The sequence below is a fragment of the Corynebacterium matruchotii genome (assembly GCF_011612265.2).
GTDB lineage: Bacteria > Actinomycetota > Actinomycetes > Mycobacteriales > Mycobacteriaceae > Corynebacterium > Corynebacterium matruchotii.
The window spans coordinates 576,716-634,386 of the sequence record NZ_CP050134.2; the positions used below are offsets into that span (position 1 = coordinate 576,716).

General features: G+C 57.2%; 46 protein-coding genes, 5 tRNA genes and 1 pseudogene (1 of these 52 cut by a window edge). 31 read left to right on the forward strand and 21 right to left on the reverse strand.

Annotated elements, in window-relative coordinates:
- Both HBA49_RS02560 and HBA49_RS02565 read left to right on the forward strand, forming a co-directional pair.
- Window positions 1-631: the 3' portion of a L,D-transpeptidase gene (locus HBA49_RS02560; protein WP_005521398.1), read on the forward strand. The gene continues 566 nt to the left of window position 1, outside the view; the window shows 631 of its 1,197 coding nt (coding positions 567-1,197); the start codon falls outside the window, past its left edge; it ends in the stop codon at window positions 629-631.
- Between the two features lie 189 nt (window positions 632-820).
- Window positions 821-1,549: a hypothetical protein gene (locus HBA49_RS02565; protein ID WP_050773708.1), complete on the forward strand. Its 729-nt coding sequence runs from the start codon at window positions 821-823 to the stop codon at window positions 1,547-1,549.
- Window positions 1,550-1,555: 6 nt separating this feature from the next.
- Here HBA49_RS02565 and HBA49_RS02570 read toward each other — a convergent pair whose 3' ends face one another.
- From HBA49_RS02570 to orn, 10 genes are all read right to left on the reverse strand, one after another.
- On the reverse strand, window positions 1,556-2,290 hold the full coding sequence (locus HBA49_RS02570; protein ID WP_005525981.1) for an SDR family NAD(P)-dependent oxidoreductase: 735 nt from the start codon (window positions 2,288-2,290) through the stop codon (window positions 1,556-1,558).
- Window positions 2,291-2,360: 70 nt separating this feature from the next.
- Entirely contained in the window at window positions 2,361-4,415 is a 2,055-nt protein-coding gene (locus HBA49_RS02575; RefSeq protein ID WP_005525963.1) for a heavy metal translocating P-type ATPase, read from the reverse strand.
- On the reverse strand, window positions 4,367-4,717 hold the full coding sequence (gene cmtR, locus HBA49_RS02580; protein WP_005525777.1) for a Cd(II)/Pb(II)-sensing metalloregulatory transcriptional regulator CmtR: 351 nt from the start codon (window positions 4,715-4,717) through the stop codon (window positions 4,367-4,369). The genes HBA49_RS02575 and cmtR overlap by 49 nt, the downstream gene beginning before the upstream one ends.
- A gap of 121 nt (window positions 4,718-4,838) precedes the next feature.
- Window positions 4,839-5,087 carry a hypothetical protein gene (locus HBA49_RS02585; RefSeq protein ID WP_005526045.1) on the reverse strand — a complete coding sequence of 83 codons (249 nt, stop codon included), beginning with the start codon at window positions 5,085-5,087 and terminating at the stop codon, window positions 4,839-4,841.
- A gap of 97 nt (window positions 5,088-5,184) precedes the next feature.
- Window positions 5,185-5,904 carry a CPBP family intramembrane glutamic endopeptidase gene (locus HBA49_RS02590; protein WP_225866145.1) on the reverse strand — a complete coding sequence of 240 codons (720 nt, stop codon included), beginning with the start codon at window positions 5,902-5,904 and terminating at the stop codon, window positions 5,185-5,187.
- Between the two features lie 145 nt (window positions 5,905-6,049).
- Window positions 6,050-8,002, reverse strand: a complete 1,953-nt coding sequence (locus HBA49_RS02595) for a UvrD-helicase domain-containing protein (RefSeq protein ID WP_005526375.1) — start codon at window positions 8,000-8,002, stop codon at window positions 6,050-6,052.
- Window positions 8,003-10,042, reverse strand: a complete 2,040-nt coding sequence (locus HBA49_RS02600) for an ATP-dependent nuclease (protein ID WP_005526584.1) — start codon at window positions 10,040-10,042, stop codon at window positions 8,003-8,005.
- A gap of 310 nt (window positions 10,043-10,352) precedes the next feature.
- Window positions 10,353-10,425 (reverse strand) — tRNA-His (locus tag HBA49_RS02605).
- Between the two features lie 116 nt (window positions 10,426-10,541).
- Window positions 10,542-10,614 (reverse strand) — tRNA-His (locus tag HBA49_RS02610).
- Window positions 10,615-10,658: 44 nt separating this feature from the next.
- Window positions 10,659-11,288, reverse strand: a complete 630-nt coding sequence (gene orn, locus HBA49_RS02615; RefSeq protein ID WP_005525634.1) for an oligoribonuclease — start codon at window positions 11,286-11,288, stop codon at window positions 10,659-10,661.
- Window positions 11,289-11,351: 63 nt separating this feature from the next.
- On the opposite strand from orn, the gene cmrA reads away from it, so the two are divergent.
- From cmrA to HBA49_RS02635, 4 genes are all read left to right on the forward strand, one after another.
- Window positions 11,352-12,152, forward strand: coding sequence for a mycolate reductase (gene cmrA, locus HBA49_RS02620; protein WP_005525798.1), 801 nt, complete (start codon window positions 11,352-11,354; stop codon window positions 12,150-12,152).
- An 82-nt stretch (window positions 12,153-12,234) separates the two neighbouring features.
- Window positions 12,235-13,098, forward strand: coding sequence for a hypothetical protein (locus HBA49_RS02625; protein ID WP_005525965.1), 864 nt, complete (start codon window positions 12,235-12,237; stop codon window positions 13,096-13,098).
- Window positions 13,095-14,075: a hypothetical protein gene (locus HBA49_RS02630; protein WP_081455688.1), complete on the forward strand. Its 981-nt coding sequence runs from the start codon at window positions 13,095-13,097 to the stop codon at window positions 14,073-14,075. Before HBA49_RS02625 ends, HBA49_RS02630 begins: the two co-directional genes overlap by 4 nt.
- 98 nt (window positions 14,076-14,173) lie before the next feature.
- A complete protein-coding gene (locus tag HBA49_RS02635) occupies window positions 14,174-15,493 on the forward strand; it encodes a threonine/serine exporter family protein (protein ID WP_112767261.1) in 1,320 nt (439 codons plus the stop codon).
- Between the two features lie 18 nt (window positions 15,494-15,511).
- Here the strand turns inward: HBA49_RS02635 and HBA49_RS02640 are convergent, their stop codons facing one another.
- The 5 genes and pseudogenes from HBA49_RS02640 to cas9 form a co-directional block, all read right to left on the reverse strand.
- Complete coding sequence (locus HBA49_RS02640) at window positions 15,512-16,270, reverse strand: ABC transporter permease (protein ID WP_005526248.1); 759 nt, start codon at window positions 16,268-16,270, stop codon at window positions 15,512-15,514.
- Window positions 16,270-17,001, reverse strand: coding sequence for a hypothetical protein (locus HBA49_RS02645; protein WP_005525604.1), 732 nt, complete (start codon window positions 16,999-17,001; stop codon window positions 16,270-16,272). Before HBA49_RS02645 ends, HBA49_RS02640 begins: the two co-directional genes overlap by 1 nt.
- Window positions 16,998-17,954, reverse strand: a complete 957-nt coding sequence (locus HBA49_RS02650; protein ID WP_005525755.1) for an ABC transporter ATP-binding protein — start codon at window positions 17,952-17,954, stop codon at window positions 16,998-17,000. The genes HBA49_RS02645 and HBA49_RS02650 overlap by 4 nt, the downstream gene beginning before the upstream one ends.
- 642 nt (window positions 17,955-18,596) lie before the next feature.
- Window positions 18,597-18,848 (reverse strand): annotated as a pseudogene (cas2, locus tag HBA49_RS02655) (CRISPR-associated endonuclease Cas2); the annotation flags it as partial.
- Between the two features lie 161 nt (window positions 18,849-19,009).
- Window positions 19,010-22,264, reverse strand: coding sequence for a type II CRISPR RNA-guided endonuclease Cas9 (gene cas9, locus HBA49_RS02660; RefSeq protein WP_040431960.1), 3,255 nt, complete (start codon window positions 22,262-22,264; stop codon window positions 19,010-19,012).
- 617 nt (window positions 22,265-22,881) lie between these two features.
- On the opposite strand from cas9, the gene HBA49_RS02665 reads away from it, so the two are divergent.
- Complete coding sequence (locus HBA49_RS02665; protein ID WP_005526230.1) at window positions 22,882-24,369, forward strand: glycoside hydrolase domain-containing protein; 1,488 nt, start codon at window positions 22,882-22,884, stop codon at window positions 24,367-24,369.
- Here HBA49_RS02665 and HBA49_RS02670 read toward each other — a convergent pair.
- Window positions 24,354-24,542, reverse strand: a complete 189-nt coding sequence (locus tag HBA49_RS02670) for a hypothetical protein (RefSeq protein WP_040431958.1) — start codon at window positions 24,540-24,542, stop codon at window positions 24,354-24,356. The genes HBA49_RS02665 and HBA49_RS02670 overlap by 16 nt on opposite strands.
- Before the next feature lie 72 nt (window positions 24,543-24,614).
- Window positions 24,615-24,687, reverse strand: a tRNA-Arg gene (locus HBA49_RS02675).
- A gap of 98 nt (window positions 24,688-24,785) precedes the next feature.
- On the opposite strand from HBA49_RS02675, the gene HBA49_RS02680 reads away from it, so the two are divergent.
- The 7 genes from HBA49_RS02680 (at window position 24,786) to HBA49_RS02710 (ending at window position 33,117) form a co-directional block, all read left to right on the forward strand.
- Window positions 24,786-26,786 (forward strand): bifunctional copper resistance protein CopD/cytochrome c oxidase assembly protein, encoded by a 2,001-nt coding sequence (locus HBA49_RS02680; protein WP_005525937.1) that lies wholly within the window; start codon window positions 24,786-24,788, stop codon window positions 26,784-26,786.
- Between the two features lie 230 nt (window positions 26,787-27,016).
- A complete protein-coding gene (locus HBA49_RS02685; RefSeq protein WP_005526366.1) occupies window positions 27,017-27,649 on the forward strand; it encodes a single-stranded DNA-binding protein in 633 nt (210 codons plus the stop codon).
- Between the two features lie 41 nt (window positions 27,650-27,690).
- Complete coding sequence (ettA, locus tag HBA49_RS02690) at window positions 27,691-29,361, forward strand: energy-dependent translational throttle protein EttA (protein ID WP_005521432.1); 1,671 nt, start codon at window positions 27,691-27,693, stop codon at window positions 29,359-29,361.
- A 170-nt stretch (window positions 29,362-29,531) separates the two neighbouring features.
- On the forward strand, window positions 29,532-29,957 hold the full coding sequence (locus HBA49_RS02695) for an acyl-CoA thioesterase (protein ID WP_005521433.1): 426 nt from the start codon (window positions 29,532-29,534) through the stop codon (window positions 29,955-29,957).
- Window positions 29,957-30,580 carry a DUF8185 domain-containing protein gene (locus tag HBA49_RS02700; RefSeq protein ID WP_005526553.1) on the forward strand — a complete coding sequence of 208 codons (624 nt, stop codon included), beginning with the start codon at window positions 29,957-29,959 and terminating at the stop codon, window positions 30,578-30,580. Before HBA49_RS02695 ends, HBA49_RS02700 begins: the two co-directional genes overlap by 1 nt.
- Before the next feature lie 138 nt (window positions 30,581-30,718).
- Window positions 30,719-31,858, forward strand: a complete 1,140-nt coding sequence (locus tag HBA49_RS02705; protein ID WP_005526185.1) for a cystathionine gamma-synthase — start codon at window positions 30,719-30,721, stop codon at window positions 31,856-31,858.
- A 32-nt stretch (window positions 31,859-31,890) separates the two neighbouring features.
- Window positions 31,891-33,117, forward strand: coding sequence for an MFS transporter (locus HBA49_RS02710; RefSeq protein ID WP_005525651.1), 1,227 nt, complete (start codon window positions 31,891-31,893; stop codon window positions 33,115-33,117).
- Between the two features lie 53 nt (window positions 33,118-33,170).
- Here HBA49_RS02710 and pepN read toward each other — a convergent pair whose 3' ends face one another.
- On the reverse strand, window positions 33,171-35,765 hold the full coding sequence (gene pepN, locus HBA49_RS02715) for an aminopeptidase N (RefSeq protein WP_005525869.1): 2,595 nt from the start codon (window positions 35,763-35,765) through the stop codon (window positions 33,171-33,173).
- A gap of 110 nt (window positions 35,766-35,875) precedes the next feature.
- Between pepN and HBA49_RS02720 the strand changes: the two genes are divergently transcribed.
- Together HBA49_RS02720 and HBA49_RS02725 are read left to right on the forward strand one after the other, a co-directional pair.
- On the forward strand, window positions 35,876-36,490 hold the full coding sequence (locus tag HBA49_RS02720) for a DsbA family protein (RefSeq protein WP_005525672.1): 615 nt from the start codon (window positions 35,876-35,878) through the stop codon (window positions 36,488-36,490).
- A 23-nt stretch (window positions 36,491-36,513) separates the two neighbouring features.
- A complete protein-coding gene (locus tag HBA49_RS02725) occupies window positions 36,514-36,993 on the forward strand; it encodes a ribose-5-phosphate isomerase (protein ID WP_005525606.1) in 480 nt (159 codons plus the stop codon).
- Between the two features lie 57 nt (window positions 36,994-37,050).
- On the opposite strand, the gene HBA49_RS02730 is transcribed toward HBA49_RS02725, so the two are convergent.
- Together HBA49_RS02730 and HBA49_RS02735 are read right to left on the reverse strand one after the other, a co-directional pair.
- On the reverse strand, window positions 37,051-37,869 hold the full coding sequence (locus tag HBA49_RS02730) for an intermediate filament family protein (protein WP_005526504.1): 819 nt from the start codon (window positions 37,867-37,869) through the stop codon (window positions 37,051-37,053).
- Between the two features lie 377 nt (window positions 37,870-38,246).
- Window positions 38,247-38,465 carry a hypothetical protein gene (locus tag HBA49_RS02735; protein WP_112767259.1) on the reverse strand — a complete coding sequence of 73 codons (219 nt, stop codon included), beginning with the start codon at window positions 38,463-38,465 and terminating at the stop codon, window positions 38,247-38,249.
- 379 nt (window positions 38,466-38,844) lie between these two features.
- Here HBA49_RS02735 and HBA49_RS02740 point away from each other — a divergent pair.
- The 11 genes from HBA49_RS02740 (at window position 38,845) to clpX (ending at window position 49,820) form a co-directional block, all read left to right on the forward strand.
- Window positions 38,845-38,916 (forward strand) — tRNA-Gly (locus tag HBA49_RS02740).
- A 98-nt stretch (window positions 38,917-39,014) separates the two neighbouring features.
- Window positions 39,015-40,202: a hypothetical protein gene (locus HBA49_RS02745; protein WP_040431955.1), complete on the forward strand. Its 1,188-nt coding sequence runs from the start codon at window positions 39,015-39,017 to the stop codon at window positions 40,200-40,202.
- Window positions 40,203-40,343: 141 nt separating this feature from the next.
- Window positions 40,344-41,549, forward strand: a complete 1,206-nt coding sequence (locus HBA49_RS02750) for a hypothetical protein (protein ID WP_005525900.1) — start codon at window positions 40,344-40,346, stop codon at window positions 41,547-41,549.
- Between the two features lie 56 nt (window positions 41,550-41,605).
- Window positions 41,606-42,757 (forward strand): hypothetical protein, encoded by a 1,152-nt coding sequence (locus HBA49_RS02755; protein WP_040431953.1) that lies wholly within the window; start codon window positions 41,606-41,608, stop codon window positions 42,755-42,757.
- 59 nt (window positions 42,758-42,816) lie between these two features.
- Complete coding sequence (locus tag HBA49_RS02760) at window positions 42,817-43,983, forward strand: hypothetical protein (RefSeq protein WP_040431951.1); 1,167 nt, start codon at window positions 42,817-42,819, stop codon at window positions 43,981-43,983.
- A 174-nt stretch (window positions 43,984-44,157) separates the two neighbouring features.
- Window positions 44,158-45,363, forward strand: coding sequence for a hypothetical protein (locus HBA49_RS02765; protein ID WP_005525526.1), 1,206 nt, complete (start codon window positions 44,158-44,160; stop codon window positions 45,361-45,363).
- A gap of 69 nt (window positions 45,364-45,432) precedes the next feature.
- Window positions 45,433-45,506, forward strand: a tRNA-Pro gene (locus HBA49_RS02770).
- A gap of 86 nt (window positions 45,507-45,592) precedes the next feature.
- On the forward strand, window positions 45,593-46,945 hold the full coding sequence (gene tig / locus HBA49_RS02775) for a trigger factor (protein ID WP_005525647.1): 1,353 nt from the start codon (window positions 45,593-45,595) through the stop codon (window positions 46,943-46,945).
- A gap of 171 nt (window positions 46,946-47,116) precedes the next feature.
- On the forward strand, window positions 47,117-47,692 hold the full coding sequence (locus HBA49_RS02780; RefSeq protein ID WP_005526065.1) for an ATP-dependent Clp protease proteolytic subunit: 576 nt from the start codon (window positions 47,117-47,119) through the stop codon (window positions 47,690-47,692).
- Between the two features lie 31 nt (window positions 47,693-47,723).
- Complete coding sequence (locus HBA49_RS02785; protein WP_034995626.1) at window positions 47,724-48,350, forward strand: ATP-dependent Clp protease proteolytic subunit; 627 nt, start codon at window positions 47,724-47,726, stop codon at window positions 48,348-48,350.
- A 186-nt stretch (window positions 48,351-48,536) separates the two neighbouring features.
- Window positions 48,537-49,820: an ATP-dependent Clp protease ATP-binding subunit ClpX gene (gene clpX, locus HBA49_RS02790; RefSeq protein ID WP_005521459.1), complete on the forward strand. Its 1,284-nt coding sequence runs from the start codon at window positions 48,537-48,539 to the stop codon at window positions 49,818-49,820.
- Window positions 49,821-49,969: 149 nt separating this feature from the next.
- Here the strand turns inward: clpX and HBA49_RS02795 are convergent, their stop codons facing one another.
- Window positions 49,970-50,713, reverse strand: a complete 744-nt coding sequence (locus HBA49_RS02795) for a TetR/AcrR family transcriptional regulator (RefSeq protein ID WP_005521460.1) — start codon at window positions 50,711-50,713, stop codon at window positions 49,970-49,972.
- 514 nt (window positions 50,714-51,227) lie between these two features.
- Here HBA49_RS02795 and HBA49_RS02800 point away from each other — a divergent pair.
- The 4 genes from HBA49_RS02800 (at window position 51,228) to HBA49_RS02815 (ending at window position 56,886) form a co-directional block, all read left to right on the forward strand.
- Window positions 51,228-52,202, forward strand: coding sequence for a malate dehydrogenase (locus HBA49_RS02800; RefSeq protein WP_005526283.1), 975 nt, complete (start codon window positions 51,228-51,230; stop codon window positions 52,200-52,202).
- An 83-nt stretch (window positions 52,203-52,285) separates the two neighbouring features.
- Window positions 52,286-54,934 carry a valine--tRNA ligase gene (locus HBA49_RS02805; RefSeq protein WP_005525807.1) on the forward strand — a complete coding sequence of 883 codons (2,649 nt, stop codon included), beginning with the start codon at window positions 52,286-52,288 and terminating at the stop codon, window positions 54,932-54,934.
- 3 nt (window positions 54,935-54,937) lie between these two features.
- The gene (folC, locus tag HBA49_RS02810) at window positions 54,938-56,419 is read left to right on the forward strand and encodes a bifunctional tetrahydrofolate synthase/dihydrofolate synthase (protein ID WP_005525630.1); all 1,482 of its coding nucleotides are present in this window, start codon (window positions 54,938-54,940) and stop codon (window positions 56,417-56,419) included.
- Window positions 56,420-56,478: 59 nt separating this feature from the next.
- Window positions 56,479-56,886, forward strand: coding sequence for a DUF4233 domain-containing protein (locus HBA49_RS02815; protein ID WP_005521468.1), 408 nt, complete (start codon window positions 56,479-56,481; stop codon window positions 56,884-56,886).
- Window positions 56,887-57,671: the final 785 nt, after the last annotated feature.

Genomic DNA, 57,671 nt, shown 5'->3' on the forward strand with positions numbered 1-57,671 from the left:
CTATTGGATTTCCAACCAGGAAGTTCGGTGGCGCCCAGAAAAATTCTGGGAACCCGGCACCAAAGTGAAGGTTGATGCCGATCTTTATGGTGTCAAAATTGGTGATAGCTCATATGCGTCTAACGGCAATAAAGCCTCGTTTACCATTGGTAATAAGGTGGAAGCCGTCGTGGATGACAACACCAAGATGATGACCGTGTACGAGGATGGTAAGGAAGTGAAATCCATGCCGGTGTCGTTGGGTTCGCCAGCATGGCCGACCCCGAAGGGCATTTACATGATTGGTGATTCTTACCCATCAATCGTGATGGACTCCACCTCTTACGGTCTGTCTCTGGAAAACGGTGGTTACCGCACCCCGGTGCAGTATGCTACCCAAATGTCGTACTCCGGCATTTTCGTGCACGCCGCCCCTTGGTCGGTGTGGGCACAGGGCAACACCAACACCTCACATGGTTGCGTGAACGTCAGCGAAGAAAACGCAGCATGGTTCCAAAACTTTGTGAAGCGCGGTGACATTGTTAACGTGAAGAACACTGCTGGGGAACAACTAAGCGTGTATGACGGTTTGGGTGACTGGAACTTGGACTGGGCAACCTGGAAGAAGGGTAACGCCAACGAGGCTCCTTAAAGCAAATCGTTCATGACGTGAGCCACAATCTTGCTCATAAAAACACGGCGCCATCATCAGGTGGCGCCGTTTCCTTATTCCCCAGCCCACAGCAAAATAGCATATCTGCAGCTAGGGGGTAATGGGGGCGACTGGCGGCCTGGCTTCGTGCCACGACGCTACTATGGGGAGAAAAGTGAGGTGTGGAACATGAGCAAGGACACAACGCCGAAAATTTCTAGAGAAACCGTACCGCAATATTTTTCTCGCGGGTGGATCTGCGTCAGTCGCGGCTGGGATAGCATTGCTATCGAAAAATTTTTGCCCATCCCCGATAGGGTGATGCCCCATAGTGGTGGGGCGGCCGATGTGCTATATCGGCGCGACCGCGTCAAAGAAATCGAAGATTCATTCGAATTCAAGGTTGATACTTGGCGACGCCGGGGGCTGCACCGCGACGGCGAAACCCTCACCCACATCTTGCAGCAATTCTATGTCGACCCCAACTTTATCGGCCTGTCCAAAGTCGGATTACTTCGCGCCGCCCTCTGGCATTATGTGGAACGCGAATACCCCGACGAAAGCCCCGAAATCCAAAAATACCAGGTTGGCCTGCTCGGCGACTGCCCTGCCGACACCAAAGAACGCCTCATGGTGAACTACCTCCGCCACATGGGCACCAACTACGAGCAGCTGGTCAGCGCCACCGAAGGGCGTCGGGATTTCTACGTGTTCATCCTCTGGCAGGCGCTCAATCGGATTGCCGAGGAATACCCCTACCTGCAAAAAGAGTGCCGCAGGCAATTAGCATTAAAGCGCAATGAAACCGGCGACTTCAACCCGCCGCGCGGCCACGCCCCCTACGTGACCCGTGCTCACAAACACCGGTTGGCGCGGCGGGCCGATCGCAAATGGCGGCGAAAATACCAACACCTGTGACAGATGCTACAGCGGTAACTCCACCCCGGTGTATTCCTTCAGTCCATGCAGCACCTCATCTTGAAACGCCGGATCCAACGTTGCCGAGTGCGGATTTTGCACCTGTTTATGGAACCAATAACCCCCGGTCCGCGGCATAATATCCGACTCCGGGGCGGTGGCCAACCAGGTTTGGGTGCGATAGCTCAAATCCAGGTCGTCGGTGGCCGATGGGCCACCCATGCGGGTCGGTACCCAGCCGGGATGCACGCTATGCACCATGACATCTGGCCAATGCCGAGCAAGCCCCATCATCAGTGCAGTCACAAACAATTTCGAATTCGAGTAGTCGATAACACCGGTCGCAAATGCGTTCGGTAGGGCCTCCGGCGACCCATTCACATGCATGACGCTGCTCACCGTTACGATCCGCTTTGGTCGCGTCATCAAGGCCGATAGCACATAGGGGGCGACCACATTCACCGCAAAGGTTTTCTGCTCGTTGTCCGAACCGGCATTATGAATCACCGCATCGAACGCGCCGTATTCGTTAGCGGAGGCCGCCACCGTCTCCACACCGGTGACATTATCGAGGTCGCCGTACACCACACCCCGTACCTTATCGACAATCTCGGTGACCTCACCGGTGAGCCGCTCCGGGTTGCGGGCGTGAATCACTACATCGTGACCATCGTCGATAAGCTCACGGGCGGTCAACAGCCCCACGCCACTTGCTGCACCAGTAACAAAAACCAGGGACATAGTAATCACACTTTCATCTCTCGTTCGGATGTGGCACCCCAGTGTACACGCCCGCATACCAAGTGTGTAGCTATTGTGCAGTAATAACTTGTGGGGGTGCGGCCGGGGTAGACTCGGGGAGCGCGGTCAGCTGCCGCGGCATCCGGCCGGCCCGCAACCCATTGCCAATAACGATGACCTCCGCAACCTCGTGCACCAATACCACCGCGGCCAACCCCAAAACGCCAAACAACGCCAGTGGGAACAACCCCACAATGATCGCCAACGCTAACCCAATATTGCCGGTCATGATCCGCCGACCCCGCCGCGCATGCGCCAACGCCACCGGAATGAGTCGCACATCCGACCCGGTAAACGCCACATCCGCCGACTCGATTGCCGCATCGCTGCCGGTCACACCCATGGCAATCCCCACGGTCGCTGCCGCCAACGCCGGTGCATCATTGATACCATCCCCAATCATGGCGGTGGGGGACTTATCGACGAGCTCCGCAACGACCCGGGCCTTATCCGCAGGCAATTGCCCCGCCCACACCCGATCCGATGGAATACCCGCCTGCGCGGCGATCGCCTGGGCGGTCACCTCCTGGTCGCCGGTGAGCATGACCGACCGCATGCCCTGATCCGCCAATGCCTGAACCGCGGCCGCGGCCTCCGGGCGCAACTCATCCCGAATCCCCAGGACACCCGCAGGCGTTCCGTCGACCTCCACCACAACCACGCTCATGCCGGCCTGGGACATCTCCGCCACCCGGTCGGCCAACCCACTAGCCCCATCCGTGGGAATCCACCGGGGGCTACCCACCCGAATACGTTTTCCCTTTACCACGCCAATGAGACCCCGACCCGGCTGTTCCTGCACCTCGTGCGCTGTCAGGGCGGCATCAGTGTTGTTGGTGCCGGGTTCGGCGGCCGCGGCCACGATCGCCCGCGACAACGGGTGCGACGACGCCGACTCCACCGCCGCAGCCATGGGCAGGGCATCGTCGACCACAAAGTGGGTGGCAACAACCCGTGGGTTGTTCTCGGTCAGCGTGCCAGTCTTGTCAAAGGCCACCGTCTGAATCGTGCCTAACTGCTCAAACGCCACCCCAGACTTGATGACCACCCCCAATTTGCTCGCGGCCCCCACCGCCGAAATCACCGTCACCGGCACCGCAATCGCCATTGCGCACGGCGATGCCGCCACCAACACCACCAGCGCCCGCTGCGTCCACGTCGCGGGATCACCAACCAGGAACCCAAACAATACAATCAGCAGCGATGCCACTAGCACCGCCGGCACCAGGGGTCGGGCAATCCGATCCGCGAACCGCGCCCGTTCCCCCCTCGCCGACTGGGCCTGTTCCACCAGGCGCACGATCTGCGTCAACGAATTATCCAGGCCATCCGATGTGGCTCGAATCCGCAGCGTTCCCGAACCATTCACCGAGCCAGCCGAAACGCTACTACCAGGGGAAACTCCGACCGGAATGGACTCGCCCGTGATCGCAGACGTGTCCAACCACGACTGCCCCGCAATCACCGTGCCGTCCGTGGCTACCCGCTCCCCGGCACCCACGACTAGCACATCCGACGTCTGTACCTCCGATGCCGGCACCGTGGTTTCCACATCGTCGCGGACCACCCGGGCGGTGTTGGGCATGAGCGACAACAGTGCCCGCAGGCCCTGTTGGGCCCGGTCCATGGCCCGATCCTCCAGGGTTTCCGAAATGGAGAAGAGGAATGCCAGGGCCGCGGCCTCCCCGACGTGGCCCAACAGCACGGCCCCGACGGCGGCAATGGTCATGAGCAAGCCCACCCCCATCCGCGACCGCCCCTTGCCGGTCACGAGCTGCCGGAGGGAGCCGGGGATGAATGTCCACCCACCAGCAATGAGCGCCACCCAGTAGCAGGCGAGGGCGGCGGTGGGGGAGACTGTGTGGTCTAGGACGAAGCCCGTAATGCAGAACACGCCGGCGGTGATGGGGAACATGAGTTCGGTGTCTTTCCACCAGGGTCCGTGCTCTTCCGGCTCGTCAAATAGGGGCTTGGGCGTGCCGCAGGAGCAGCCGCATGCGCTGGTTTCTTCGCCGCTCATGCCTTCCCCTTTGCCGGTGCGGGAGCACAACAGTCGTCGACGCATGGCTGTGATTCGTCTACCATCAGCACCGCGTCCATGAGCGATTCCAACGCCCGCGTGATGTGCGGGTCCGCAATTTCGTAGCGGGTCCGCCGGCCCTCTGGGATGGCGACCACGATTCCACAGGCACGCAGGCAGGCCAAGTGGTTAGAAACGTTTGTTCGAGTGAGCTCTAGGTCCCGGGCCAGCTGAGCCGGGTATCCGGGTTTTTCTAGGAGTGATAGGAGAATACGTGATCGAGTGCCGTCCGCCATGGCTCGCCCCAGGCGATTCATGACGTCCAGCCGAGAAGCAATAGTCAGCATATGGTGACTATACACTGCTTGCTGACCAATGTGGTAGGGGAGTGATGGCTGCTTTTCCGGTACCTTCCGCGCCCGAGCCCTGCCGTCTCTGCGACCTTTGTCTTGGCCTGCGGGCCACAACCTAGTGGGGTGGTAGCGTCTGCATGATTCCGATGGCGGTGAGCAGGATAAGCGGTGTGGCCTCCTGGCAGGACGTGGTGGAAAACCCCTCGGCAGCCTTGTCGGTGATGAAATGCAGCGCTTCGCGGATACCACCGGATTCCTTCACGTTCTGCGCCTGGCGTGCAATGCCTGTTTCGCCATGCTCTTCCAGAAATTTCACCAGCTGATCGAATCGTTCCTCAGCGACTTCTGGCCGGGCATGGTACATGATGCTGACATATCTCCTTGCGTAATCGGGGTTCGTATCCCTGCTTTGGTTGTTTTAGCAGCTCACAGCGCCGCGAATCCGACCGCGAGCATTGGCCCTACCCCAAAAACGCCAGGTTGACAATCCAGTGCGCAATAACCATGGGCGCCAGACGCCTTTGCTTATGCACAATGATGCCGGCGGTAACACCCCATGCAAAGAACGCGAATCCATAAACCACCATGCCCCGAACGTCGATAGCAAACATGGTGTGCTGCAACCCAAACAGCAGCCCCTGAACAATAATGGCAACCACAGCGCCATAGCGGTGCGTGAGACCGGTTTGTAGCCAACCGCGATAAATGATTTCTTCAATCGGCGCATTGGCCAGGAACATAATTGCGCTCAATATGCTTATTGTTGCGATGACGCCGCCGGGCAGTTGCGGGCTTGACTTGCTGAATATCTGCTCAAAATGGTTGAACATGTCGGCACCAAACATGAGGTACATTGCCCCCATCAAGGTGATAATCAATGGGATATATGTGACAACCAGCCAAAGCAGCCCCCACGCAATATCTTTTCCTATCCGATGCCTCTCAAAACCAAGATAAGCCCAGAACGAAGCGTTGTATTGACGAAACGTACGCCAAATAACGACACCGCAGATAATAGTGACAAACGGAAAATAGATAATATCGGTCGGCGGAAAATCCCTGCTAATACCGGTCACCCTGAGGACGCCGTAGGTCGCAAGCGCCAATGCCGCCATGACCACTAGCCGGATGAGCACCAAAAAGAATGGCTTGGCCTGTTGTCTAGCGAATATATCCATCATAACCTCCATTGGTGTTAACCCGCGGTGATTTCCAGTGTAGTGACTGTGCATTGCGTACTCATGCGGGGGTAATAGCAATTTTGTAGCTGCTGATTGGGCTTTACGACGAGGGGGTTGTCTGAATCTTAATAGTGTTCGAGCTTGCCTATAGTAACCATGACTCCATCCCGAACTCATCCCATGGTTCGCAGAGAGATGTATCTATGGTCCATCCTCTTTCTTCTAATTTAGAGATTTCATTCTCTTTTAGGTGAGATTCAGGAGCTGCAACTGCTAGGAGATGGGTGGGGCGAGTAAAAGCCACAAAGCTTCCACAAATAGCTCTTTTGTGTTTGTCCGTAGTTCGCTTCGGAATTTTATGCCCGAGTAGGAATGGGATTATACGTTTGACAAAGTACATCCTGTTAAAAGTATCTAATAGCAGGGTCGCTGCATGTGTTTCACCTTTGATTGCATGGATCGAAGATAGTTCAATTTTAACTCCGTTGTGCTGGAACACATTAGTGGGAGGATAAGGGGATCGATGAATGTTCTCCTTTGGAATGGCGTAGAAATTTTTAATCTTCTCTATTTCTTGATCATGATTACTACCTGGAAGTACTATATCTTTAGTAATATTAAGCAGTAGATCAAAATATGTTATTTTAGAAGTGCTTTTTTCAAGTAATATTCTAGAAAATAGATTTTTGATTTCTCCAGCGTCTATCTTGTTGTCATGTAGTGTTTGAATCAGGTTTTGGTATTTTCTTCGGGCAGAAGTTTTTATAGCAAATTTATCATTACTGATAATGCGGGTAAATCCATCGGCTAAAATCTCAACTCCATCACTTAACATCCCTGATTCTTTGATGCTTAATTGTGCATGGACAACATAATCATAAAAATGTTTAAAATCTCTTGTTTGTTTATCTGCAGAGAAAGGAGGGTAATAATCTCGAAGCGAATAGGGGCGTTTCTCCTCATTTTCTCCCCTGATTCTGTCTCCAATTGCAGCTACCTTATTATTACTAATAACATCCGGTGGAATATTAGATGATACAATATCGGCAAATGTTGGGAGTACTTTTTCAATATTTTGGTCATCAAATAGAATAAAATGCAGAGGATTTTGCGGATTAGAATCGTTGATTCCCTTTAATCCTCCCTCAATTCCTGATACCGCAAGAGAAGTAGCAATGGTTGCTATTTTTCCATTTAGCCGATGACTGTTGGCGATGGTGATAGAATCCTTATTGGGAAAATTAATCTTTTCAGAGCTGGAATAAATTGCTTGATTTGGATCACCAACTCGTTGAATCACTGATTTACTCTTTTTATCCGCACCAGAATCAAATAGGTGGTTGAGTAATTCCATCTGAGCTGATGAGCAATCCTGGGTCTCGTCAGTAATCACAAAGGGAAATCGGTATCTAATCGATTGTATTATTTCTGGGCATATTTCAAGTGCTATTTTGGCAAAAAATAAAATTTCATCGTCCGTTATAATTCCGTTTCGAATGGATTGCCAAAATACTTTTGCAATTTCTTGATATGTCAAAGTGTGTTTGCCAGGTGCATTCTTTTTATCTATCAGTTTGTCGCCAAAAGGGGAATTCTCATTAATAGATTCGATCTTAATATCTTTAAGCTCTATATGGTGCTGTTCTAGATAGACCCTTGTTTGGTGTGATATTTTCTTGCACCTCCACTCATAGGCAAGATTGGTATTGATTTGTTGAGGCGGATAACCCATAGAGAATAGGTATTGATAGGTGATGAATTGATTGATAAAACCATGAATAGTGCCGACAAAATGTGGTTTACCATTCAAATTATGATTAATTCCAGTTCGCTCTAATCGTGTTGATACTTCATTTTTTGCCACGTTAGTGTGTGATAAAACACAAATACCCTGAGAGGTTGATTCCCATTTCTCCATTAATAGTAATAACTTCATGATAATTAATGTTGTTTTACCACTGCCGGGACAAGCAGATACATCTACTGGGCCTAGATTTTTGAGAAAATCCAGACGTTCTGAATCTAGCGGTTTCAAGTCTGAGTTTTGAGCGATGACTTGAATTTCTTCATCTGTGATAGGTGTTACCGGTAGTAGCATTTATTCAATCACTTTATAATTATGCATATTAGTGTTAGTGCCTGCCGCAAATTCAATTGCTTCAATAATGTACGATGGTAAGTAATCCCTTAACTTCTCAGAATCAGGATTGGTAAACCTTTCATAGAGAATATCCCCAAGATACTGTGCGGCTATCGACTTTGATGCTTTACTTCCCTCGATAAAAAGTCTGTACGCTTGAACGGCAGGGGGTACCGAACGGGCATCAGACAGTTTGTAGAATTCATTGATAGCTTCTTTGCGAATTTCTTCGCGTTTTTTACAATAGTTATCTTCTTTATGTAGACTTTCGTCTTTTAATGCTAATTTAGCTGCTGCAAATACTTCTTTTGCTAAGCCTGCGTATGCCAGATCGTATTCAAAAGTCCAGTGATCCGACACGAAAGTCTTTACGAAATTGCTATCGCCTTCTTTCTTTCTGCGGATATAGTTTTCTCGGCCCTCTTCGATGGATTCTTCATTTCCCCATATCTTGCCAAGTTTTGGATCAGATTCAGATCGCCACCTTCGGGTTGATTTTTTATCCTCTTCTTCACTTTTTGGGTGCTCATACCCTAATATTGGGAGAGCTGCTTCTGGGATGAGATCACGATCCGTTATGTTAGATACCCTGATACCTACAGGTTGAGCATTTTCGTCTTTTCTCTGGAAAATGCGAGAATATCGTCGCAGACCAACACCTCCCACATTAATAATTGAAATGCCATGTTTTGTTAAGTCATAACCAATTAATTTGGCGATGACTGGTATAAGTAGTTCTTCCGCATCACCTTCCACGATAATCAGATTTTCAGCGAAGAATAAATTACTTTTGGTAACATCCAGGAACCTTGACAGGAAACTGTAGTCATTATTTGAGAGTTGGGTTTTGCCCTTTGCTAAAGAATGTGCTTTTCCATGATTGACAAGGATGATATTTTCGACCTTGACTTTTGAAGTAAGAATTGGGCTATGTGTGGAAATAATTACTTGGATTTTTGATGTGCCTTCAGCCTGTTCAAGTAGGTATTCTAGTAACTGTAATTGACGTTGAGGGTGTAGGTGTGCTTCAGGTTCTTCAACCAATAGAAGAGGGAAACCAATATCACCTTTAGCTATGAGTAATAGTTCGCAGGCTATAAATAGTAGATTGTTAGAGCCAAGTCCAAAGCGGCCTCTGTCACTTTGTCCTTCGCTACCTTTGAGCGTTAAATCAAGTTGCTCTAATACTTGTTGTAATTTAGCATCATCCGTTGCTCCGGTTGTAAAAGTAAATTCACCAGTGATGGATTCATTCCGGAGGATTAAATTCGTTAGATGCTTTTGATTTAACTCATCTGTTGCCTCTTTGATGCTGTTGTTATCATTAATAAGTATCTTTAGTAAGTCTGATAATCCGGATAAGCTAAGTTCTCTTAGCTCATTATCCGAAGTGGGTATGTAACCATTAATTATTTTCTCGCCATCATTGATTGATGGGAATTGTTTCAGAACTTGAGACAAGCGGGAGTTTCGTCCTGAAGACATTTCATGTTCTGCGTCACGTAATGGGCGTAGATAGGTACAAGCTAGTAGATTTCTGGTTTCTGAGTCTACGATTTTCCCTACTAAAGCTTCTGATCCGCAGTAAAGTTTTGCGTCATTCCAAAAACGATTGCCATTTTTCTTTTTTTCAACACGCAATGTTAACTGAAGGATAACATCTTCATCCGTTTTTCGTGTCCCAGAAGAATCGATAGGATAGGTTAAATATTCAAGGTATCGAGCTCGATCTTCACAAGATAGATCTTCGAAGATCACACTAATTGTGAAATAATTGGCTTGCTCATTGTTTGGACTGATGTAATAGTCATCATCTTGAAAAAGTTGATAATCCTGATCTCGGGTTCTAAGAAGGTAGCGTATTCCATCTATGATTGCAGTTTTTCCACTATCATTAGGGCCGGCTAATGCTACAACGCCAGGCTGAAAGTCAACTTCTAACGGGTCCTCCTCGCTAAATTGGCGGAAATTCTTAAGCGTAAGTTTGCTTAAATACATCTTCTACCTTTGTGCTCAAAATGCTAATGAAGCAACTATAACATGACGTATTTATCAGTCGTGGGGGATTTGATACCTGATTTTATCGTGAAGCTTATTCAGGAAGCTTATTCAGCTGCTGGGGAAATCCATCTACGCTAACAAGTGGAAGATCAGAAAGAATATGCCATCTAGCTTGTCTTTTGTTATTCCCGGAAACTAGTCATGTTTGGGGACGCTGAATAAGCTTCCTGGTTTAAAAATTGCTTTAGACGTCCCCGTCGTAAAGCGGGTAAAAGAAAAAGGTGAGGCATAAAACCTCACCGTTAGGGGTGGCTGACGGGGCTCGAACCCGCGACACCCAGGATCACAACCTGGTGCTCTACCAGCTGAACTACAGCCACCATCACTGCCTTCAAGCAGTGAGAACAATGCTAACCCAAAAACCCACAATTGTAAAAACCGCTGGTAGTAGGGGGTGTGTGCAAGAAAAACGGGCGCGACATGCCGCGCCCATCAGGGTGACTAGCGGGAATCGAACCCGCGACACCCAGGATCACAACCTGGTGCTCTACCTATTGAGCTATAATCACCATTCCCGCCATGTCGGCGAAACGTTTCAGGATATCACACGGAATTATGGTTGTAAATACTCCTGGTATCGTTCGATCGCGGCAGCCTGCGCCGACTCGCACGCCTGGTTTCGCGGATTCGCTACAAACAACACTCGCCGGTAAAAATCCAGCTCCCGAATCGACTCCACAATATCCGCCAACGCCCGATGCGACATGTCCTTCTCCGGCTGGTGATAATACACCCGTGGCGCCCATCTGCGCGCCAACTCCTTCACCGTCGACACGTCAATCATCCGATAATGCAACGCCTCATCCAACCTGGGCATATACTCCCGAATAAACCCCCGATCCGTCCCAATCGAATTTCCCGCCAACGGTGCCGGATGCTCTAAGTCACAATGCTTCGCAATCAACTCCAACACCGCATCCTCGGCCTCTTTGAGAGTCACCTTCGACTCCCGAATCTCCGCCAATAGCCCCGACGACTCGTGCATGTTCGTCACAAACTCATTCATCTGCCCCAATTCTTCCTCGCTGGCATGCACGACCACATCCACCCCCTCACCCAACACATTCAAATCCGCATCCGTTATCAACGCGGCCACCTCCACAATGGTGTGCTCGTGAATATCCAAACCCGTCATTTCCAGGTCAATCCACACAATTCGATCATGCTTATCCATATCGGCCATAGGTACTAGTGTACGTCGTCGTAAAGTAAGCTAAAACGACCCAAACAGAGGAGCAAGAAAACCATGACACTACCGGCCCCCTCCATAGACGCCCGCGCACTCGTCACCGGCGCCAGCCAAGGCATCGGCATGGCAATTGCCCGCGACCTCGCCAAACTCGGTCACAACCTCATCCTTGTCGCCCGCCGCGCCGACATTCTCGCCCAGCTTGCCGACGAGCTAGAGCGCAAACACTCCATTATCGCCGAGGTCTACCCCTGCGACCTTGCGGATCCCGATCAGCTCCACAAGCTTATCGACGACATCCGCGACCGAAACATCAATATCATCATTAACTCCGCCGGTATTGCCAGCTTCGGCCCCTTCATCAACCAAGACTGGAACTACGAAACCACCCAATTCGCCCTCAACGCCACCGCAGTGTTCGAACTCACCCACGCCGTCCTCCCCGGCATGATCCGCCGAAAAACCGGCGCCATCTGCAATGTTGGCTCCGCTGCCGGCAACATCCCCATCCCCAACAACGCCACCTATGTGCTCACCAAGGCCGGCGTCAATGCATTCACCGAAGCCCTCCACTACGAACTCAAAAACACCGGCGTCAGTTGCACCCTTCTCGCCCCCGGCCCCGTCCGCGACGCCATCATTCCCGAGAACGAGAAATCCATTGTGGATAAGGTCGTCCCCGATGTGTTGTGGACCACCTACGAGTCCTGCGCGAAAGAAACCCTCGAAGCCATGGCCAAAAACCGCCGCCGCGTCGTCCCAGGACCCCTCTCCAAAGCCATGAATGTTGTCTCATCGGTCGCCCCCACCCGCGTCCTCTCGCCGGTCATGGGCTGGTTCTACAAAAAAATGAGCTAGCCCGCCTGGCCAAAATCGGGACCTGGGCAGTCCAACACTATGCGCGCTGTTGGAACTACACTGCCTTATTCAAGGAGGCTCCATGCCCACCCCGACTCTCACTCTCACGCTCTCGCCCGCGGCCAGCCCACCAATCCTCTACCCCGTAGTTAACTGTTCCGAAACCCTCACTGCCAGGCGGGTCCCGTGCCGACACGACCGGTACACCATCACCAACGCTGACCACACCACGTTTCCCCTCGTGCCTGGGGATATTGTCATTGCTGGTAGCGTTGGTGGCGGGGTTGGCGGGGGCGGTGCTTCTGCTGGTGGCGGTGCCGCCCGGGCCGACACGCTAACGCTTTGCGGTGCGGGGGTGGCCAGCACCCATCGCCTCATCGTCACCACCATTATCCGGCTCCAACCAGGAAACCTCGTCTACGGCGACGCTCCCACCGATCCCGAACAACGCGCCAAACTGCGCGCATTCCTCCAACGCCGCGCCTACTCCTGCCACGTCGGCCGCCTCTTCTTCACCAGCTACTGGTCACCCGCATTCGACACCGGCACCTTCCGGGACTTCTTCACCGCCTGCCCCGTACCCATCCACCACTACGTACACATGACCTGCCGGGCGCGCCGGGATACGCTGCTGCGCGACACTGATGTGGAATTCGCCGAATGGGCGAACCGGCTGCTCCCCACCACCAGCGATGACGCCGACGGCACCCATGGCGTCCACATGGTGTTGCGGCAGCATGATCCGGTGCGGCTCTTCCTCACACTTATCGACGCCCACCGGCACGCATACCCCGACCTGGCGGCAGCCGCCACCTGGTCTGAAACCGCTGCCTGGGTGCTGAACTCCCCGGATGCGGCCTTGTTGCGTCGCAGCCTGCGAGACGTGGGGCTTCTCGAAGCGCTGTGCGGGGAGGCCGGGCAATTGTTGGGTGGTGAGCAATCGTGACGCCCCCGGTGTGCATCACGATCAGTGGGGAACACCGGGCGTTCGGTGCCGCGGTGCGCCAGCCATCTGGGGTGCGGCGCTCGGACGAGACAGGATGCCAAGGCCGGGCGCGCCAGACACGTGGTGCCGGTGATACGGGTGGGATGAGTGTGTCACGTCGGTCTGGTGCCCTTAGTAGGGGTGCCTACCCTCATGGGGGTGGAGGTGCCTTAGGTGATGCCCTCCGGTTGCCGGAGGAGACCTTTCCCGCAGTGCCGCTAGCACCGAATTGCTTCTTCGTTTCCGCCCCGCTGCGGCACTATGCCCTCGATGTGGGGGACACCGTTGGCGCCGGCTGGGATGCCCAGGGTCGACTGCGAGTCACCGACGTGTATTGCTTGCAACCAGGTTGGTATGTGCGTGGTTATATTCGGGGGTTCGAGCGTGAGCAGGAGTGTGGGGAGGGGGCTGCTGAGCAGGGACTTGGGGAAGAGTTTGGGCAGGGGTCGGCGCGCCGGCGGGCGATGAGGCAGACAGTGGAGAGTGCCGCCACCGAGCTGTGTTTCTTGAAACGCACCGCGCAACGATTGGCCACAATGAATGATGGGGTGTTTGTGGGCCAGTGGTCCCCGAAATACAGTCGGCACCAGTTGATCGATATGTTCGATGTGCTGCAACCCCGGGTAACCATTGCCGCGATGTTATGCCCCGCCGAGCGGCTTCGCTGGTTACGCGACTGGGTTGCCGGAAGGCTGCTCGCGGCGAATCCCTGGGGGAGCGGAAGAGCGCCGGCCACCGCCGATCCTGCACGTTATCAGGCGGGACGGGACCCGGAATGGTTTGCCCGGGGCCTTGCTACTCCCGAATTCCTGCGGCATATTCAAACCCTAGTTCGGGACAATGCGGATTTGCTAACGCTTATTGAGGCGGGGGAATACGATAGGGCGGTGCGATGGATTCGGGCCTATGATGCGACACTCGCCCGATTAGCCGGGTAGCCATGCGGCAACCAGGTGGTAGCGCACCCGATAAAAAGTGGCCAATTGCACGCTATTGGGTCTCGTCAAGGCAGAGAATGAGTGCCAGAATGGGAATCATGGCTGAAGAATCAGACACTCATCACCTTTTGCAATTAGTCGAAGCCGAGCACCAAATGGGGGAGGATGCGGATGCCGTGCTTCGGCTCGGTGCCATGATTATGGCCGCAGGCACCGGCGGCTATCGCGTTATCCGAGCGATGAAACGGGCCGCACGTGCCTTAGGCTTTGACCGGGTTGAAGCCGTGATCTCGGTCAATAATATAACCTGTTCCTTCCATAAGGGGGAGCTTTTCCGCACCATTGTGGTCAACCGGGATAATCCTGCCGTGGATGCTTCCCGCATTGAGGCGCTGGAAAACTTGAGCCATCACATGGGGAGCAGCTACACCGCGGAGGAGCTGCACCGGGAGCTTGACCAGATCGAACAAAGAGTCGGAAAGCGGTGGCCTGTGTGGGTGCAGGCCCTGGCCGCAGGCCTGGCCTGTAGCGGGTTTGCGGTGCTCAACCACTATCCGTTCCTGGAGGCAGTGGTGGTGGCCCTGGCTGCCGCGGTGGGGCAGATTGTTCGGCATTCATGCGCCCGCCGCCATCTGAATCAATTGGGTACAACCGCCATGGCTGCCGTGGTCGCCAGCCTCATGTATTTGTTTATGGCGAAGGGACTCGCCATGGTGGGGATTATTGATTCACCCACGTTCACCACCGGATATGTGGCGTCCGTCCTGTTCCTTATCCCCGGGTTTCCGCTATTCTCGTCGCTGTTGGATCTGAGCCGTTTCGACCTGTTTTCCGGCCTGTCCCGATTGTGCTACGCCACGACGGTGATCTGCACCGCAACCATGGCGGCGACCGCGGTGTCGCTGATTACGGGGTTGCAGCCCCTGCCGCCGGATCCGGCGACACCGAATCTTTTGTGGTACCTGGAGGCCACCGGGGCGACAATTGTTGGTATTGCCGGGTTCGCTATTTTGTTCAATTCTTCCCGCCGCATGGCGATTACCGCCACCACGATCGGCACGGTCGCTAACATGGTGCGTCTCGTGTGCGCCGAGGCCGGGTTACAGCCCCAGTTTGCGGCGTTTATCGGGGCTCTGGTGGTGGGCCTGCTTGGTGCGCTTTTGACCAAGCGCATCAGCATTCCCCGCATCACGATTACGGTGCCGGCGTCGGTGGTGATGATCCCCGGCACTGCGATTTACCGCACCGTGTACTACCTCAACAGCGGCGACATTGACAGTGGCGTGGGCACCGCGGCGTCGGCAAGCTTAAGCATTATCGCTATCGGCGCCGGTCTGGTGGTGGCGCGCATGCTGACCGACCCCGACTGGACGTTTGGCCGCCACATTGACCTGCACAAAAACGTCGACGACCGCTAGCTTTCCGCTTGTCGACGCCTAAAGCAGGTCCGTGCGGCCGCTCCGGTAGCGTAGCTGGCCAGCAACCATGAGGAGCGCCAGGCCCAGCACCAGCCACAGCGCGGAGACGCCGCATTCTACGAGCATGAGGGCAGGTGCGTTCTCCCGGAGGGCGGCCACCAGCCAGGTTCCGGGCAGAACCTCGCACACCTCGCGGATTCCCGCCGGGTACGTGGCATGGGGCAGCAGTACGCCTGCCGATAGCGGCACCACCGCGGTGACGATATTGGCCAGCCGAAACGGGTCGTGCAACACGATCGTGCCGGCCGCACACACCATACCAACCCCCACGCTGGTGACTGCGGCAGTGCTGATACCGGCGAGCGTCAACGCATAGAGTTGCAGGTCATGGTGTGGATCGGCGACGAGCACCATGGTGGTCACGATCAGGTTTGTTGCCGTCACGATCCCAGCCAGGGGCACGAATTTCGACACCCAATAGCGCAGGTGCAGGGGAGCGGTGGCCATGATGTGGGCGAGAATCCCCTGGGCTCGATCCCGGACCACCGCGGTGGTAATACCACCAGTCATGGTGGTAATTGTGGTTACGACCAGGCTGGCATCCGTCACAATGATGGTTTCTGGAACCCGCAGCCGGAGCGCGATAACCAGCAGTAATACGACCTCCAGCAGGGGTGCTGCCACCAGCGTGACCACTGCGGTACGTGGATTCGCCAGCGCCGGCATGGATTGGCGGGCGATCCGTAACGCCACATACCATTGCTTGCAATCGGACATCACGCCACCTCCAGGGTGCCGGCCACCGTTGCGCGCCGAAGTGCTATCCGGGCGAGCCATCCGCCACTTGCCAACCACGCTGCCGACACCGCTAGGGTGGCGACGATACGGCCCGGATCAATGTTTGGTGTGGTCAGCACCGTGATCGCGTGGCTGGTAGGAATCACCCATCCCACCGCGGCAAGCTGGGGGAGTGGGGAGCCGAACATTCCCGACAGCACAATCATGGGAACCAGCAGCAAGGGCTCGTACGCGATGGCGTTGCGCGTAAACACGAACGTGGTCGCCACCACCACGCTGACCGACAGGCAAGCCAGCCAGTAGAGCGGCAGGCCAAACCCATTGATTGCGCCGACCGGCTGGTGAAACACGACGGCCAGGCCCGCCGCCAGCGGAAATGACAGAATCCCAAAGCAGGAGCCTGCCGCCACTATCGGCCCGAGCGTGACAATAGGCGACCGGGGTGAAAACAGCACATGCACTAGGGTGCCCTGCATCCGCTGAAAACCAATCATCCCCGCTGACACCGTGCACACCGACCACATGCCCACCAGTGCCGCCCGCGCCCACAGCTGCGGATCCGGGCTTAGAATCGGCCTGGTGGCGGCGCGCATCGCCAACAGTTGCAGCAAAAACATTGAGGTGGTTGACGACACCAGCAACCCCACGAAATATCCGACCCGGGCAAACTGCCGCAGGTGAAACCACACCATTCGCATAACCGAAATCATGATTGCCCCACCAGTGCCAGGTAGCTTTCCTCCAGGTTGGGCTTCCTGGTCATGACGTCAGTTACCGTCAGGCCCACGGCGTCAGCCAGCGCGGAAACATCCGTGGGGGCGCCACACCAACTGATGAGGCCAGCGTGGTGGGCGGCCATCCGCACACATGTAACGTGCGCAATCGAATCATAGCGGGTGAGAGTGGCGAGGAACTCCCGCAGCCGCGGCTCTGTGCCCAGCGGGGTGGTGAACGAGGTCACCGCGGTGATGCCGGCACGTTCGGCGATGTCGGCGACCCCGCCGGTGACGATGATGCGCCCATCAATGAGCACATGGATCGTGTCGGACAGCTCTGCCACCTCTGTGAGCAGGTGTGATGTGAGTAGTACGCCCGCGCCGTCGGTGGCTAACTCCCGGATGAGGGCCCGAATTTCGACGGAAATCTCCGGGTCCAGGCCGTTGGTGGGCTCGTCGAAAAGCAGCACTTGGGGGCGAGACAGCAGGCCGCGCGCGATGTGGAGGCGTTGCTTCATGCCGCGCGACAGCTCCCCAACCGGGTCGAACATGCGGTCGGTGAGGCGGACCTGCGCGAGAGCGTCCTTGACTCGGGATCGGCGGCTGCGTGACGGAACGCCCGCGACGTCGGCGAAGAACAGCAGGTTATCTTTGACGGAAGCGTGCTGGTAGAAGCCGGTTTCGCCGCCCAGGATGATGCTGATGTGTTGCCTTGCTTGTCGACGCCTTTGGGTGGCGTCAATGCCGCATACCGTGATTGTGCCGGATGTGGGCGCCAGGAGGGTCGAACACATTTTCACGGTCGTGGTTTTGCCGGCGCCGTTCGGGCCGACCAATGCCACAATCTGGCCGGGGTGAATGTCGAAGGATACGTTGTTGACGGTGGTGGTGTTTCGGAAGCGTCGCGTGAGTTGGCGTGCCGAAAGCACCGGGTTGGGTTGGTTCACAGTGAACTCCATGAGTTTTGGGAAAGCATGGGAAGATCGCCGGCGCCAGAAATGATGGAAATCAATAGGGCGCGGCGTGATATGCCCACTCAGGGGCGCGTCATGGGTTCGGCTGTAGGCCAACTAACCTTGCGTTGTGGGTTGAGGTTTGCTGCAGGGATCAGCTATTCCGCTACCCAGTGACGGTGCCTGCGCGGTGGGCGAGTTGGCGAACAATGATTGACATGTGGCATGCTCCAGATTTCTGTGAATGATTGGATATATGGGATTTTAGTATAGGGGAGAGCACAAAGGTGTTTTCTTATTGATATGTTTGCTTGTCCAAGTTGAGATTGGATGTTCCGGTTGAAGTTTGATTATTTGCAGGGTTTTTGTATTTTTAAACCCCGATATACTGGGTCCTGACTTTGGATGATTGCTAGGATCACTGGGGTTGCTGGGGTTCGGCTCTGTGATATACTTGGGGATCTTTCCGCCCAACACTCATAACTGCTGGGGTTCGACTCTCAAATCCCTTGATATACTTGCTTTTGGTCGTCGGCAAGCCAGTCTTCGGCTGGGGTTCAACTCTCAAATCCCTTGATATACTTGTTATAGCCCCAAAAATAGGGTTTGAACAGGTAATATCAGGGGATTTTACTTTTAAAAAATCATAAGCTGGCTCGGTGTTTCCTCGGCTTTTGTTTCATCAGCGTTGGAATATCGAATAGTTTTTGACCATTGTGTATCCGTCACAGCCAAAAACCGCACGTCACCACCATGAGGTAGCTCGGTTTTAATACTCTTCGCCAGGATGTGCAGTCGAACACCTAGTGGTAAATACTGCACATATACGCTGAACTGAGCACGACAAAAACCCAAGTCAAACAGGTGATTCCGAAACCGATTGGCCTCCGAACGTTGCTTCTTTAATCACCACAGCGGCATGGGCGAGAGGCACATCTACTTCGGAACCATCTTCATGCTTGCGTACATGGACATTACCTCGTTTATACGTCAATGACCCCTTGAAGTCACTGAAGTCGAGGACTTGCCAACCACTGTCACTCATTTCTTCATTTCACTTCCCAACATATTGGTAGATGAGCTGCGCTATGGAGTCGAGGACGCCCAAGCGCATCTCGGCGGATAATTTTGACGTGGCCGCTACTGAATAGTTTGTTTACAGTGATAATCCAACTACGATTATCAATAATCTTTTTAATTTCGGGATTGACGTTAGGTTTTAATCCCTCTTTGCTGAGGTAAAGAGGTCGGAGATTCAATCGGGTAACTGAAGTTAAGCCAGCAAGTCGCCATCGATTGACAGGACCATATTCTTCTCGCAACTTTACAATTCCGGGAGTATCAAATGATGAGGTATCAATGAGTAGTTCATCATCGCTGACCAGCCAGCCCAAATATTCCGCAGTGCCATTCGCTAGCGCTTTGCGTAGTAGTGCTTCACATGTTCGAACACTAATAGTTTGTGGCTTGAGCTCTACGGTGAATAGGTCTTCTTTGCGGAATTTGAGAAGATCAACCGTGTACACCTGCATGAGACAATACTTGTATTTTTTGCCACTGGGAACGCGGAATAACCGCACATGATGATAATTACTTCCCAGCTTGGCGAATCCATCCCGAATGGGAATGGATGCAGCGGCTACTGGGAACACCGTGATTTCATCGGAAGCCGTAAGATGTGTTCCATGAATCCGAATCGTTCGATTTGGGTTTTCCGGCAAGCCAGTCTTGGGGTCATAATCTGGGTCACGGGTCAACGCGCACCATAGGGCTTCGCTGGATGCCCGATCAATATCTGTAGTAGAGATTGCGTCACCCACCTTGAGCCGGGTTAACTTGCCAATCGTGTCTTCATGTGCCGCACCATTGCCAAGCCGCAGACGCAGGTTATGCATAACAACAATGCGATCTTGTACGAGTGCATTATTCAATAGTTCTGCTAAGGCCTGCATGCGGTACTTCCACTTGGTCCACTCAACCTGATGCACATGATCCGAGCCAGTAAATTCCCGCCATTGGGGCGCTTTGCGGCGCAGCTCCTGGTCGAATTTCATATTCGACCGTAGTGCTAGCGTTTCCGCAACATAATTCGACGTGAACGCAACAACCGCGGCATCTACCGCGTGATGCCGGCGATCCAACCGCGACTTACCCTTACCATCGACGAATTCCAATTTGCCGGAAATACCCGAGGCCCTTCGTGCCTCAGCCGTCAAAGCACCCTTATACACCCGGACTTTTGTGTCACCATCCTTGAACTTTTGCGCAATCCGGGAGCGGAGCTCATTCGCCATCCACGCCACGGATTCCAAGGAACGAGCATCAATCGGCTCATCGGTGGCCTTACGCCGTAGCCGATCGCACACTTGCTTACGGAACTTATCAAATTCAGGTTTACGCAGGCCAGAATCCGTAACCCAGTGGTGAGTTCGTTCGATCGCTTTTTGAACAGAGACACCAGGTCGAGAGGTATTTTCTGCCCACACCGCAAATGCGATATTAGACTTTGAACTGTTGCACTCACGGCACACTGCGACGAGATTATCCCTGGTATTGGTGGAACCTTCACCCGCTTGTGGGATGATGTGGTCCATTTCAGAATTCTTAAAGCTAATCTCTGCTCCGCAGTATGCGCATTTACCATTCTGCCGTTGGATTGATTGAAACCGCCAGACATCTGCACGGCTTGGTCGACCCTCGATGCCTAATTTTTCCTGCATCTCGGCCACCACTTTTACATTCCGCTTTGCACGCTGTTGATTGTCCCGGTCAAGTTCCCGCGCACTTGATTCACTCATGAAAGCAGCCCGTACGTGCTCAATATTGACAGACTTTGGGGCACCCCACTGGCGTTCCGCCGCGTTTAACCACCGAGCCGTTGCCTTCAGCACCCGATCAACCGCAGGATTTCCCACCCGCTCGCCGATTTCCGGTGCCGGCGGTGCCCAATCATTCGAAATCTTAAACTCTGCCTGCCGCGCCTCATATAAATCCATGCCCTCGCCAATCATGCGTTTGGTGAGGCGATCAAGAGTGTCCTCGCTATAGGCTGCGCGACCAATGGGCAGGTGAAGCCCATCAAGCTTCTCCTGATCCTCGTCAGAAATACCGAAAAAGAACTCCTGCACTTGGGCGCCAGCCTGGGAATCAAAATCATCCACCTCAGCGTTCGACAACGCCTTCACCATGGCTGCCCGGGCATCGGCGTCGGCAGACTTCCACCACGTGGCAAGTGGCTTAATCTTCGTGTTTTCCATGATCCGGTTAGTATCGTGAACCGGTGGTTTAGCCCCGGCGCGCTCACCATCATCAGTCATGATTGCGGTACCCACCAGGTTGCCGCGGTCGATCTTGAGCTGTTCCGCAACCAGCTGCCACGTGGGCTCCTGCTTAGCAGGCAAGCTCCGCAGGTAATCGAAAACCAGCCTGGTTTCCTCGGTGGTGAGGCGCCGATTCCCCTTACCGCCGCGGATCCGCAAATTACCGATCAATGCCGCAATACGATACTGCTGGAACGCATCCGATGCCTTCAGTGCGCGCTTCTTCGTGGGTTGCAGGGGATCCTTACCCACCTGCTCTGCGGCTGAACCCTTCGGAGACTCGGCCGCAAACACGTGGTCAATGATCTGCCTTACCAGCTCGTTGGAAAGGCCTTGAACCTTGGCAATGGTATGAATCTCGTTGGCATTGTCACTTTGTCGTGGCCTGGCCGCTAACAGACTATTCTCGCCACGCAGCCTTGTCTTGCCCAGATTCATGCCGGTTACCAGTTGGCCTACCGTGATGGTTTCCGGGATGGTTCGCCCCAGCTGCTTCGCGCATTCCTCCTGCATTGCTAAAAAGGCATCTGATGGTTCCGTCACGGTATACAGGGCAGTGACCTTGCTGTAGGGGTTGCGCCACCCTCGGTGCCTGGCGATATGGCGCAGGGCAATGGACAGCTTTTCGCCCAGTTCTTGCTGATCGGTGATGGCGGTGGTGGCCAACTCGGCCCGCACCCGCCATGGGTAAAACGGGTCCTCGTACTTCTCAAACTCCTTGAGCGGCCAACCCTGGGAGCTAATAAACTTGTCGAGCTTGGCAAGACGCTTGCGTTTCCGCCGATAAAGCCGCCGGGTTCGCCGGGCTATGCCCGAGGTCGCTAGTCGAGTAGCGGCGGATTTGGCGCTATCCGGGTCGACACCTGAGTCGTGGATGAGGGAGATAGCGCTGAGGATTTCCGTGGGTTTTCCATCATCATCGATGGCGATGGCCGCCATGCCAAGGGAATAAGACCCAACGTCGATTCCCACCCGGTAGTTCACGTTTGCCGAGTTCAAGGCGAATCCTTTCGTAAAAAGAAAGCCGACGGAGGTAAGTCCGTCGGCTGGAGCATTCTGCGCCGGAAACTAGCCGACACTTACTGAGGTTCAACTCTGCAAGCAATGATAAAAGGAAAAACCTTGATTCGCAAGACTTATTTAGAAAATCGCAAATAGGGGTAATTGAGGGGATAAATTACTGTGCAAATAACTATACAAAGTGGCGGAAGTGACAAGGCTCCATAGGGGTAGAAGTTTTTCTTTAGGTAAAATCCCAGTTAATGTTGACATTTCCACTATTTGGTTGGGAAAATTGTCCCAGATTTGTTGAGCAATTTATTCGTACCATTTTTGCTACATATTTGGTTATTTATAAATTATTCATCTTATTTTCCGCACTTTAGAGCGTCGTAAAGCTGCTACATGACTATCTTGCTAGCCGCAATTTGGTGTGACAATTTGTCATTATTGCCGCGATTGGGTGCTACTCAACACCAGGGTGTTGCGGGAGATGCTTGTCCAGAGCCCCCAATTCGGGTGTACCAATCAGTATTATGGGGCCCAACTACCACCCCAAAATAGCAAATATGCTGGGGTTTTGCATAATTGGAGGAAATGCGATGGCAACCGTACTAGATTACAGCGCCGGGGTTCCCCAGGCTGCCGCCGTCCGTGACGCCGGATACGACGGCGCGGTGAGATATATTAGTCCGCCGCGTGCGGATTGGATGCGCGGAAAACCCATCCAACGTGCCGAAATTGATGATTTTCATGTTCATGGCCTCGACGTGGCTTTCGTCTGGCAATACGGAAAAGAGGCCGATTCCGACGTTATGCGCGGCCGCGACGGTGGGCTTGCCGATGCTCGCGCCGCCAAACAAAAACTTGACGAGCTCGGCTGCAGCAACCATCCCGTGTTTTTCGCCGTGGACTTTGCCATCACGCTCGAACAGTGGAACGTAACGGCGGTCGAATATTTTCGGGCCTGTTGCGAAATCCTGGGGCGCGAAAGAGTCGGGATCTATGGCCATTCCCGCGTAATCAGTTGGGCGGTCGAGGACGGCGTGATCGCCAACTTGGGCGGCGGAAAACACCTGGCGTGGCAGACAATCGCCTGGTCATGGGGCGAATTGTCTGATGAAGCAGTCCTGTTTCAGCGGGCTGGTCAGGTCACCGTCGGCGGTATCGAATGCGATGTTAATGACGTCTGGCACCACTACTGGGGCCAAAAACCCGTGTCCGAAGTTGCGCCACAGCCGCAGTCGCAGCCCGAGTCGTCCGGGCCGATCGTGGTGCGCTACGATGCCGACTTCACCGCGGACATGCCGGGCGTGGGTTACCGGTCGATCGACAGTATCCAGTCGATTTGCGTCCATACCGTGGAATGTCCGCCGGAACGGGACGGGATTGCTGTGGCCCAGTGGCAGACAAACCCCGCCAACGGGTCAAGCTATAACGTGCTCGCCGGCGCCGACGGCATTTTAATTTTGTGCAATACAGATGATTTTATGCCGTATGCCGCCGGCCCCACCGGTAATGCCCGTTGTCTCCACATCAGCCTCACCGGTTACGCGCGAATGAGCCGTGAGGATTGGCTTGACGACGATGCAAAGCTGCGGCGGACCGCTGAACAGATTGCCAGCTGGTCGCAACTGTACGATATTCCCCTGGAATTTATCGACGCCGACCGGCTGCGTGCTGGTGCCCGCGGCGTGCACGGGCATGCTGAAATCTCCGAGGCCTGGCGCGAAGTCAACCACACCGATCCCGGCCCCGGATTCCCCTACGACGTGGTGCTCGGCTACGCCCAGGAACTCCGTAACACCCGCCAACCCAATAACCCCACCCCAACACCCACCCCGGAAACCCCGGAGCAAGGAGAAGAACGGATCATGATTCGCTGGATTTTAGACCAACTTGTCGGCCCCGAATGGGACACCAAGGGGCCACGGTTCACCGGGTGGAAAGCCACGGAAGGCAAAACTTTTGTCGACTTCGTTGCCGGCAAGATTCGGCTGATCCCCGAAATTGCCCGGACGGTAGCGACCCTGCCAGAGCGGTTGGACCGGATCGAGAAGATGCTGACGGAGCTTCAGAAACAAAAATAGCTGCCGCGGTGGTGGGGGACCGGCGGCCCGAACTTGGCGGTGCGTCTGGTCGGCTCGGCGAGTGGCGGACGGTTCCGGTAGAGCATCGAAAAACAGTTCGTTTCTGCGGGTTTTGGAACCACCAAATCCATCACGAACAAAAATTCGAATTCCCGCGAATTCGGTGCCTGCATAACACCCACCATGTCTCACACACGTAAAACCCCACCGACTCGGCAAAACGCCTGGCAGTGGGGTTTCAAACGTGCCTCCAGCAGGATTCGAACCCGCGACCAACCGGGTAGAAACCGGTAGCTCTATCCACTGAGCTATGGAGGCGTAACGAGAAACAGATTAGCGCAATTTTAACCCGCCGTTGAAATTTTGTTGATGGGGCAATGACTGGATTTACCCCACCGGGGGTTAGGCTTAAACGCATGGTCGAAACGAAGAGCAGTCGGGGAGCGCGGATAACCTGGCCGTTATACCTCCTCTTTTTTCTCATCGCTGGTGTCACAGGGGCGATAATTTCCTGGGGTTTCTTAACGGAATCACTCGCTGTCCTGGGCATTCCCGACCCCGGTCCCATAACCACAGCAGGTTTGCCACTCCTGCGGGCGGGGGCGTGGTTGCTCGCCGCGTTATCGGTCGGATCCTTCTTATTCGCAAGTTTCCTACTCTCCCCCCGTCAAGGGGACATTCGGCGGGCGTACCTGACCGTCGATGGTCTCATCGCGTCGCGCACGGGTGCGGTGGCGGCGCTCGTCTTTGCACTTATCGGGATCATTATGGTGCCGCTGGTGCTTTCCGACGTGTCGGGCCAGTCGATCACCGAGGCCATCAAGCCGGCGAACTGGTTTGTGGCGCTTAACCAGGTGGCGGATGCCAAGGCGTGGCTCATTTCGGCCATGATTGCTCTCGTGGTGGGTGGGGCCGCGCTCATTGCGCCGCGCACCTGGATGTGGCAGCCCGTGTGGCTGGTGGGCGCCATCCTGATCGTCGCCCCCCAAGGATTATCTGGGCACTCGGCGGCCGGCGGCGACCACGACTATGGGACGAACTCGCTGCTGTGGCACGTGCTGTTCATGATGTTGTGGGTGGGTGGCCTCATGGCGCTCATCGCCCACGGCCGGCGGTTAGGCCCAAACCTGCAATTGGCGGTGCGCCGCTACTCCATGATCGCTGCCACTTCCATGGTCGCCATGGCCATTTCCGGGGTCATCAACGCCGCCATCCGGGTGCGATTCGAAGACTTGTTCACTTCCGATTACGGTCGGGTGATTGTGGCCAAGACGGTACTCACGTTCGCATTGGCGATTTTCGGGTGGTGGCACCGGACCGCCACCATTCCGCGCCTGACGTCGGGAAATAGCAGCCCCTTTATCCGCGTCGCCGTCGTTGAGGTGCTCGTCATGGCGGCCACCATTGGTGTTGCGGTTTCCTTAGGTCGCACCCCGCCACCGCCACCGCGGGTGGTGGACCTGTCGCCCATGGCCCTCACCATGGGGTATGACCTCACGTTTGAGCCGACCGTGTGGTCCGTGTGGACCATTTGGCGGTTCGATATCATGTTCACCACCCTGGGGATCTTCCTCACCATTGGCTACCTGTATGGGCTGTACCGCCTGAAACAATTGGGGGAGGCCTGGCCGTGGCAGCGTACCTTTTGGTGGCTGCTCGGCAGCATCACCCTGGCGCTGGCCATGAGCTCTGGGATTGGCCTGTACATGCCGGCCATGTTCTCCATGCACATGGTGGCCCACATGATGCTGTCCATGGTGATCCCCGTGTTCCTGGTGTTGGGCGCCCCCCTGCAAATGATCCTCACCGTCACCGCCCCCAACCCGGAGGAACCTGGCCTGCACGAATGGGTTCAGGCCTTCATCCAATCCACCACACTCAAATTCCTGTTCCACCCGGCGGTGAACACCATCCAATTCCTCACCTTCTTCTACGTGCTCTACATCACTCCCTGGTACGACCTCATGGTGAAAGAGCACGCCGGCCACCTCATTATGAATTGGGTGTTCCTGTTGTCGGGATACATTTACTACTGGGACATGATCGGCTCCGACCCGAAGCCGCGGGAAAACACGGTGTTGCGCCGCCTCGCCTGGTTGGTGTTCTCCATGCCGGTACACCTGTATTTCGGCGTGTACCTCATGCAACTGTCGCAGATTCTGGCGGAAGACTTCTACCGAACCCTAGGCCTGCCGTGGGACATCGACCTGCTGCACGACCAGGACGTGGGCGGCGGCATCGCCTGGGCTTCCGGCTCATTCCCGCTGGTGGTGGTGTTCGGCGCCCTGTTCCTGCAATGGTTGAAGGAGGACCGGAACGAGGCCAAGGCCTACGACCAGCGCGCCGACGACACCGAAGACGAGGATTTGGAAGCGTACAACCAAATGCTGGCGCGGATGAATAAGAACGTGTCCTAATTGTGGGTTTCGGCCCGAATGGGTTGGGCAGGGCGTCGAAAAGCCCACAGCAGGCTGAGAAGTTGCAGTCGACTGCACAATAATAATGTGGATAACTCGGCAGCCGCAGGACAGTTATCCACAGGCCGGACGAGTTACGGAAAACCCTCGACAACCGGGCAGCCGGCGGGCACAGTGGGAGGTAACAGCAACAAAACCCCACGTGATGACCCAGTTCAAGGAGCCCGCCCATGCAACAACAAACCGTCACCCTCATCGGCCACCTCACCGCCGAACCGTTCTACCGCGAATTCGACACCGGCCGGAAATTCGCCAGGTTTCGGCTGGGCACCTCCCGGCGGGTGCGCCGATTCGCCGACAACAGCGCGCACTACGAGGAACGCGACCAGCTCTATATTGATGTGGAAACCTGGGGCGACCTCGCGGTCAACGTGCACGAGTCACTGTCGAAAGGAAACCCGGTGATTTGCGTGGGGTATTTGACCACGCAAGAATGGCGCGACCAGGAAGGCAAGCTGCGCACCAAGGTGGTGTTGCGGGCGCTCTACGTGGGTTTTGAGTTATGCGCCTATGTGGTGCGGTATTGCCGCAACCCACTGCCCGTCGCAAAACATACCGGAGGCGCGGACCTGAGCAGGTTCAATTGCGAGCCGAAAAACATTACCCACTACGCCGTTGAGGTTTCCGCCATGTCGCTTCACGACGGCAAACCTCCGGCACTGGAGGCCGCGTCGCCGACGCCGCCCGCCCCGGAAGCACCCTATTCGGAACCCATGCCGGACGACCCACCCGCGGAACCGGTGTCGGAAGCACTGGTGGCTAGTGGCGCCTCGCACCCAAGCAGCACGGTCATGTACCCTTAGAAGCCAACTATTAACTTACTCACTTTAAGGGGAAACCAAACGTGGGCGAATTCATCTACACGATGAAAAATGTGCGCAAAGCCATTGGCGACAAAGTTATTCTCGACAATGTCACCATGGCGTTTTACCCAGGGGCCAAGATCGGCGTGGTCGGCCCCAATGGCGCGGGCAAATCATCCATCCTTAAGATCATGGCCGGCCTGGACCAACCCTCTAACGGCGAAGCCTTCCTCGACCCGGGTGCAACCGTCGGCATCCTGCTTCAGGAACCCCCGCTGAACGAGGAAAAAACCGTGCGGGAAAACGTGGAAGAAGGCCTGGGCGACATTTTTGAAACCCTCAAGCGCTACAACGCGATTGCCGAGGAAATGGCCACCAACTACACCGACGAGCTCATGGAGGAAATGGGCAAGCTGCAAGAAAAACTCGACGCGGCCGACGCCTGGGAAATCGACTCCAAAATCGAGCAGGCCATGGAGGCCCTGCGATGCCCGCCATCGGACGAGCCCGTCACCCACCTGTCCGGCGGGGAGCGCCGCCGCGTAGCCCTGGCGAAACTCCTCCTGGCCGAACCGGATCTACTGCTGCTCGACGAGCCCACCAACCACCTGGATGCCGAATCCGTCCAATGGTTGGAGCAACACCTGGCCAAATACCCGGGTGCCGTCCTGGCCGTTACCCACGACCGGTACTTCCTCGACCACGTGGCCGGCTGGATTTGCGAAGTCGACCGCGGCAAACTGTACCCCTACGAGGGCAACTACTCCACCTACCTGGAGAAGAAAGCCGAACGCCTAGAGGTCGCCGGCCAGAAAGACCGCAAGCTACAAAAACGCCTGAAGCAGGAGCTGGAATGGGTGCGGTCCGGGGCGAAGGCCCGTCAGGCCAAGTCCAAGGCCCGCCTGGCCCGCTACGAAGAAATGGCCGCCGAGGCGGAGAAATACCGCAAGCTGGACTTCGAAGAAATCCAAATCCCCACCCCGCCGCGCCTGGGCGCCCAGGTGGTGGAAGTCCACAACCTCAACAAGGGGTTCGACGGCCGTATCCTGATTAAAGACCTGTCGTTCACCCTGCCCCGCAACGGCATTGTCGGGGTGATCGGCCCCAACGGTGTGGGCAAAACCACCCTGTTCAAAACCATTGTTGGCCTGGAAGAACCCGACACCGGCGAAGTGAATGTGGGCCAAACCGTGCGGCTGTCCTACGTGGACCAGGGTCGGGAAAACATCGACCCGGAAAAAACCGTGTGGGAAGTCGTGTCCGACGGCCTGGACCACATTGTGGTGGGCCAGAACGAAATGCCGTCCCGCGCCTACCTGTCCGCCTTCGGGTTCAAGGGCGCCGACCAACAAAAACCCTCGAAAGTCCTTTCGGGTGGTGAGCGGAACCGCCTGAACCTGGCGCTCACCCTCAAGCAGGGCGGCAACCTGATTCTGCTGGACGAGCCCACCAACGACCTGGACGTGGAAACCCTGTCCTCCCTGGAAAACGCGCTGCAGAACTTCCCGGGCTGCGCCGTGGTGATCTCCCACGACCGGTGGTTCCTCGACCGCACCTGCACCCACATTCTGGCGTGGGAGGGGAACGTGGCCGAGGGCCAATGGTTCTGGTTCGAAGGCAATTTCGGCGACTACGAGAAGAATAAGGTTGAGCGGCTGGGCGCCGAGGCGGCCCGACCCTCCCGAGTGACGCACCGAAAACTCACTCGATAGTGCGTCGATAAGCGCAGGCAAAAACCGACATAATGCATGCGTGACAAATAGCATTGCCCCCGGATGCACCCGGGGGTTTTGTTTTGCCGTAACAAGAACTCAGCTAGACTCGTTATGTTGATTGAAGCGTACACTTGATTACTTAACGATGAAGAAAGCATGTAACACCCATGGCAGAAACCCAGTCAAACAGTAGTATCCACATCGCTCAAGTGCCAGTTCGGTGGGGGGATTTCGATAGGTTCGGGCACATCACCAATGCCGCCTATGTGGAACTGGCGCAGGAAGCCCGCATGGCATTCGCGCTGGAAGAATTCGTGGGCCGCGGCATGGACATGCCCAGTGTGTTTGTCCGCAAAATTGAGGCCGATTATTTGCGGCCGGTGTTGCCGCACAACCCCTATGTCACGGTGGAAACCCAGGTTGTTGAGATCGGTAACACGTCGTTTACCACCCGGCAGGAAATCAAGGACGGTGAGGGGCAGATCTGTTGCGTGGTCGAGGTGGTGCAGGTCGCCATCGACATCATGACCGCACGCCCCCGCGCGATCACCGCGAAGGAAATCAAAGTGCTCACCCGCGCCGAGGACGAATAATGGCTACCGAAACCCTCACCATAGAACGCGGTGGCCGCGGACTCATATCATTGTTGCAGCGCGCGGTTGCGTTGCAGGATCGGGCCATGGCCCGCTTTTCGACGGTCTCCGACGCGGCGGTCGACGTGTTCGTCACCACCCCCTTCGCCGTCATCGCATCCCGGCGCGTCGCCGGCTCCTGTTCCAGGGGTGGGGCGGCGGTGCTGGTCAGCGACCTTTTGGCCGACGCCACCGACACCACCATGACGGCCGCTGCCATGGATGCGGGGTGGGGGATGGGTGCGCTGCCACCGACTACCGGGTTTGAGCTTCTCGACGAAATCCCCGCCGATGTGGTGCAGCGGTTGAGCGACCAGGGGCGTGCCCTGGCCCGGCAGTTTTCGGGCCCGTTGGGCCCGCCGCAGTCGCTCATGGATCAGGCGGTGATTACCGTCAATGATGACACCGAGATCCCCATGCGGTTGGTGTTTACGCTCACCGCCTTGGGGCTGATTCCCGGCATGGATGCCCCGGCCGCCATTCCGCGGCATTTGCGGGTGTCGCGGAATAGTCGGTGGGTGCGGGTCGACGCCCCCTTCGGGTCTGCCTATCACAGCAGCGGGATTAATCTTTTGACCCTATAGGGTGGGTTGGGGGTGGTTTTATTCACCCGGTTCTGTCGGGAATCGACGCGAGTGGACCGCTTAGTCTAGTATCTCGGAAAGGATTGTCTACCAATCGTGAACTTTTCCGTAAACGACATTGTTCAAGGAGCGTCGCCGATGAGTGCACCGAAGCCCCAGGGGTTTGCCACCGCCAGCATCCACGCGGGTTACGACCCGGATTCCCTCTATGGGGCCATTAATACCCCCATCTACGCCTCCACCACGTTTGCCCAAAACGGTTTGAACGAGCTTCGGGGCGGCTACGAATACACCCGCTGCGGCAACCCCACCATTGCCGCCCTGGAGAAAACCGTTGCCGCGCTGGAGGGCGCCGCTTATGGTCGGGCGTTTTCCTCCGGCATGGCGGCCACCGACGTGCTGCTGCGCCCGGGTGACCATTTGATTTTCGGCCACGATGCCTACGGTGGTACTTTTCGGCTTGTTGATTCGGTGTTTGCGGAGTGGGGCATTACCTACACCGTTGTCGACACTACTTCGACTGACGCCATTGCCGCCGCTATCACGTCCGACACGAAACTCGTGTGGTTGGAGACCCCCTCCAATCCGGCGTTGGCGATCACCGACATTGCGGCGGTTGCCGAGCTGCTCGACGGCCCCCAGTTGGTTGTGGACAATACGTTTGCGTCGCCGTATCTGCAAAACCCGCTGGCGCTGGGGGCGGACCATGTGCTGCACTCCACCACGAAATATTTGGGTGGGCATTCCGACGTGGTCGGTGGGGTAGTGGTCACGAATTCCGCAAAGCTTGACGAGGAGTTGGCGTTTCTCCAGGGTGGGGCCGGCGCGATCCCCTCGGTGTTCGACGCCTATTTGACCGCCCGGGGTATTAAGACGCTGGCCGTGCGCATGGATCGGCACTGCGATAACGCCGAGGCCATCGCCCGGCATTTGCAGCAGTCACCCAAGGTGAAGGCGGTTTTGTACCCCGGGCTGGAAACCCACCCGGGTCACGAGGTGGCGTTGAGGCAGATGCGCCGCTTTGGGGCGATGATTTCGGTGCGGTTCCACGACGAGGCGGCCGCCCGGGCGTTTTGTTTGGCCACGCGGCTTATCTGTTTGGCGGAGTCGTTGGGTGGGGTGGAGTCGCTGGTGGAGCATCCGGCCACCATGACGCACCAGTCCGTGACGGGTTCAACCCTGGAGGTGCCCCGGGATTTGGTGCGGATTTCCATCGGCATTGAGGATCTTGACGACCTCATTGCCGACATTGACGCCGCCCTGGCCGCGGTGGAATAGCCGTAGAACAGTGGGGTAGTGGCGGGAGGCGAATGAGCGACAACCGGATACTGTTTTCCGATAAAAATTATCGCCTGCTCATGATGGGGCAAACCGTCAGCACGCTGGGAAATAGCGTGTCCAGCTTCGCGTTTTTCGCCTACACGCTGGCCCTCACCCAGTCGCCGTTTTATGCGGCCCTGGTGAGCGGGTGCGTGACGCTGGCCATCGTGGTCATGGGGATCCCCGCCGGAATCTGGGCGGACAAGCATCGACCATTACCGCTCATGCTTTCGTCCACGATCCTTGGGGGCGCGGGGATTTGCGTGGTGGTGGCCAACCATTTCATCCTCCACGCTCCCATTCCGCTGGTGTTGGCCGTGGCCGCCTGCCTAGTGGGGTCGGCGACGGCGGTGTTTTCGCCCGCGGAGAAAGCGGCGTTGAAAACCCTGGTCAGCCCCGAACATTTGGGGCAGGCGATGGCGATCAATCAAACAAGATATTCCCTGGGGACGGTGGCGGGACCCATCTTTGGGGCGTTCCTGCACTCCCTCCGGCCGATCGCCACATTCGTGTTTGACCTGTGCACCTATGTTTTTGCCTTCTGCACCTTCAAGAAACTCCAGGTGCCGGACACACGTGCCGATGTGGCCGAAAATGATGCCCAGGCCGGTTATCGGGAAACACTGAAGATTCTTCGCGCCGACACCGTATTGTGGGCTGTGCTGTGGTTTACCCCCATCCTGAATTTCAGCATGTCCAGCATTTTCAACAGCGCATTCACCCAGCTAGCGGGCACAGAGAACGGGGCGTATGTGTTGGGTGTGTTTCAAACCTATTGCGGAATCATGGGCCTTGTCGGCTCCATGGCCGCCACGGTGCTGGTCTCCCGGGTGCGGGGCGGTGTGGGGCTGGTGGCGACCGCGGTGGGGTTCATTCTTTCGTTCGGCGGGTTGGCGCTGGTCTTCACCACCGTGTCGTGTTTCGTGTTCCTGGGGTTGTTTTGGCTGTTGTTGCCGCTCTTCAACTCGATACTGAGCGGCTATTTTCCGGCCCGCATCCCCCAACGGTTCATCGGCAAAGCATCGGCCATGACCACGATTGCGGCGATGGGGTTCATGCCCGCGGGAACCTGGGTTTCGGGTTTCATCAGCGAACGCTACGATCCATCAACCGTCGTGGCGGCCACCGCACTGCTGTTTTTGCCCGCCACATTAGCGTTCGTGGCGCATGCGGACATTCGACGCTTATCGACGCCCACCGGTGCGGGCTCCCGGTGATGGCGGACACCACCATCACCGGAAACCCATTGAACACAATCTAAACGAGGGGGTTACTCGCCGGCATCCACCAGCCGGTTCCGGAGTGCCCGCTCCACCTGCGACTGGCATTCCCGAATTGTGCGGGCCACCGCCTCCGGGGCGTCCTCCGTCAAGAACTCCGACGCGCGGCCCAGGCCGGCCTCGGAAATATCCCACCAAGGATACAGGCCCCGAATGATCGTGGTCGCCGTATCATTCGGCAGCAGCTCCCACACCGGCAACACCGCGTCGAAAAACTCCGAATTGAACTGCTGCATCGCCTCATCCGCGCACCCAAACCCGAACCCGGCCAACTTGTAGCGGATGGCCACGTTCGACAGCTTTGTTGTGGCGTTCGTCGTTAGCTCGTTAAACACCTTCCGCTTCGCCTTCGACGTGGGCACCGCCGCCCGGGTGCGGGCCGCGCAAGCCCGACCGGTTGCGCTCGGATCCACCTCCAACAACACCGACACCTGGTGCTCCACGTCGTGAAGCCCCGTGGCAGCCAGTGCGGTCAGGGCATCCCACCGCAATTGGTTGTCCACCACCAGGCCCGGCAGCGGCGAATCGCCCTTCACAATGGCCTTCAACAGCGCGGTTGCGTCGTCGTCAAGCCACATGGTGCTGAGCGCCTGCACAAACGCCAACTGGTGATCCGAACCCGGCTCCGCCGCCCGCGCCGCAGCAACCAGGCCGCCGCACAACAACTGCCGGCCCGTCGACGCCGCCCACTGCGGATCCGCATAGCGCCGCAACGCCGTCTGCGCCTGCCGCAACACGCTGCTCACCACGCTCATCTCCGACTCCGCAGCCGCGCCCCGCACCACCAACTGGATGTAGTCGCGCGCCCGCATCTCCCCACTCCGGGTCGCCTGCCACGCCGCCGACCAGCACAACGTGCGCGCCAACGGGTCCGTGATCTTGTCAATATTCTCCGTCACAAACGCCAACGACTCCGCATCCAACTTCATCATGCAATACGTCAAATCATCGTCATTGACCAGCACCAGGTCCGCCTTGGGCAGGCCCACAAACTCCGGCACCGACGTTGACGCCGAATCAATATCCATATCCACCCGATGCGTACGCACCACCGCGCCATCCACCAGGGAATACAAGCCCACACCAATCCGGTGGGTGCGCAGCTCACCCGCGCCGGGGGTCGCCCCACCCTGGGCCACGGCAAACCGGGTGTACCGGCCGGACTCATCCACCTCAACGTCGGCGGACAGCTCGTTCATACCGGTGGTCTTCAGCCACTGGTCCGCCCACCACGACAAATCCTTCCCCGAGGCCTCCGCGAGCGCCCCCAACAGGTCGTCGAACGTGGCATTGCCGAAGGCGTGGCTGGCGAAGTGGCGGCGCACCCCGGCGAAGAACGCATCCCGACCCACATAGGCCTGGAGTTGCTTCAAAATCGACGCGCCCTTCGCATACGTAATACCATCGAAATTCTGTTCGACCGTTTCGATGTCGTGGGCGTCGGACGCCACCGGGTGCGTCGACGGCAACTGGTCCTGATCGTACGCCCACGCCTTCTCCACATTGGCAAACGTCACCCACGCCGTGTCATACTCCGTCATCTCCGACTGGGCCACCACCGACCCCCACGTGGCAAACGACTCATTCAACCACAAATCATCCCACCAGGTCATAGTGACCAGGTCGCCAAACCACATGTGGGCCATCTCGTGCAACACCGTCTCGCACCGACGCTCATAGCTATGGCGAGTGTGCTTCGAAGTAAACACATACTCGTCCCGGTAGGTGATCGCACCAGCATTCTCCATGGCCCCCGCATTAAACTCCGGCACAAACAACTGATCGTATTTGCCGAACGGGTAGGCGGCCCCAAAATTCTGGTGGTAAAAATCGAAACCCTGTTTGGTTTCCGTAAACAGGGTGTCGGCATCCAAATGCTCCGCCAGCGACTTGCGGCAATACAGCCCCAAGGGGATCACCACCTCGCGCGGCTCATCCAAGTTTTCGGGATGGGCCGCCACCTCGCCCCGCCACTCGTCGGTGACCTTATAGTACGGGCCGGCGCACAACGCCACCAGATAAGTGGACAGCAGGTAATCAATGCGGGACGTAAACACCGCCTTGCCGGCATCACCCTCGACGGGGGACACCTCCTGCGGGGAGTTCGTCACCACCGACCAATTGGTCGGGGCAGTCACCGCCAGCGTGTAGGTGGCCTTCACATCCGGCTGGTCGAAACAGGCAAACACCCGCTTGGCGTCGGCGGTCTCAAACTGGGTGTACAAATACACCTCATGATCCACCGGGTCAACAAACCGGTGCAGGCCCTGGCCGGTGCGGGAATACTCGCAGGTGGCGGTGACCACCAGCTCGTGGGAACCGGCAGTGAGATCATCGAGCGGAATGCCGAAATCCGGCCGGTAGGTGACGTCGACAAGCTCACCATCAAGCGTGACAGACTCCACCGACTGGGCGATTAAGTCAATAAACGTGGAACCGGGGGCGACAACCTCAAACCGCACCGTGGTCACCGACGGGAACGTGGCATCGCCGCGGGTCACATCCACGGCAATGCCGTAATCAACCGCACCAATGATCGCCCGACGTTCTTGCGCTTCCTGGCGGGTCAGATTCGTAGAAGACATAGGCGTAAAAAACAACCTTTCATGAAGTATTATCGTGGCCGCCGACTCCCACGGTGACTACAGTGGAAAACGGTCACATAAGTACCCAAGTAACAATACAAGGAATAATAGTGAGCGAAAAAGTAACTTTCTGGTTCGACGTGTCCTGCCCATTCTGCTGGATCACCTCCCGCTGGATCAAAGAAGTCGAACAAGTCCGCGACATCACCATCGACTGGGTGCCCATGAGCCTGTCCGTGCTCAACGACGGCCGCGACCTCGACCCTGACTACATGAAGAAAATGGAAGCCAACTGGGGTCCCGCCCGAGTGTTCGCAGCCGTGGCCACCCGTGAACCCGAAAAACTCGACGAACTGTACACCATCCTGGGCACCAAGATTCACCACGGTCAGCAGGGTGGTAAACAAGGCTACGGTGCGTACAATGAACTCATCCGCGAAGCCCTTGCCGACGCCGGACTCGACCCCGCCTACGCCGACGTGGCCGACACCGACACCGTCGACGATAAGCTGCGGGCCTTCCACCAAACCGCCATGGACGAGGTCGGCAACGACGTGGGCACGCCCGTGGTGAAATTCGGCGACACCGCATTCTTCGGCCCGGTGCTCACCCGCATTCCCCGCGGCGAAGAAGCCGGCGAGCTTTTCGACGCCTCCGTCCGACTCGCCAGCTTCCCATATTTCTTTGAAATCAAACGTTCCCGCACTGAAACGCCCCAATTATAAAACCCTGCTGTTAAACTGCACCTATGCGAATTTACCTTGGTGCAGATCATGCAGGCTTTGAACTCAAAAACACTATCAAGGACCACCTGCTGGCGGGAGGATACGAAGTAATCGACTGCGGCGCCCACACCTATGACGCCAACGACGATTACCCAGCATTTTGTATCGCGGCCGCCCAAGGGGTGGTTGACAACCCCGGGTCGCTTGGGATCGTGCTGGGCGGCTCCGGCAACGGGGAACAAATCGCTGCCAATAAAGTCAAGGGCGCTCGCTGCGCCCTGGCCTGGTCCGTAGAGACCGCCCGACTGGCCCGAGAACACAACAACGCCCAGCTCATCGGCATCGGCGGTCGCATGCACTCCGACGCGGAAGCCCTCGCAATCGTCGACGCTTTCCTCGACCAGGCGTGGAGTGGAAACCCCCGGCACCAGCGGCGCATCGACATCCTTTCCGAATTCGAAACCACCGGTGTGGCCCCCGAGGTCCCCGAAGCCACCAAATAAATAACCGGCCACCCTAAGAACAATAGGGGAGACCGGTCGGTTCGGCTAGGTCGGCGGCTAGAAATCAAACAGGCCGCCGTCGCCCCCATCACCACCAAAATCAAACAGGCCACCACCGTCGCCATCGCCCCCGCCGAACAGCCCATCGAAGAATCCGCCGCCGTCGTCACCACCAGCGTCGACCTCCGGAACATCGGGCACATCCGGCACGTCAGGCATGTCAAAACCCCCATCACTGGTAAAGGCCGTGGTCAAACCCGGGCCCACGCCGGCCATGCCATGAAACAGTGACGAAAACAGCAGCGCTGACCCAGCAGCCCACATGCCGGTGGTGAGCGCCGACATCCACCACGGTTGCGAATACCAGCCAGCCGGCACCGGACGCCCAGCAACTGTGCCACCCGGGTAATAATTAGGGGTTTCGGCGGTAGCAACCGGGGACGCGGTAATCTGCTGCCCCTCATATTCAATAGTGCGCTGCTCCATCACCTTACCGGCCTGCTTTTGGCCCTCCAACAGCGGCAACTCCGGCCCCGGAGTCATGCCCATGATCTCGCGGGCCGCATTGATATAGTACAGGCCCTCCAGTGCCGACTCGCGGGCCAGTTTCGCCTGCTTGGTGGTGTTCGCCGTAGAAATCTGGGACGATGCTGCATTATACCGTTCGGAAGCATCCGCAATGGCTTGCGTGGATGCCGCATCGGTGCCGGAAAGCGATAACACCTGGGAACCTAGGCGCTCAATCCAGCGCCGGGCGTCGGCTATGGCATCGTCAAGCTCTGCTTGGTTTTTCGCCGCGAGCTGGGCCTTTGACTTCCTATTTGCCCAGAATGCGAAGCCTCCGACTATCGCTAACAGGAATAATATGACGAGCATAAAAGATCCGTTCTCCTTGGGACACCCAAAGCATCCCCAATGTTTTAGTGATTAATGGTTGGTCTATTGATTGCCTACCTATTCAAACGTGGTGGAAAAAGAGAAAGTTCCCAACCATCAGAAGAGCTGACAGCTGGGAACTGATCGAACAGGGGAAAGATATTCCAGCACTATCAAACATGGTGATGACTTGCTAGAATGGGGGCACGAGCGGAAGTCAGAAACGACTGGCTCGAAGAATTGAGTTCCAGGTAAACTTGAATAAAACTCCGATAATCACATTTCCTACAATGATTACTTGATAATCAAATAGGTATCCTTATGAATACATTCGGCTGGTTGATACCGGGTTTAAATAAGTTTAAATGGATTTCTCATTAATCTTCGGCCTTTGCCGCCTGACGCTCCGCGGTCCATTTGCGGATTTCGTCAGAATCCCACAATGTGAGACCGTGGTGTTTGGCGACTGGGACAGGGGTGCGACCCCGCCCCGCATAGCTGGTAAAAGTGCCGCGAGCTGTACCGGAGAAAGTAGCGCATTCGATTGCGGTCCAGAGCTCCCGACCGGAATCTGCGTCAATGATTGTTGGCTTCATAAATCAAGATGTTAACCCATAAACTGAAAGAGAACCTAATTTTATTTTGATAGAATCCTTAAACGTTCATTTATGTGAAAATCTGCTGGGTTTAAAGGATTCTCCTATTGTTGAAACCGGATTATTACTTAATCGTAAAAGTAGCAGTAAAATCAGCATTTCCGCTGGTCGTAAACGTGTAAACATAAACAAAAATACCAGGGGGTAATGGGTGTACCCATTAATCAATTTGGTACCTATCCCAGGTAGTTATTCCCCTACCGTTCTTAGATGTCCTAAAAAATATGGGCAAAAATGGGGGGATTGGTCCGGTATTGATGACGGATTGATGATGCGATTTGAACATGCCCAGTGGATCGGTTACTGTAAGTCACAGCGCGGGAACGTCGTATAGTGGCTAATACCTCAGCCTTCCAAGCTGAAGACGCGGGTTCGATTCCCGTCGTTCCCTCTTTTTATGGGCGCCCAAACTGTTTTGGTTGGGCGTCTTTTATTTTTCCACCGATGCAGTTCCCATAACGTGTCCGGCCCGCTCGTTACACTCGGGCCATGAACTTGGAACACCTCTTGCATGCACTCACCAACCACCCGGATATTCAATCCGCCACCTTTGGCCCGGCCCCAAACGGCCTGCTGGATTGGGACGTCATCACCATCACCTTCACCGACGACACCCTCCGGCTCCTCAATGTGAACGTCGCTCAACCCACCTATCCGGGAGAAACCGAAGCGGAATGCGTGGAACGGGTCCTGAAACTCGTCTTCAATTCCGAAGCCGAAACCGTTGTTAGGGAGTCATCGCTCACGGATACCCTACCGCTGGTGCGCAGCGCCGACTACTTCGCCGACCTGAAACAGGCATCACCTGAGGCCTTCGCGTGGCTGACCGACTTCATCGGCTTTGGTTTAGCCTTTGACCTGCCCACAACGCTCCGGGTGGTGTCTACCCAAGACCTGCCCCCAGACCACGATGCGGCAACCAACATGGAACTATGCCACGCTGCTGTGGCGAACCTGCGGGCCTTAGCTGGAGAGGTAACGCTGAGTGATATCGGCCTGGGCCCGAACATCCTCACCATGAGTGAGCCCGCCGGCCACGAACTCGCCTGGTTCGCCGACGTCGCCACCATGAGCGATCTCCTATCAAACCTGCGCCAGCGCACCAACAGCGAGTGGGTGGTCATTCCCGCGCGGCGTAACCAAATACTCCTCGTCAACACCGAATCCTCCGAATCCGAATGGTCCACCTTCCTGGACGTCATCGAAGACGCATTCCGCTACCACGATGTGGTCTATCCGGTGCCGCACATCATTGTGGACGGCCAGTGGGTGGAGCCGGTCTTTGACGACCCGACCGATGTGGGCCGGCGGCTCCGCCGGCTCCAGATGGCGGCCCGGCACCAAACCTACGAAGAAATCCCCGCATTACTTCGGGAACAAACCGGCTGCGAGATGGCATCATTCGAGGTTATGACCTCCGACATTGACGACTCACACTCCGTACCCGAAACCTACTCCATCGCGTACGTGGACACCAATTCGGCGGCCACCAGTGTGCCCGCAACCAACTTTATGGCATTTCGCCACGACACCGGCAGCATCTTTGTGCCCAGCTCCTTACTCATGGAACGCCTGCCGCGACTGTACCAGCGGCAGGAAGGCGTGTATCCGCCCCGATTCCTCGTGCCGCACCCCACCCCGGAGGAATGGCGGCAGCTGCAAGAATTAGCGTTGTAACCTTGCAGAAGACGCGGATGCCAACCGGCGTCGTCAAGCAGAACCCGAAAACCCGAAACCGGAAAACCCGGGCGGGCCGTGACAAATTCACTATGCTGGAACGGATAAGACCTTCATTTCCTACCAGCAGGATTACATTTTATGGACAGAGAAGAACTAATAAGGATTCTTCAACAGCATCCTGGTATCGCCAAGGTCACCGAAGAACCGCTACCCGCCGACCCCAATGAAGTGGATTCCATCGTCATCCACTTCGACGACGGCACCGTCGCGCACATGAATCCTGGCCTGACCAGCCCCCTTGTTCCCGATGAAACCAAAGACGACCTCATCCACCGGATCATTCACACCGTGGACACCATGAAAGTCAACATGACAGACTTCGACCCTGCCTCGTTGACAAACATTGTGCCGCTCGTGCGGGCCGCCGACTATTTCGCCGACCATGGCGAAGGCAGCGCCGACGCATACGGCTGGTTGACCGACTATATTGGTTTCGGCCTGGCCATCGACGAGCCGAAGATTCTGCGCATCATCAACGACAGTCAACTGCCGGAAGGCCACGATGAATTCGACATTTTGCAGCTGCAAAGCCAGGCGATTGAAAACCTCCACACCATGTCCGAATACCTCACCGTGTCCGAGGTGGGGTTAGGGCCCAATGTGGTGGCCGTCAGCCGCCCCGCCGACAACGAATCCGCCTGGTTTGCCGACGCCGCCGGCATGGAAAACGCCCTCGTCGAGCTCTATAACCAAACCCACACCACCTGGCTTGTGATTCCCGCCCGCCGCAACCAGCTCTTCTTCGTGAATTCGGACGCCACCCCGGAGGAATGGCGGGGGCTGCTTGACCTGCTGGAACCCGCCCTCGACGCCCACGACTGCCTCCACCCGCTGCCGCACCTGATCGTGGACGGCCAGTGGGAGGAACGGCTGCCACCCACGGATACCGATTGGGGGCGCAGATTCCGGAAACTCCAGCTCACCGCCCAATCCCGCATCTATAACGTGCTGGCCCGAACCCTGGCCGCCCACATGGCCGGCCGCAACCAGGAACAGCCGTCCGAGGTAGGATTCGAAATCGCCGATTTCACGGTGTACTCCATCAACGACGAACTCTATTCCGTGGCGGAAATCACCGAAACCGCCCAGCGCACCAGCGTGCCCATCACCGACATGATCTTTATCGCCGACGGTGATTCCATGCTGTATGTGATGTTTACCGACCTGTGCCGGGAATGCCCGCACCTTGTCGAGCCGCAGGACGATCAGCACCCGCCCCGGGCCATTATCACCCGCCCCACGCCGCGGGACTATGAGCGGCTGCGCGAGTTCACGCTCGCCTAACCGCCCGCGGCCGCTTGTCGACGCCCAACCGGTGCGCATCGCTATGCTGGGATGATGTGAATAGGAAAGAATTAATCCAATTCCTGCATGAATATCCCAGCATTGTTGCGGTGACGGACCACCCGAAGCACGACAACCTCACGGTGGAATTTGCCGATGGTACTGTAACCAAGTTCAACCCCAATATGCTGGGGGGACCGGATGACATCGACATTCTCCTCATCAAACGAATATTGCACGCAATGGACATTGCGATAGCGAACCAGGAACTCCCCGGCAAAGTATTATTACCCGAGGCCCAGCCGCTGGTGCGCAGCGCCGACTATTTCCTTGAATGCGGCCCAACCACTCCGGTCGCGGTGGCCTGGCTCACCGACTTTATCGGCATGGGGCTTGGGGCTCTCCGCGACGATACCTTGCGGATCATCGACGAAACCCAGCTGCCAGAGAACCACGATGAATTCGACGACCTGCAGCTACGCAGCCGGGCCCTGGAAAACCTTCATGTGGCCTCCGAATATCTTGCCGTGGCCGAATTCGGGTTAGGGCCCAACATTGTGGGAGTCACTAGGCCAATGGACAACGAATCCGCCTGGTTCGCGGACGTCCAAGAGATGGAAATGGCCATGCGGCAGCTCTCGGAAGACACCAATTCCATGTGGGTGGCAATCCCTGCTCACGCCAGCCGATTCTTGCTGGTTAATGGCATGGCCTCGCCGGCGGAATGGCATGCGGTGCTCGACCTGTTAGAAGAAACAATGCAATTCGACAACAGTATTTACCCCGTGCCGCACATCATTGTTGACGGCCAGTGGGAGGAACGGCCCCCACCACCGGACACGGATTGGGGGCAACGATTCCGGCGGCTGCAACTCTACGCCCGGCAGCACATCTACCACTTCCTCGACCCCAGGCTGTTTGAAGACGACACCATTGCGGAAATCGGCCAATACTCCATCTATGCCATCAACGATGAGCTGTTTTCCCTCACTGTGGTGCCGGAACACGTGCCCTGCACGAGCGTGCCTCTCACCGACCTGATCTTCTTCGATCGGGGCGATACCGATGCGGGGGCGCTGGTGCGGCGGGAGGAACTGGTCGAAAACTTCCCCCACCTGATTCAGCCCCACGAGGAAGTGCGCCCGCCGCGGTTCCGGGTGTTGCAGCCCACGCCGGCGGAATTCGCGCAACTACCCCGGTGGGAATAGCCGGGTGCCGGTGGGCAACGGGGGCGGCCGTGAGCGTCGCAAAGCTATGCTTGACTGGTATGAAACGGGAAGAATTCATCGAATACCTGCGTGCCTACCCCGGTGTGACGTCAGTGTCCAAAATCCAAAGCGACGACGCGCCCGAATGGTCCACGCTGGAACTGCTTTTCGACGACGGGACGAAAGTCAACCTCAACCCCGACGTGCTGAGCACCTCCGACACGGACGACATTGACATTGGAGCCACCGAAAAAATCCTCCAGGCCCTGGACGCGGAACGCCGCAGCGCGCAGGACGGACAAGCATCCGTGCCGGTTCTTCCCCTGGTCCGCAGCCTGGCGTTCGCCATCCAATATCGGGAAATGTCATCCGGCGCGTTCACCTGGCTGACGGATTTCATCGGCTACGGCATAGCGCTCGAAGACGCCGAACTGCTCAACCCCAACGCCAACAACAACCCGGCCGGCTACGATGCCCTCCAGCTACAAAGCCAGGCGTTTGACAACCTGCACAAAACCATGACCGAGGACTATTTCTCCCTCGTGGAATTCGGGCTGGGCCCCAATGTGGTGGCCATGCCCGCCCCCGAGGGCAACGAGTCGGCCTGGTTCGCCGACATTCCCGTCATGGAATACCTCATCGACTACCTTTCCGAGCAGAGCGGCACCCCCTGGGTGGTGATTCCGGCCACCCGCAACCAACTGTTCTTCGTCAACACTGCCGCCACCGCGGAAGAATGGGGCGCCCTGCTCGATGCGTTAGAACCTACGATCGAATACCACAATGGCATTTACCCGCTCCCGCACAGCATTATCGACGGCCAGTGGGTAGAACAACCCATCGACACGGAAACGGAGTGGGGGCGGCGGCTCCACACGCTGCAATTGCAGGCCCGCACCATAAGCTACAACGCCCAGGCGGAAGTGCTATCGGCTACCGAAAATAACATTGCCAGCTACAAAGCACTCTCCATTACCACCGTGGATGGCGCCGAACACGATATGTCATTTGCCCTCGTCCCGGAGGCCTGGATCACCACCAGCGTGCCCCAGGCCGACCTGCTGTTTTTCGAATCCGGTAACTCGGGCACCATGGTGCCCTGGCAAGGTGTTGTCGACCGGTTACCGCACCTTATTGAGCAACAACCCGACGTCCATCCACCCCGCTATACTGTGAAACGCCCCACATTTCAAGAGATGGAGCTATTGCAATTGCTCGGCCTGTAGCGAGAAATTGTTTACCCCACGGCCAGCATTGCGCTGGGGAATCTTATTGGTGTAATGCGATGACTAGATAACAGCCATACGATCAAAGGTTCGAATTTTATTGGGGTGGGGTTTGCGGGTTGGGGCGGCATAGGATACCACAGTGTGCGCTCATCTGCGATTACTCTCTGAAGTATGGACAGAGAACGGCTCATTCGGATTCTTCGGGACTACCCGGGAATCACCCACGTGTCCACAAAGTCCGGCGCCCTGGCCCTGAAATTCGCGGACGGAACCACCGTGGACATGAACCCGAACCTGGCCAAGCCGATCACCCCGGGCGAAACCGAGGCCGAATGCGTGGATCGGGTGCTGCGTTCCATCGCCATCATGCAGCGCACTCCGGGGATGGGAAACACCGGCGGGCTGTCCCTGTCGCACACGATTCCCCTGGTGCGGGGCGCCGACTATTTCATGAGCTTCGGCCCGGCCGCCCCCATCGCCCTCAGTTGGATCACCGACTTCGTGGGGTTCGGCCTGGCCATCGACCAGCCCGGCATGCGGTGTGTCATCAATGAGCCATTATTGCCCGCGGACCACGACAAATTCGACGCACTCCAGTTGCAAAGCCAGGCCATTGACAACCTGCACGCCCTGGTTCCGACCATCGTCACCGAGCAGACCGGGCTGGGCCCGGGAGTGCTGGTGGTCTCCCAGCCGACGGGGAGCGAAACCGCATGGTTCGCCGACGTCCGGGCCATGGGCCGGCTGCTGTCAGACCTGGAAAACCCCGCCCCAACAGCGCCGACAATGCCGGAGGCGGAGGCCGGCACGTGGGTGGTCATCCCTGCCAGTCGGCACCGGCTCTACCTGGTGAACACCGCGGTGTCCAACGAGATCTGGGGCAAACTGGTGCGGGAGCTGGAGTTCACCCTATCCGACCACGAGGCCGTTTATCCGGTGCCGCACACCATTGTGTCCGACCGGTGGGTGGAATGGCGGCCGGAGCCCACAACGAACTGGCGGCAACAACTGGGCATGGTGCGGTTTGCCGCCCAACAGCGGATCTACCAAACCCAGGCGCAACTCCTCCAGGAAGAATCCGGTCGCAGCGGGTACGACAGCAGCGACCACACCATCGCCCCCTACAGTATTTACCTGGTGCAGGACCAGCCCCGGTCGCTCGCATTCGTGCCCGCGGCAACGCCGGCCACCAGCATTCCCATCACCGACCTGGTGGTATTCGAATGCGACGGGGTGGTGGCGCTCGTGTCCCGGAAGAAAGCTACCCGGGAATTCCCGGACTTCATGATCCCCCAACCAGGCCTCCACCCACCCCGACTCCTTGTGAGCCCACCCACACCCACCCAGTTTGCGCGACTGAAATCACTCGGTATGTGAGCGGGCGTGACCTGCGGATTAGGTAAAAACGTAAAAGCATGGCATGATCTTTCCTGTTGTTTCAACAAACGGGACGTGGCGCAGCTTGGGAGCGCATCTGCTTTGGGTGCAGAGGGTCGCAGGTTCAAATCCTGTCGTCCCGACGGAAACCCCCGGGGAGCATGGAAAATTTTATGCACCTCGGGGGTTTAAACCAGTATAAGCCCGATTATCTCTAGGAGAATTGCTCGTGAAAAGTTCCGTCGAAAAGCTGAACGATACCCGAGTCAAGATGACCGTGGAGGTTCCGTTCGAGGAACTCACTAACGAAATTGACCAGGCGTATAAAACCATCGCAGCTTCGGTAAACATTCCCGGTTTCCGCAAGGGCAAAGCACCCCGCAAGCTTATCGACGCCAGGTTCGGCCGGGGTCCGGTCCTAGAGCAGGTCGTAAACGACGCACTGCCCTCCCGGTACGAGGCCGCCATAGCGGAAAACCAGCTTGTGCCCCTAGGCCAGCCCAAACTCGACCTCACCAAGATCGAAGACGGTGACGTCATCGAATTCACCGCCGAAGTCGATGTGCGCCCCGACATCACCCTGCCCGACTTCACTGAAGTGTCCGTGCAGGTGCCCGCCCTGGGCGACGAAGAAGAAGCCGTGAACAAAGAACTCGACCGGCTGCGGGAACGGTTCGCCGAGCTGACGGACGTAGATGAGCCGGTCGCCGAAGACAACTTCGTCACCATCGACATCAAAGCCGTCGACGCCGAAGGTAACCCGGTCGACGACCTCGCCGCCGACGCTCTGTCCTATCAGGTGGGTTCCAAAGACCTCATGGACGGCCTCGACGATGCCATCATCGGCAAAAACAAGGGTGACGAAGTCACCTTCACGGAAAACGACAACACCATCACCGTCACCATCAACGCCGTGAAGCACCGCACCCTGCCCGAAGTCGACGAAGACTTCGTGCAGCTGGCCTCCGAATTCGACACCGTCGACGAACTCCGCGCCGACCTGCGGGAACAAGCCGTCGCTTATCTGAAGAACGAACAAGCCGGCGCTATCCGGGACGCCGTGCTGGACAAGGTGCTGGCCGACACCCCCTTCGAAGTGCCCGCCGGTATGGTCGACGAACAAGCCCACGCCGCTCTGCACCAAATCTTCGGCGAACTCGCCCACGACGAAGACTTCATGAACCGCGTCCTAGAGGCCCAAAACTCCTCCATGGAACAGTTCATGGCCGAATCCAAGCAGCACGCCGAAAAGGACCTGCGCGTCCAAATCTTCCTCGACGTGCTGGCGGAGCAGGAAAAGCCCGAGGTTTCCCAGCAGGAACTCACCGAGCACATCGTCTTCACCGCCCGCTCCTACAACATGTCGCCGGAAGAATTCATGTCCCAGGTGACCAAGGGCAACCAGCTCGGCGCACTCTTCGCCAACATCACCCGGGGCAAAGCCCTGGCCGCCGCCCTGTGCCGGGTGAACGTCACCGACGAAACCGGTGCCACCATCGACCCGAAGGAATACTTCGCACCCGAGGCCGCCGAAGAAGCTGAAGCTGCCGAATCCACCGAGGATGCGACGGACAACGCCTAAGGCGCGCGTCGACAAGCAACCCTACTAAGCCCAGCGACCACCATATCGCTGGGCTTTTTCGACGCACCCACGCCGCCACGACGCTGATAGCGAACAATAGGGTTTTTCCCGCGACGCCATTGTATGGTGGACACCTAGAAACCCACACAAAACTGTAAGGAGTATTAGTCCATGTCCACACCCGGTTTCAACCTCAGCGACTCCGTTTACGAACGATTGCTCCGCGATCGCATTATCTTCCTCGGAACCCAAGTCGACGACGAAATCGCCAATAAACTGTGCGCCCAAATCCTCCTCCTGTCCGCCGAAGACCCCACCCGCGACATTTCGCTCTACATTAATTCCCCCGGCGGCTCCGTCACCGCAGGCATGGCCATTTACGACACCATGACCTATTCGCCCTGTGACATTGCCACCTACGCCATGGGCCTGGCGGCCTCCATGGGCCAATTCCTCCTCACCGGCGGCACCAAAGGCAAACGCTACGCCCTGCCGCACGCCCGCATCATGATGCACCAACCCTCCGCAGGCGTGGGCGGTACCGCAGCCGACATTGCCATCCAGGCCGAACAATTCGCCCAAACCAAACGGGAAATGGCGGAACTCATCGCGGAACACTCCGGTCAAACCTTCGAACAAATCACCAAAGACTCCGACCGGGACCGGTGGTTCACCGCCCAACAAGCCCTCGAATACGGCCTCGTCGACCACGTTATTACCGCAGCCCAAGGCCCCATCGCCAACTAATAGAGGAACATTAACTACCATGACCAACGGAATGTCCAACGAAATGCATTTACCCACCGCCCGCTACGTGCTCCCCTCCTTTATCGAGCAATCCGCTTACGGCACCAAAGAAACCAACCCCTACGCCAAACTCTTCGAAGAACGCATCATCTTCCTCGGGACCCAAGTCGACGACACCTCCGCCAACGACATCATGGCTCAACTCCTCGTCCTCGAAGGCCTCGACCCCGACCGGGACATCACCATGTACATTAATTCCCCCGGCGGTTCCTTCACCTCACTCATGGCCATCTACGACACCATGCAATATGTTCGCCCCGACGTGCGCACCGTATGCCTAGGTCAGGCCGCCTCCGCAGCCGCCGTCCTCCTGGCCGCAGGGGCCCCCGGCAAACGCGCCGCCCTGCCGAACGCCCGCGTGCTCATCCACCAGCCCGCCACCGAAGGTGCCCGAGGTCAAGTGTCCGACCTGGAAATTCAGGCCGCCGAAATCCAACGCATGCGCACCCTTATGGAGGAGACCCTCGCCCGGCACACCGGACGCAGTGCCGAACAAATTAGCGAAGACACAGACCGGGATAAAATCCTCACTGCCCAAGAAGCATTGGAATATGGAATAATCGACCAAGTTTTTGATTATCGAAAACTCAACGCATAATCCAAATACATTAAACACTCGCCACATCACCTCATCCGCCTAAAAACCGCGGGTGAGGTGATAGTGTTGGGAGGGTAATTCAACGCAGCTCGCAGCGGCTAACTGATCAACGACTAACGACCAACGATTCACCATAGGCGCCAACAACCAAGAGCTTAAAAGAACAGAAAGAGGCTTTGACCTTTCATGGCACGTGCTCACGAAACCACTGATCTACTTACATGTTCATTCTGCGGGAAAAGTCAGAAGCAAGTGAAGAAGCTCATCGCCGGCGGCGGTGTGTTCATCTGCGACGAATGCATTGAACTGTGCAATGAAATCATCGAAGAAGAACTCGCTAAATCCTCCAAACCCCAAGAAGACCAAACCACCGGGCTGCCCCGCCCCTCGGAAATTGCGGCCTTCCTAGATAAATACGTTGTCGGGCAAGACGAAGCCAAGCGCATCCTCGCCGTGGCAGTTTACAACCACTACAAGCGGGTCCGCGCCGAAGACGCCCGCACCCTAGGTGGGCGGAAATACCGCGACGACGACACCGAACTGCAAAAATCCAACATTCTCATGCTTGGCCCCACCGGTTCCGGGAAAACCTACCTCGCCCAAACACTTGCCCGACTTCTCGACGTTCCCTTCGCTATTGCCGACGCCACCAGCCTCACCGAGGCCGGCTACGTTGGCGAAGACGTAGAAAACATCCTCCTTAAACTGCTGCAGGCCGCCGACTTTGATGTGCAGCGCGCTCAACGGGGCATCATCTATGTCGACGAGGTGGACAAAATCTCCCGCAAGTCTGATAATCCCTCCATCACCCGGGACGTGTCCGGGGAAGGTGTGCAGCAGGCCCTGCTGAAAATCCTGGAAGGCACCGTTGCTTCCATCCCACCGCAGGGTGGTCGGAAACACCCCAACCAGGACTTTATCCAACTCGACACCTCAAACATTCTTTTCATCGTTGCCGGGGCATTCGCCGGCTTGGAGAAAGTAATCGAGGCGCGCCGGGGCAAGAAAGCACTGGGTTTTGGCGCGGAAATACCCTCGAAGGCCGATCAGAATGACATGGAGATCTTCAAGTACGTGTCCCCGGAGGATTTGGTGAAGTTCGGGATGATCCCCGAATTCATCGGTAGGCTGCCGATCGTGGCAACTGTTGGAAACCTGGACCAGAAATCCCTGGTGAAAGTCCTCACCGAGCCGAAGAACTCCCTGGTGAAGCAGTATCAGCGTCTGTTCGACATGGACCGGGTCGAGTTATTATTCGAAGACGATGCGTTGGAAGTGATCGCGGACAAGGCCCTAGATCGCGGCACCGGGGCGCGCGGCCTGCGGGCCATCATGGAAGAGATATTGCTTCCGATCATGTTCGAAGTGCCGGACCGAAAAAACGTGGAGCAAGTCATCATTACCGCGGCGGCGGCGCAGGGAACAGAAGAGCCAATTATTATCGAACATGCTGGCGAACAGTCGGCTTGAGGGGAGTTGTAATTATCGGGGGTAATTCCCCCCGTGATTGTGACACCGGAACACCGATAGGTTGGCGTCGATAAGCGGTCGGAAACCGGGCGGATAATTCGAAAATCGTCATCCCCTTGAGCGCCAAAACGCTTGAGGGGATGAGCTGGTTAGAGGAATAAATTGGGGGAGATATCGTAGGCGGAATCTGCGGATACTTCCTCTAATTCCCCGGTTTCAATCATGGACACGTACGAAATCTGGTCGCGGGAACGAATATGCGATGTCAAAAACGCCAACACCGTATCCACCGCTAAATGCGCCATACCCGTGGTATTTGCGTCATCCATCATGTCAATGTTGTACAGATTAATGGTGGTATTGCGCACGCTTACCCGGAACATGGCAATGGAGGCAATGAGGGTGAAAATGTCCTGGGCGGAAATACCCGGCCGGAATGCCCCCATATCTTGCCCCTGCATGAGCAGCTTATCGAGTTGTAATGTGATGCTTGACTGGTCGGCAAGCGGCTGCCCCTCCAGCAAACTGGCGTGGTTCATGAGGTTTTCCACCAGCAGCAACCGCACCGCCTCGGGGTGGTTGGCGTACCGGTAGTACACGGCCTCAACGATCTTTTGCACCCCATCGACGGGAACCTCGGAATCTAATTCCATCTCGGTAATGGTGGGGCGTAATTGCTTAATGGCCAGCACCAGACACCGCTGGTACAGTCCCTTTTTGTCGCCGAAATGATAGTGAATCATCCGCTTTGACATGCCAGATTCCTTAGCGATTGCCTCCAGCCTGGTGTCATTAAAGCCTAATTCGGCGAATTTTTTTAGCGCTACCTCAAGCACCGTTTCTGGCGTTGATTCAATGGTATTGCTCATCTTTGTGCTCGTATGAACCTCCATTCCTAACACATGGGGGTGGCTGTCTGTCATGATGAAATCTCCTCAGAAATGGTAGATCTTTGGAAAAGGCGTGAAAAAGATGCGCGATTTCTTATGCACCCCTTATTGCCAAAGATAGTCTAATCTTTGTAGCTGGTCTGCTCCCGGCCTAGTAATCACGCAATTCGCACCCACATTTCAACCCGAATGGGGGTAATTTTGGCCCCGGTTGTGGGAATCTTAGGGATTTTCGACTATTGAAATGTGGTTTTGCCGGTTGTAGACATCGCTCAGGTGGTTAAACATTTGTTCTAAGCGTGACCCAGTATAGCTTCGAAGTATGGCAAGAACCACAAAACGGGGGCAACGTGAACCGTCATGCGGGATGTGACAAACGTGGCACACAGTAACCCACCATTGGGCACATAATTTCGATAGGCTAAGAGGTGTTACGAAAACGCTTGGTACCAGGTTGCGTGCTACTCCTGGTAACTAGCGTTTAATTGTGAACCTGTTAAGTTTCCAAGGAGATTTCATGACCCAGACCGTCAAGAAGATTGCCGTGACCGGCGCAGCTGGCCAGATCGCCTACTCCCTGCTGTGGCGCATTGCCAACGGCGATGTGTATGGCAAAGATACCCCCATTGAGCTGCAACTGCTGGAAATCCCGGTGGCGCTCGGCGGCGCCGAGGGTGTGGCCATGGAGCTGAATGACTCGGCATTCCCACTGCTCAAAAACATTGTGGTCACCGACAAACTGGAGGAAGCCTTCGACGGCACCAATGCCGCATTCCTGGTGGGTGCCATGCCGCGCGGCAAGGGCCAAGAGCGCTCCGACCTGCTCGCCGCCAACGGCAAAATCTTCGGACCCCAGGGCAAGGCCATTAATGACCATGCCGCCGACGACATTCGGGTGCTGGTCGTGGGCAACCCGGCCAATACCAATGCCCTGATCGCCATGCACGCCGCCAAGGATGTGCCCAACGATCGGTTCAACGCCATGATGCGGCTCGACCACAACCGGGCCCTGTCCCAGCTGGGGGAGAAGCTGGGCCGCGACAAGAACGACATCAATGACCTGGTGGTGTGGGGCAACCACTCCGCCACCCAATTCCCGGACCTCACCTACGCCACCATCGGCTCCGATTCCGTCATGGACCTCATCGACCACCACTGGTATGTGGATGAGTTCATTCCGCGGGTGGCCAAGCGCGGTGCGGAAATCATTGAGGTGCGCGGCAAGTCCTCCGCAGCCTCCGCCGCATCGTCCGCCGTCGACCACATGCACGACTGGATCAACGGCACCGAGCGCTGGTCCACCGCCGCAATCCCGTCCGATGGCTCCTATGGTGTGCCGGAAGGCCTGCTGTTTGGCTTCCCGACCGTCGCCCGCGGTGGTGAATGGCAGATCGTTGACGGGCTAGAGCTCAACGACTTCCAGAAGAAGCGCATCGCCGCCAACGCGGCAGAGTTGGCGGACGAAAAAGCCGCCGTCGCTGATTTGCTCTAACCTTGTTAGGCTTTACGACGTCGGCCGGGCGTCGTAAAGCAAGAACTATAATCTGCGCGGACCAGTGCCTTAAGATGTAGACCATGGCTGAAAATAACCGCGCAGACAAACTACCCAAATCGTGGGATCCCGCAACCGTCGAAAGTGCCCTCTACCAGGAATGGGTAGACCGAGGCTACTTTACCGCCGACGTGAATTCCCTCAAACCGGCGTTTAGTATTGTCTTGCCGCCGCCCAACGTTACCGGCCAATTACACATGGGGCACGCCCTTGACCACACCCTCATGGATGCCATAGCCCGCCGCAAACGCATGCAAGGCTACGAGGTGCTATGGCTTCCCGGCATGGACCACGCCGGCATCGCCACCCAATCCAAGGTAGAAGCCCGGCTGAAAGAAACCGAAGGAAAAACCCGCTGGGACTACAGCCGGGAAGAATTCATCGCCAAGGTATGGGAATGGAAGCGCGAATTCGGCGGCACCATCGGCGAGCAAATGCGCGCCATCGGCGACTCCGTTGACTGGTCCCGGGAACGCTTCACCCTCGACGAAGGCCTATCCCGGGCCGTTCAAACCATTTTTAAGCAACTCTACGACCGGGGGCTTATCTATCGGGCGCACCGCCTCATTAACTGGTCGCCGGTGCTCGAAACCGCCGTCTCCGACATCGAGGTGGTGTACAAAGACGTCGACGGGGAACTAGTTTCCATCCGCTATGGCTCGTTAGACGACGACCAACCCCATGTCGTGGTCGCCACCACTCGGGTGGAAACCATGCTTGGCGACGTGGCCGTGGCCGTCCACCCCGACGACGAGCGGTACCGGGACCTGGTGGGCACCCGCCTGCCCCACCCCTTCATCCCCGACCGCAGCATGATCGTGGTCGCCGACGACTATGTGGATCCCGAATTCGGCACCGGCGCCGTGAAAATCACCCCGGCCCACGACCCCAACGACTATGCCCTGGGCCTGCGCCACAACCTGGACATGCCCACCATCATGGATGCCACCGGGCACATCGCCGGCACCGGTACCATGTTCGATGGCATGGACCGGTTCGAAGCCCGGGTAAAAATCCGGGAAGAACTCGCCAAACAGGGCCGCATCGTCGCCGAAAAACGCCCCTACCAGCACTCCGTCGGGCACTCCGAACGCTCCGGGGAACCCATCGAACCCCGGCTCTCGCTGCAATGGTTCGTCAAAGTCGACGAACTGGCACGCATGGCCGGCGACGCCATCCGGGAAGGCGACACCACAATACATCCCACATCGGCCGAACCCCGCTACTTCGACTGGGTCGACGACATGCACGACTGGACCATTTCCCGGCAACTCTGGTGGGGTCACCGCATCCCCATCTGGTATGGGCCCGATGGGGAAGTGGTGTGCCTTGGCCCCGACGACGAGGTTCCCGAGGGCTACACCCAAGACCCGGACGTGCTCGACACCTGGTTCTCCTCCGCCCTCTGGCCGTTCTCCACCATGGGCTGGCCCGAGAAAACCCCCGAACTGGAGAAGTTCTACCCAACATCCGTGCTGGTCACCGCCTACGACATCCTGTTCTTCTGGGTGGCCCGCATGATGATGTTTGGTACCTTCGCCGGCCTCACCACCCCCGAAATCCTCGGGTCCGGCCGGGACGGGCGGCCCCAAATCCCATTCACCGACCTATTCCTCCACGGCCTGGTGCGCGACGAACACGGCCGGAAGATGAGCAAGTCGCTGGGCAACGGCATCGACCCCATGGACTGGGTGGCCGAATACGGTGCTGACGCGCTCCGCTTCACCCTCGCCCGCGGCTCCAACCCGGGCGTGGACCTGCCGCTCGGCGCCGACGCCGCCCAAAGCTCCCGGAACTTCGCCACCAAACTCTTCAACGCCACCCGGTTTGCCCTCATGAACGGCGCCCACGTTGCCGGCATCCCAGACGCCGCCGACCTCACCGACGCCGACAAGTGGATCCTCGGCCGACTGGAACAAGTGCGCGCCGCCGTCGACGACTACCTGGACCGCTACCAGTTCGCCAAGGCCAACGAGGCCCTGTACCAGTTCACCTGGAATGAATTCTGCGACTGGTACCTGGAAATAGCCAAAGTCCAGCCGGGGGAGGTCACCCAGCGGGTCTTGGGCTATGTGCTCGATACTCTCCTGCGGCTCCTGCACCCCACCATGCCGTTCGTCACCGAAACTCTGTGGCGGGCCCTCACCGACCAGGAATCCCTCAACCTGGCCACCTGGCCCACCCCCTCCGGCATCGCCCTGGACGATACTGCCGCCCGGCGCGTCGCCGACGTGGAAAAGCTGGTTACCGAGATCCGGCGGTTCCGGTCCGATCAGGGGGTGAAGCCCTCCCAGAAGGTGCCGGCCCAATTGGATTTCGCCGCCGTGGACCTGGACGGTCAGGAGCATGTGGTGCGGTCCCTCGCCCGGGTCACCGCGCCCGAGGCGGGTTTCGCCACGACTGCCGCCATTGAGGTGCGGCTTTCGGTGGGCACCGTGGTGGTGGCGTTGGACACGTCGGGTACCGTTGATAAGGCTGCGGAGCGGAAACGGTTGGAGAAAGATTTGGCCGCGCAGCAGAAAGAACTGGATTCCACCAGCAAGAAGCTGGCCAATGATGCGTTTCTTGCCAAGGCCCCGGCCGCGGTAGTTGCGAAGATCACGGAGCGGCAGCGGATTGCCACGGAAGAGGTGGCCCGCATTAGTGCCCGGCTGCGAGAGCTTGAGGGGTAGACCATGGTGGAGTTTAATGATGAGGGTTTGAGCCTGCCCATTGATATGGGTGATGGCGCCGCGGCGGATGCCGACAAGCCGGTGGTGCGGGAGGTGACTGCGGCGGATATGGCCGCGTTGGCCGAGGTGGAGGCCGAGTTGGATCAGCGGTGGAACGAAACCACCATTGATCCCACCCTGAGCCGCATGGAGCTGCTCATGGATTTGTTAGGCAATCCGGAGCGGTCGTTTGCCACAATCCATGTGGCCGGGACGAATGGGAAAACCTCCACGGTTCGGATGATCGAGTCGCTGATGCGGGCGTTTCACCGTCGCACCGGGCGGACCACGAGCCCGCACCTGCAATTGGTAACCGAGCGGATCGCCATTGATGGTCGGCCGCTGCACCCCCAGGATTATGTGCGGATTTGGCGGGAGATCCAGCCGTATGTGGAGATGGCCGATGCGGAGAGTGTGAAGCAGGGCGGGCCGCGGCTGTCGAAGTTTGAGGTGTTGACCGCCATGGCCTATGCGGCTTTCGCGGATGCGCCGGTGGATGTTGCCGTTGTTGAGGTGGGGTTGGGGGGCCGGTGGGATGCCACGAATGTGATTAATGCTGATGTGGCGGTGATTACCCCTATCGGTTTGGACCACATGGATTATTTGGGGGACACCATTGCGGAGATTGCCGCGGAGAAGGCAGGCATTATTAAACAGCGGTGGGATCTTGATGACCTGTTGACGCCGCCCGATAATGTGGCGGTGATTGGGGAACAAGATCCGGCGGCGCTCACGGTAGTGTTGGAGCGTGCGGTGGCGACGGATGCGGCGGTGGCCCGGTACGGCATGGAGTTCGGGGTGGTGGAGTCGAGTATTGCGGTGGGGGGCCAGCAGGTGACTCTTCGGGGGCTTGGTGGCGAGTATCCCGATATTTTCCTGCCGCTTTCTGGGGCGCATCAGGCCCATAATGCGGCGGTGGCGTTGGCCGCGGTTGAGGCGTTTTTTGGGGCTGGTGCCGGCCGGAGCCTGGATCTTGATGTGGTTCGGGAGGGGTTTGCCGCGGTGGAGTCGCCGGGGCGGTTGGAGCGGGTTCGGTCCGCACCTACGGTGTTTCTTGATGCGGCCCATAATCCGCATGGGGCGCGTGCCCTGGCCCAGGCTCTCGAACGTGATTTCGATTTCACTCGGCTGGTGGGGGTGGTGTCGGTGCTGGGGGATAAGGATGTTCGCGGGATTCTCCGGGAACTAGAGCCGTGCCTGCACGAGTTGGTGGTCACCCAGAACACGAGCCCCCGGGTGTTGCCGGCCGAGGAGTTGGCCGATATTGCCCGGGAGATTTTTGGCGAGGAGCGGGTTCATGTGGCCCAGGATTTGCCGGGCGCGGTGGCGTTGGCCGTGGAATTAGCGGAGGACACCGAGGTGCAGTCGGGTGCCGGGGTGATTATTACCGGTTCCGTGGTGACGGCGGGGGAGGCCCGAACATTATTTGGAAAGGAGCCCGCATGAGTGGGGCGCGTGGTGACGATTCGGTAGATGCATCCGGTGCGGCCGGTTCGGCGGCTGCTGTGGGGGAGTATGGCCCGTTGGGGCCGGGTCACGCCCCCGTGAAGGATCCGCTGAAGGGGCTGCGGGGAGTGATGGCCGGCGCCATGGGCATGGAGGCCACGACGTTTTATTTGGCGCTCACGGTGATTTTGCGGGTTGATGGTGGCGCCTATTGGACCACTGTGAATTGGGTGTCGATCACGGTGTTGGCCACCTTGATGCTGGTGATGAGTTTTTTCCAGGGCAAGTCGTGGGCGGTGCCGGTGAATATTGGGTTACAGGTTGTGGCCTTATTCGGATTTATTATCCATCCAGCTGTTGGGGTGGTTGCAGTGCTGTTTGCCGTGGTCTGGTGGTACATTTTGTACCTGCGGCGGAATCTACTGGAGCGGATGAAACGGGGATTATTGACGACCCAGCACACCTAGTCGCCGGTTGTCGTTCGCTGCTGTCCAAGCCGGTTGCCTTGCCCGCGGTTAGCGCCGCTGGGTCGCCGGTGGGGCTGGCGGGATTGTTGGCGTTAGTGCGGCGGCGGGTGTGGTAGCCCATGATCCCAATGCTCACCAGGCTGATGAGGGCGACGAGAAGCAGTGGGCTGGCCATGGCGAGGGCAAGGGGGCGGACGAAGGCCCGGCCGGTGTGAGACACGATCGTCATAAAGGTGGGGATACGCCACCAGTCGGTGAAATAATCCCCCACAAACCAGATGATAGTGAAGGTCATGGCCCAGAATATGCTGAATGGCACCCAGACGCGGCGGCGCACCGGACTGGTTTTGGGGAAGGCGAGCAGCACCATGCCTAAGAGCGCGAGCATGGGCACGACCGCAACCCCTATGGGCGGCAGCACGAGGGTGAACCCCAGGTCGGCGCCGAGCAGCACCCGCACCCGAATATGCACGAGCGCCACCAGGTAGTATCCGATGACAGCAGTGCTGATCCACGCAAGCACCATGGTGTGCCGGTGGCTGCGGACCGGCCGAGGGTAACTGGCGCTTATCGACGCCGCGCCGGGTGTTGTGCTTTTCGACGCCTGTCGGGCGCGGACACCCCGCACCATGATATAGGTGTAGGCTATTAATGCTAAGGCGCCGACGATGATTGCGCACCACATCCACGCATGGGTGACCCCCAGGTTGGTGAGCCACCCCACCAGGGGAAAATACTGGTTGCGGCCGTCAATCGTGTCGGTGGGAAGCCAGATCTCCAACAGG

What these genes read in the sequence shown, in the direction of transcription:
- HBA49_RS02565 (WP_050773708.1), top strand. Translation starts at nt 821, where the DNA reads ATGAGCAAGGACACAACGCCGAAAATTTCTAGAGAAACCGTACCGCAA.
- HBA49_RS02570 (WP_005525981.1), bottom strand. Translation starts at nt 2,290, where the DNA reads ATGTCCCTGGTTTTTGTTACTGGTGCAGCAAGTGGCGTGGGGCTGTTG.
- HBA49_RS02575 (WP_005525963.1), bottom strand. Translation starts at nt 4,415, where the DNA reads ATGCGTCGACGACTGTTGTGCTCCCGCACCGGCAAAGGGGAAGGCATG.
- cmtR (WP_005525777.1), bottom strand. Translation starts at nt 4,717, where the DNA reads ATGCTGACTATTGCTTCTCGGCTGGACGTCATGAATCGCCTGGGGCGA.
- HBA49_RS02585 (WP_005526045.1), bottom strand. Translation starts at nt 5,087, where the DNA reads ATGTACCATGCCCGGCCAGAAGTCGCTGAGGAACGATTCGATCAGCTG.
- HBA49_RS02590 (WP_225866145.1), bottom strand. Translation starts at nt 5,904, where the DNA reads ATGATGGATATATTCGCTAGACAACAGGCCAAGCCATTCTTTTTGGTG.
- HBA49_RS02595 (WP_005526375.1), bottom strand. Translation starts at nt 8,002, where the DNA reads ATGCTACTACCGGTAACACCTATCACAGATGAAGAAATTCAAGTCATC.
- HBA49_RS02600 (WP_005526584.1), bottom strand. Translation starts at nt 10,042, where the DNA reads ATGTATTTAAGCAAACTTACGCTTAAGAATTTCCGCCAATTTAGCGAG.
- orn (WP_005525634.1), bottom strand. Translation starts at nt 11,288, where the DNA reads ATGGCCGATATGGATAAGCATGATCGAATTGTGTGGATTGACCTGGAA.
- cmrA (WP_005525798.1), top strand. Translation starts at nt 11,352, where the DNA reads ATGACACTACCGGCCCCCTCCATAGACGCCCGCGCACTCGTCACCGGC.
- HBA49_RS02625 (WP_005525965.1), top strand. Translation starts at nt 12,235, where the DNA reads ATGCCCACCCCGACTCTCACTCTCACGCTCTCGCCCGCGGCCAGCCCA.
- HBA49_RS02635 (WP_112767261.1), top strand. Translation starts at nt 14,174, where the DNA reads ATGGCTGAAGAATCAGACACTCATCACCTTTTGCAATTAGTCGAAGCC.
- HBA49_RS02640 (WP_005526248.1), bottom strand. Translation starts at nt 16,270, where the DNA reads ATGTCCGATTGCAAGCAATGGTATGTGGCGTTACGGATCGCCCGCCAA.
- HBA49_RS02645 (WP_005525604.1), bottom strand. Translation starts at nt 17,001, where the DNA reads ATGATTTCGGTTATGCGAATGGTGTGGTTTCACCTGCGGCAGTTTGCC.
- HBA49_RS02665 (WP_005526230.1), top strand. Translation starts at nt 22,882, where the DNA reads ATGGCAACCGTACTAGATTACAGCGCCGGGGTTCCCCAGGCTGCCGCC.
- HBA49_RS02670 (WP_040431958.1), bottom strand. Translation starts at nt 24,542, where the DNA reads ATGCAGGCACCGAATTCGCGGGAATTCGAATTTTTGTTCGTGATGGAT.
- HBA49_RS02680 (WP_005525937.1), top strand. Translation starts at nt 24,786, where the DNA reads ATGGTCGAAACGAAGAGCAGTCGGGGAGCGCGGATAACCTGGCCGTTA.
- HBA49_RS02685 (WP_005526366.1), top strand. Translation starts at nt 27,017, where the DNA reads ATGCAACAACAAACCGTCACCCTCATCGGCCACCTCACCGCCGAACCG.
- HBA49_RS02695 (WP_005521433.1), top strand. Translation starts at nt 29,532, where the DNA reads ATGGCAGAAACCCAGTCAAACAGTAGTATCCACATCGCTCAAGTGCCA.
- HBA49_RS02700 (WP_005526553.1), top strand. Translation starts at nt 29,957, where the DNA reads ATGGCTACCGAAACCCTCACCATAGAACGCGGTGGCCGCGGACTCATA.
- HBA49_RS02705 (WP_005526185.1), top strand. Translation starts at nt 30,719, where the DNA reads ATGAGTGCACCGAAGCCCCAGGGGTTTGCCACCGCCAGCATCCACGCG.
- HBA49_RS02710 (WP_005525651.1), top strand. Translation starts at nt 31,891, where the DNA reads ATGAGCGACAACCGGATACTGTTTTCCGATAAAAATTATCGCCTGCTC.
- pepN (WP_005525869.1), bottom strand. Translation starts at nt 35,765, where the DNA reads ATGTCTTCTACGAATCTGACCCGCCAGGAAGCGCAAGAACGTCGGGCG.
- HBA49_RS02725 (WP_005525606.1), top strand. Translation starts at nt 36,514, where the DNA reads ATGCGAATTTACCTTGGTGCAGATCATGCAGGCTTTGAACTCAAAAAC.
- HBA49_RS02730 (WP_005526504.1), bottom strand. Translation starts at nt 37,869, where the DNA reads ATGCTCGTCATATTATTCCTGTTAGCGATAGTCGGAGGCTTCGCATTC.
- HBA49_RS02735 (WP_112767259.1), bottom strand. Translation starts at nt 38,465, where the DNA reads ATGAAGCCAACAATCATTGACGCAGATTCCGGTCGGGAGCTCTGGACC.
- HBA49_RS02745 (WP_040431955.1), top strand. Translation starts at nt 39,015, where the DNA reads ATGAACTTGGAACACCTCTTGCATGCACTCACCAACCACCCGGATATT.
- HBA49_RS02750 (WP_005525900.1), top strand. Translation starts at nt 40,344, where the DNA reads ATGGACAGAGAAGAACTAATAAGGATTCTTCAACAGCATCCTGGTATC.
- HBA49_RS02760 (WP_040431951.1), top strand. Translation starts at nt 42,817, where the DNA reads ATGAAACGGGAAGAATTCATCGAATACCTGCGTGCCTACCCCGGTGTG.
- HBA49_RS02765 (WP_005525526.1), top strand. Translation starts at nt 44,158, where the DNA reads ATGGACAGAGAACGGCTCATTCGGATTCTTCGGGACTACCCGGGAATC.
- HBA49_RS02780 (WP_005526065.1), top strand. Translation starts at nt 47,117, where the DNA reads ATGTCCACACCCGGTTTCAACCTCAGCGACTCCGTTTACGAACGATTG.
- HBA49_RS02785 (WP_034995626.1), top strand. Translation starts at nt 47,724, where the DNA reads ATGTCCAACGAAATGCATTTACCCACCGCCCGCTACGTGCTCCCCTCC.
- clpX (WP_005521459.1), top strand. Translation starts at nt 48,537, where the DNA reads ATGGCACGTGCTCACGAAACCACTGATCTACTTACATGTTCATTCTGC.
- HBA49_RS02795 (WP_005521460.1), bottom strand. Translation starts at nt 50,713, where the DNA reads ATGGAGGTTCATACGAGCACAAAGATGAGCAATACCATTGAATCAACG.
- HBA49_RS02800 (WP_005526283.1), top strand. Translation starts at nt 51,228, where the DNA reads ATGACCCAGACCGTCAAGAAGATTGCCGTGACCGGCGCAGCTGGCCAG.
- HBA49_RS02805 (WP_005525807.1), top strand. Translation starts at nt 52,286, where the DNA reads ATGGCTGAAAATAACCGCGCAGACAAACTACCCAAATCGTGGGATCCC.
- folC (WP_005525630.1), top strand. Translation starts at nt 54,938, where the DNA reads ATGGTGGAGTTTAATGATGAGGGTTTGAGCCTGCCCATTGATATGGGT.